Here is a 57,671-nt window from a genome sequence, read left to right as displayed (position 1 = left end):
CCGTCCGAACTGCAGCGCCGCGTGCGCGTTCTGACGGGAGGTTCTGGAGGAGACGGCAGGCATGGCGGGGATCATTGGCCATGGGGTCACTGGAAGTCAATGTCGGTCCGAGCGGGAACTTTCGGTAGCCTCCCACAACTTCCTTAGAATGAACGGGAGATGGCAACGAAGGTATGAGGGGCTTCGGGGGAGAGCGATGAGTGCGTTGCTGTTCATTCACGGTACGGGCGTACGGCAGCCGGCGTACGGAGAGACGCTGACACTGCTGCGCGATCGGCTCGGAGCCCTCGTCCCGGAGGCCCCGGTGTACGACTGCTACTGGGGCGAGGCGTTCGGTGTGCCGCCGAATGTGGGAGCCGCGGTGCTGCCCGGCGCTCCCGTACCCGCACCCGAACCGGAACCCGTCGTGGTGGAAGAACTCGCCGAGGACGACCGGGACGCCGTGACCTGGGGTGTGCTCTACGAGGACCCGCTGGCGCCGCTACGCCGCCAGAAAGGTGACGACGGCGGTCTCGACGACGCCGGAGGCCTGATGTTCGCAGACCGCTCGGGCCAGCGGGTCGAGAACCGCGCCCGTGCTCTCGCCGCCGAGCCCCCGGCCTCGCTGGAGCGGCTCCTCGACATCGCGGGCGCCCGGGAGGAATTCGAGCCCGCCCTGACCGCGGTCCTCGACAGCCCCGAGGGCCGCGACGCCCTCACGTTCGGGCTGGGCCCCGGCGCGCTGCCCCAGGCGGTCGCCACCGCGACCGTGGCCCAACTCGCCGGCGGCGCCCAGCGGCGCGGCGCCCCCCTGCTGTGGACCACGCAGGAGCGCGACGCGGCCGTCCGGATCATCACCGGCGAACTGGGCGGCCAGGTCCGCGGACTCGGTCTTCTCCTGGTCCTCGGCCACGGCTACGCAGCCCACAAGCTCGGCGTGATGCGCGCGGTCGAGAAGCGCCGGGCATGGCTGATGACGCGCAGCCACCCCACCGCCGGCGACATCCTCAAGTACCTGGCGCGCGGCCACGGCCTGCGCACCCTCATCAAGGACCGCGTCACGGAGGTCGCCCGCACCCACGGGCCCGTGGTGCTGTTCGCGCACAGCCTCGGAGGCGTCGCCGCCGTGGACCTGCTGGCCCAGGAGGAGCTGCCCGGCGTACGGCATCTGGTCACCGCCGGATCGCAGGCCGCGCACCTGCACGAGATCGGCGCGCTGCCCGGTCTGGACCCCGGCAGCCCGCTGCCCGAGCACTTCCCCAGCTGGACCAACGTGTACGACCGCCGCGACCTGCTCGGCTTCACCGCCGAACCGGTGTTCCCAGGGCGTGTGACGGACGTCGAGCTGTCCAGCGGAGAGCCCTTCCCGGCCGCGCACAGCGGCTACTTCCCCAACCCAAAGGTTCACGGGCTGCTCGCCGGCATCCTGCAGAGCGGCACATGAGCACCGAGCAGCCGCGTCTTGATCCGAGGCAGACCTTCGCGGTGATCGTCGCCGTGGAGACGTACACCCACGGGAAGATCACCCCTCTCGACGGTCCCGCCCAGGACGCCCTCGGCCATGCCCAGTGGCTGCTCGACAGCGGCGTACCCGCGCGGAACATCCGGCTGTGCGTATCCGCAATGCCCCACAACGACGCCGACGTCCGTGCCAGGGCCCTCGCCATGGGGGTCCCCGTCCTCCCCGCCACCCACGACATGGTGTGGGAGATCATCGACAAGGAGCTGCCCGAACGGCACGACGACCTGCTGTGGTTCGCCTGGAGCGGGCACGGAGCGCTGGATCCGCGCACCGACGAACACCGCCTTTTCTTCGCCGACGCCGCACCCGACAGGGAGTACGCACTCAACCTGGACAACCTCCAGAAGGCGTTCCTGCACAGCCCCCGCTTCCAGAACATCCGGCACAAGGCGCTCTTCGTCGACGCCTGCCGGCACTTCCAGGCCAGCGTCGGGGGATACGGGGGCCGCAGCCTCTCCCTCCCCGCCGGGGAGGGAGCCCGCTCACCGCTGCTGACCATGTACGCGGTCCAGGACGGAGCCTTCGCCTCCAGCGAGCCGGAGGGCGGAAACTTCACTCGTGCTCTGCTCAACGAGCTCGACAGCGCCTCCAAGACGGCCACGTCCTGGCCACCCGACCTCACACGGCTGATCGAGCCGGTCCGCGAGCGCACGGCCGAGCTCGCCGACCGGCAGACACCCCGCATCGACGCCCGCGACTGGAACGGCACCCCCTACCGATGGGACGCGCCGACCCCTCGAGCCCCCGGACTCCTCGACCACCGCGAGGCGATCCGCAAACTCGGCCCCAAGGGCACCTACCTCAGCGGCGACACACTGCCCTACGTCGCCCCCGATGACCCCGACGACCGCGCCTGCCCCGAGAACCTGCTGGCCCGGCTCGCCGACCCGCCCACCACCTCCGGATATGGCGGACCCCTGCGCGGCGTCCTGCTCACCGCACCCGCCGGCGCCGGAAAGACACGCACCTGCCTGGAGGTCGCCCGGCTCGCCCACGAGAACAAGTGGCAGGTACTGCACCTCGAACAGGATGCCGGACTGTCCGCATACGACCTGCTCGCCGAGGTCCAGGAAGAGATCAAAGCCCGGCCCGACCGGCCCCTCCTGCTGATCTTCGACTACCTCGACCAGCACCACCGCCTCGACCTGAAGGCCCTCGGCCGCGCCCTGTACGCGGAGGACCAGGCCGGCGGACGCATCGCCTGCCTGGCCTCGGTGCGCCCCGGCGCCCTGCGAGACGTCCGCAAAAGCGGCTCCCAGGACCTGTTCGAGGAGATCGGACTCTCCCAGGACGAGTCCTACCGCAAGGCCGTCGCCGCGCAGATCTTCGCCACGGCCGCCCCCCGCGCCCTCGAAGCCTGGGGCTATTCGAAGATGACCGAGATCTGCGGAGAGCGGCCCATCTTCGCGCTGCTCCACGCCCTCGCCGTGGAACAACTCGTCGGCACCGACGGACCGCCGGCCGCCCCACCCCGCCCCCGAGACCTCGTGAACTGGCTCGACCGGCGAACCCCCGAGGGCATCGGCTCCCAGACCGACGGACCCCCGGCTCGCACCGCCCTGCTCGCGGCCACCGTCGCCGCCCTTTCCTGCGCCCAGGAGCGCGAGGCCGTCGAAGCAGCCGTCGACCGGTTCCTGGACGCCCACGCCCTGGGACACGACGACGACGGCGAGAGCACCGTCAACCACCTCGAAGCGCTCGGATGGCTCGTGCCCACCAAGGCCGACGGCCCCGACACGATGGACACGGTCCACGACATCGTCACCGATGCCTTCCTCCAGCAGACCTGTCTGAAGGACGCCTCAACCTTCCACTCCGCCACCCTGCGCAAACTCCTCTCCGCGCTCCTCGGCGACCTGCGCTCGTTCCGCCGGGCCACCGGACACCTCAACCGCTGGGCCGCCGACCTCGACGACCAGAAACAGGGCCGGATCGCGGCAGCCTGCTCCCGCTGGCTGGGCGAGCACGCGGAGGCCTTCGTGGACATGCTGCTCAGCAGCCCCGAACACGGCATGCGCCTCCTCGTGGCGATGGTCTCCACCACCCCCTGGCGGCAGGGGATCACCGAAAACTGGGACGCCGTCGTCGCCCGCTGGACACGAGATGTCGCTGAGCGCTCGCTCACCCGGCTCTTCCTCGCCAACGCCATCCGCAATTGCGACGACCAACCGCCCGCTCCCCTCACGGCCGCGGCGCTGACCTGGCTGGACGGGAACGCGGACACCGACCTCGACGCCGTCCACCTGATCAACACCCTGGCCCGATCCGTGGCCGACGAGGACCGCGATCGCCTCGAAGCCCGCACCAGCGCCTGGCTCCGCCGGTACGGGGCCGCCCCCGAGGCCCGCAACCGCCTCGAACTCCTCCTCCAATGCCACGACCACCGCGGTGCCACCGCCGACGAGATCACCCGCACCGCCCTCGCACTGGCCGAGCGATGCTCCCGCGACCTCGGCACCGAACGGCTGCTGATTCCCCTCCTGCGCTCCGACCACATGGCCGAGAACGACTGGCGCCGCATCTCCACCGCCACACAACAGTGGCTCAAGGAACAGCAGACCCGCGAACGCGCCGCGTTCGTCCTCTCCGCGGCGCTGCGCCAGGACAAGCTCCCCGCCTCCGCAGCCGAGTACATCGCCAAGCTCGCCCTGGGCTGGCTCGGCCTGCACGGCCGCAAGACCGTCGCCGGATTCGTCCTCACCCAGGTCCTGGAACGATGCGACATCCCCGACAAGCTCCTCCAGCGGGCCATCGAGCGCGCCCACAGCTGGCTCACCATCCACGGCACCCGGACACGGGCCTCGCACGTCATCGCCCGCCTCCTCAGCCACAACTGGACCGGTACCCCGCACAGCGACCCCCGCACGGCCGTCACCCGCGCCCTGACCTGGCTCGAGACCCACGCCGACACCCGAGCCGCGGACTTCGTCCTGAGACTCCTCCTCAGGCTCCCCGACGCCACCACCGACGACCTCGACGCCGCCACTGTCGCCGACCAGTCCGGCGAGCACGCGCTCACCTGGCTCGAGAAATACGGCGCCACATCCGACGACACCCAGACGCTGACCTATCTCCTCGCCCTCCTCACCCGCGACCGGGAACTCCAGGAGCGGACCGCCCGCGCTCTGGAACTCCAGGAGCAGACCGCCCGCGCTCTGGAACTCCAGGAGCGGACCGCCCGCGCGGTGACCGTCGCACTGCTCCGGCTCGAAAGGCCCGGCCCTCCGCAGCAGATGGAGTGTCACCCGCTCCGCGAACTTCTGAAGATCAAGGAACTGCCCGAGCACCAGCAGGAACGCGTCCTCGCCCTCGCAACGACCTGGCTGCGCCACCACAACGACATCGCCGAGGCCCCCTTCGTCCTCACCGGGCTCATCGGCCAGGCCCGCTTCCGCGGAGCGCAGGACGTCCTCGCCCTCGCCGTTGAGCGCGCTCTGGCCTGGCTCGACAAGTACGGCGACCACGACAGAGTCGGCTCTGTCCTCTGGGCGCTGCTGAAATGCCAGGACATCGCGACAGAGACCCTCGACGCCGCCACCGTCGCCGACCGGACCTTCGAACTCACCCTGGCCTGGCTGGCCGAGGAAGCCCCACAGGACCCACGGCGCCTGGAACAGGACCTCTCGCTCCTGCGGATCCTGCTGGCCCGCGGCCCCGAATTCACCCCCGACCAGGCAGAATGCGCCGCGCTGCGCACCGTGGCCCGCCTCCGCGGCCAGCACCGGAACAACCGAACAGGGGACAGAAACCCCGTACTGGAACTCCTCCTGAAACTCCCACCCCTGCACCCGGAGACGGAGCGAGGGGCCATCCGGTGCGCGAAGAAGTGGCTCGGTCACCGACCCGCCGACCTGACCGAGGACGACTCCTTCATCCTCAGCCGGTTGCTGCAACGCCTGGAGACCGTCGAATCCCCCGACGCGGCCGCGATCCGGTTGGCCCTCGGCTGGCTCAAGAACCACGGCACGGCCGAAAGCGCCAGCTTCGTACTCCGCCGCCTCCTGGAAATCGAGGCCCTCCCCCTGGAGGTGCGAAAGCCGGCCCTCGGGTACGCGGTGGACTGGCTCGACGAGCACAGCCCCCTCGAGGTCGCCTCTTTCGTCCTCGCTCCCGTGCTGTTCCGTCTGCAGGAAGCCGGCCTTCCGGACCCCGGCACGGTACGGCAGGCCCTCGACTGGCTCGCCGAGCACGGCCAGGGCGAGCACGCCTGGCGTGTCATCAGAAGCCTCGGCGAATACGCCGGCGCCGCCCCGCACCACACGGCGATACGGGACTATGCCGAGGCCTGGATCACCGCCCACCCCGACGCGACCGCTGAGCACGCCCACCTGGAGCGCTGCCTCGAGGCGCCGGCCACGACACCCGTCACGAGTTGTACGTCGACTGCGCCCGCTCCAGGCCCTCGATGACCAGGCACTCCACCGCGTCCGCCGCTCGGTCCACGAAGTAGTCGAGCTCCTTGCGCTCGGCCGAGGAGAAGTCCTTCAGCACGAAATCGGCGACCTGCATACGGCCCGGAGGGCGCCCGATGCCGAACCGCACCCGGTGGTAGTCCGGACCCATCGCCTTCGTCATGGACTTCAGCCCGTTGTGGCCGTTGTCGCCGCCGCCGAGCTTCAGCCGCAGCACGCCGTAGTCGATGTCCAGCTCGTCATGGACGGCCACGATGTTCGCCACCGGCACCTTGTAGAAGTCCCGCAGCACGTTCACCGGGCCGCCGGACAGGTTCATGTACGACATCGGCTTGGCCAGGATCACTCGGCGGTTCGCCGGACCGGGCGGGCCGATACGCCCCTCGATCACCTGCGCCTGCGCCTTCCCGGCCCGCTTGAACTTCCCGCCGATCCGCTCGGCCAGCAGGTCGGCGACCATGAAGCCCACGTTGTGCCGGTTCATGGCGTACTCGGGGCCGGGATTGCCGAGGCCCACGATCAGCCAGGGGGCGCCCGCGTCGGTCGTCACGTCCGTGTCTCCCATGTGTCCTTGATACGCGCCGTGTCCTTGATACGCGCCGTGTCCTTGATACGCGCCGGCCGCCGCTCCGTGCGGGAGCGGCGGCCGGCGGATGAGAATCCGGGGGGATCAGGCCTCGGCGGCCTCTTCGCCCTCACCCTCGCCCTCGGCGGAGGGCTCCTCGGCCTGAGCGGCCAGGACCTGCAGAACGACCGCGTCCTCGTCGATCGCCAGCGTGGTGCCCGCGGGGAGCGGGATGTCCTTGGCGTGGATGGAGGCGCCGGCCTCAAGACCCTCGACGGAGACGGTGACCGACTCCGGGATGTGGGTGGCCTCGGCCTCGACCGTCAGCGTGTTCAGCACGTGCTCGAGCAGGTTGCCGCCCGCGGCCAGCTCACCCTCGGTCTGGACGAAGACCTCGACGGTGACCTTCTCGCCGCGCTTCACCAGGAGCAGGTCGACGTGCTCGAGGAAGCCCTTGATCGCGTCACGCTGCACGGCCTTCGGGATCGCCAGCTGGGTCTTGCCCTCGATGTCCAGGGACAGCAGGACGTTCGGCGTGCGCAGGGCGAGCAGCAGCTCGTGGCCCGGCAGCGTCACGTGGACCGGGTCGGCACCGTGGCCGTAGACCACGCCGGGAACCTTGCTCTCACGGCGGATGCGGCGGGCGGCACCCTTGCCGAACTCGGTACGGGTCTCGGCGACGAGCTTGACCTCGGACATGTTCACTCCTCGTAGATCTTGGGGAAGGTGGTCACCCGGCCAAAACCATCGGCCTGCTACGAAGAGCGCGTCGATAACGGACCGCCGTTCCGCCTTGTGAAGCGGTACGGCCTCCCTCGCCGAGCAACTGTGACAGCTTACGCGGCGGGGAGGCCGTACAAGAAATCGATCTAGGGGATCGAGGAGGGCGAGGGCTTACTGCTCCTCGAACAGGCTCGTCACCGAACCGTCCTCGAAGACCTCGCGGACCGCGTTCGCGATCGTCGGCGCGATCGACAGCACCGTGATCTTGTCGAGCTCCAGCTCACCCGGGGTCGGCAGGGTGTCCGTGAAGATGAACTCGCTGACCTTGGAGTTCTTCAGACGGTCGGCCGCCGGGCCGGAGAGCACACCGTGCGTGGCCGTCACGATGACGTCCTCGGCGCCGTGGGCGAACAGGGCGTCGGCGGCGGCGCAGATCGTGCCACCGGTGTCGATCATGTCGTCGACCAGGACACAGACGCGGCCCTCCACATCACCGACGACCTCGTGGACGGTGACCTGGTTGGCGACGTCCTTGTCGCGGCGCTTGTGCACGATCGCGAGGGGGGCGTCGAGACGGTCGCACCAGCGGTCGGCGACGCGCACGCGGCCGGCGTCGGGGGAGACGACGGTCAGCTTGTCGCGGTCGACCTTCGTACCCACGTAGTCCGCGAGGATCGGCAGCGCGAACAGGTGGTCGACCGGGCCGTCGAAGAAGCCCTGGATCTGGTCGGTGTGCAGGTCGACCGTGAGGATGCGGTCCGCACCGGCCGTCTTCATCAGGTCCGCGATCAGACGCGCCGAGATCGGTTCACGTCCACGGTGCTTCTTGTCCTGCCGGGCGTAACCGTAGAAGGGCACGATGACGGTGATGGAGCGGGCCGACGCGCGCTTCAGCGCGTCGATCATGATCAGCTGCTCCATGATCCACTTGTTGATCGGAGCCGTGTGGCTCTGCATCAGAAAGCAGTCGGCGCCGCGCGCGGACTCCTGGTAGCGGATGTAGATCTCGCCGTTGGCGAAGTCGAAGGCCTTCGTCGGGACGACCCCGACACCCAGCTGGTGGGCGACCTCCTCGGCAAGCTCGGGGTGGGCGCGGCCGGAGAAGAACATCATCTTCTTCTCGCCGGTCGTCTTGATCCCGGTCACAGCACTGTCTCCTCAGAGGTGTCTCAGCTGGGCGTTGAGAGGACATCTCCACTGGGCGCGAGAGGTCGTCTCAGCTGGGGGTGCGGATGCACGGTGCGCTTGTGCACTTATCACGGTACGCCGTGTCAGACGTGCCTGATTCCGGTCAGGCTTCGCCTTCCGGCTCCCGGGAGGCCGCCTCCGCCGCCTTCGCGGCCGCGCTCCCCGGACGCTTACGGGCCACCCAACCCTCGATATTCCGCTGCTGGCCACGGGCCACGGCCAGCGAACCGGGCGGCACGTCCTTGGTGATGACCGAGCCCGCCGCGGTGTACGCGCCGTCCCCGATCGTGACAGGAGCCACAAACATGTTGTCCGAACCGGTACGGCAGTGCGAGCCGACCGTGGTGTGGTGTTTGTCCTGCCCGTCGTAGTTCACGAAGACGCTGGCGGCACCGATGTTGGAGTACTCGCCGATCGTCGCGTCGCCCACGTAGGAGAGGTGCGGGACCTTCGTGCCCTCGCCGATCTTCGCGTTCTTCGTCTCGACGTACGTGCCGACCTTGGCCTTCAGCCCGAGGCGGGTGCCGGGGCGGAGGTAGGCGAACGGGCCGACGGAGGCCTGCGGGCCGACCTCGGCGCTGTCGGCGACGGTGTTGTCGATCCGGGCCCCGGCCCCCACCTTGGTGTCCTTCAGGCGGGAGTTGGGCCCGACCTCGGCGCCCTCACCCAGGTGCGTGGCGCCCTGCAACTGCGTCCCCGGGTGCACGATCGCGTCCCGCTCGAACGTGACGGTGACGTCGATCCAGGTGGTCGCCGGGTCGATGACCGACACCCCGGCCAGCATGGCCTGCTCGAGCAGCCGGTCGTTGAGGATGCGGCGGGCCTCGGCGAGCTGGACGCGGTTGTTGATGCCGGCGATCTCGCGGTGATCGGCGGCGACGGCCGCGCCGACGCGGTGCCCGGCCTCGCGCAGGATCCCGAGGACGTCGGTCAGATACTCCTCACCCTGGCTGTTGTCCGTACGCACCTTGCCGAGGGCGTCCGCGAGGAGCTGCCCGTCGAAGGCGAAGACCCCGGAGTTGATCTCACGGATGGCCCGCTGCGACTCGCTGGCGTCCTTGTGCTCGACGATCGCGGTGACCGCGCCGCTGGCGCCGTCCCGCACGATGCGGCCGTAGCCGGTGGCGTCGGGGACCTCGGCGGTGAGCACGGTGACGGCGTTGCCGTCCTCCGTGTGCGTGGCCGCGAGGCGCTGCAGGGTCTCGCCGCTGAGCAGCGGGGTGTCGCCGCAGACCACGACGACGGTGCCGTCGACGCGTCCGCCCAGCTCTTCGAGCCCCATCCGCACGGCGTGCCCGGTGCCGTTCTGCTCGGCCTGCACGGCCGTCCGTACGCCCGGGTCGATCTCGGCGAGATGCGCGACGACCTTCTCGCGGGCGTGCCCCACGACCACGACCAGGTTCTCGGGATCCAACTCGCGCGCGGCGGCGAGTACATGGCCGACGAGGGAGCGGCCACAGATGTCGTGCAGAACCTTCGGTGTGGCCGACTTCATACGGGTGCCCTCACCCGCTGCAAGAACGACGACGGCTGCCGGGCGATTGGCGCTCACGGGTATGCCCTTCGGCTTCGGATGGGGGGTTTTGACATCCGCAGGATACCGGGGCGTATCAGCAGCGACATGAGAGCGGGCCCTGACAGAGCTGTCAGGGCCCGAACCGTTTGCTCCCGGGGCAGGAGTCGAACCTGCGTCGTACCTGGATTCAAAGTCCAGTCGCCCCTACCGACAGAGCAACCCGGGAATGCCGGGGTTAGCCTACGGGGTTCGTAGTTCGGCTGCCACCACCATCCCAGTCCACCAGCCTTCGATGCGCCGGTACAGCTCGGCGCCCCGCGAGACGCGGATCACGAGGCAGCCTCGATAGTTCTCGCCCACGTTCTTGCGGACGGTCTTGGGGTTGTGCTTCTTGATGGTCGTCTTCTGGAATACGGAGACGTTGACTCCGACGAGGTCGGCCCAGTAGCGCTTGGCGCCCTCTATGTCAGCCGTGATGTGGATCATGACGCGGTACTGCAGGCGCTCAGGCTCGACACCCAGCAGGGTCAGCCACGCCAAGTAGAGCTGGATGACGCCCGGATCGCTGTTGACGAAGTTGACCGTCTCCCGACGGTCGTACGGCTTGTCCTTCGCGCCTTCCGCCCAGTACAGGGCTACCCCGGCTACGAACAGGTCCCGGTCAGTCATTGTGCCGATCTCACGAGTGGCTGCCTCCTTCGTTTGCTTGCGCTCCTTGTCCCGCACCGCCAGCTCGTGCTCCCATCGCTTCCGCGCCGCCAGCTTCGCCTGCTCCGTCGGGTCCCGCCGCTCCGGCTTCGGCAGATCCCGTACCCACAGTGAGATCGAACTCTTTGAGCAGCCCAGCTCGACCTGGATCTGGTCGTACGTCCAGCCCTGGAGCCGTAGCTCCCGGGCCCTGTCGCGGAGGTCGTCCTTCGCGTTCGGGCGTTTGGTCCACTGCGGGGGCGGCTCACCCTCCAGGAGGCGATTGAGGATGTCGTTGTTGTCGACGTGGAGCCGGTCTCGGATCTGACGGCGGCTGAGTCCCGCCCGTCGCAGCGCTACCGCCCGCTCCCGCAGCCCCTCGAAGTCGGCGTATTTGCCATGTGCGTGTGCCATGGGCATACCGTCCGGGCGGAATGTGGGCTTCCGTGGGCGAACGGTGAGCGATTCAGCAGTTCGAGGGATACCGGCCGGTTTCGCTTCTGTTCGATTACGGAGGGTGGTGTAGGCCAGTAGGCGAAACTCACCGGAAAAGGGGCGGGGGGCGACCGTAGGCTGGAGGCATGACCACGACGGGGGAAGAGCACACCGCGGCCGGGACCGGGCCGTGGTGGTGGGTCAGGTGGCGCAGTGCGGTGCTGGACGCGGGGCTCGCGACGGCGTCCGCGGTGGAGTGCGCGGGGGAGGGAGTTCGGTTCGCGCATGACGCGGGGCTGCCGGTGCCGGTGGGCGTCGGGTTTGGGCTGATCGCCGGGGCGGTGCTGTTGCTGCGGCGGAAGTGGCCTATCGCCGTTGTTCTGGTTTCCATCGCGATAACGCCTGCCCAGATGGGGTTCCTGATGGGGCTCGTCGGGCTGTACACGCTTGCCGCGTCCGAGTTGCCGCGGCGGATCATCGGGGCGCTGGCGGGGATGTCCTTCGCCGGGATGCTGATCGTGACGTTCGTGCGGGCGCATCAAGGGGTCGTGCGCGGGGACGTGACCATGGGGGATTGGTTCGTCCCCTTCATCTCTATTACGACCGCCATCGGGATGACCGCTCCGCCCGTCCTGCTCGGGTTGTACGTGGGGGCGCGGCGCCGGCTGATGGAGAGCCTGCGGGAGCGGGCGGACTCGTTGGAGCGGGAGCTGCAGCTGCTGGCCGAGCGGGCCGAGGAGCGGGCTGAGTGGGCGCGGAACGAGGAGCGGACGCGGATCGCTCGCGAGATGCATGACGTGGTTGCGCATCGGGTGTCTTTGATGGTCGTGCATGCGGCTGCCCTTCAGGCCGTGGCTCGGAAGGATCCCGAGAAGGCCGTGCGGAACGCGGCGCTTGTGGGGGACATGGGGCGGCAGGCGTTGACCGAGTTGCGGGAGATGCTGGGGGTGCTGCGTACGGGGGAGGGGCTGGGGGTGCGGGTGCCGCCGGTGCCGCCGATGCCGTTGGCCGCGGTGGGGGCGGCGGCTGCCGCGGCGGCTTCGCGGGCCGCTGACGCTTCCGGGGCTGCGGATGGGCCCTGTCTCGCCGAGCTGGACGAGCTCATCGGGCAGTCGGCGGCTGCGGGGATGGTCGTCGATCTGTCGGTGGAGGGGGATGTGCGGGCCTATGCGCCGGAGGTCGAGCAGACGGCGTATCGGGTGGTGCAGGAGGCGTTGACGAACGTCCACAAGCACGCGGCGGGTGCGAAGACGCATGTGCGGTTGGCGCATCGGGTGTCGGAGATCGCGATGCAGGTGGAGAACGAGTGTCCGTCGGAGGCGGGGGTCGTGTCGTCCGTGCGGTTGCCCAGTGGGGGGAATGGGTTGCTGGGGATGAAGGAGCGGGTGGCTGCGTTGGGGGGCGTGTTTGTGTCTGGGCCTACGGAGGCGGGGGGGTTTCGGGTGTCTGCGGTGATCCCGGCGTAGGCGCTGCCGCTGGGCTGGGCTGGATTTGGTGGTCGGCGCGCTTTCCGCCGGTGGGTGGGGCGGGGCCGTGACGGTACATCCGCCCCGTCGGCGGTTGCAGCTTGGCGTGGTGTCATTGCTCGGCCTGGTGATCATTACGGGGCGACGGGGCATTTGATGTACCGTCACGGCCCCTTCCGTGCGTGGGCGGCTGCGGGTGTGTCCCACCCGCCCTGCCTGCCCCTCCATTGCGGCAGGCAGCAATTACCAGTGCGTCCGGCGCCCGAGATCCAGGCGAGCCGCATCCCATGCGTCCCGCTCGCCCTGTTCCCGCCGCCTGGCACTCTCCCCACCCGGCCGGAGCGGGCGATCGTGTCTTAGCCCCGTCCGGCGTTTGAGGACGAGGCCGTCAAGGCCGATGTAAGGGTCTGGGGGCGCAGCCCCCGGGTGCGGGGCGGAGGGGGCCAGAAAAGCCTGGGTGGGGTCAGCCGGCGGTGAGGCGGGGCGGCTCTATGCCGGAGAGGAGGGCGGTGAGGGCTGCGTCGATGGTGGGGCCGAGGTACCAGTCGCCGGTGTGGTCGAGGGTGTAGACGCGGCCCTCGGCGTCGATGGCGAGGAGGGCGCGGGTGTCCGGCTCCTCGCCGAGGGGGCAGACCTCGGTGCCCAGGGCGCGGCCGAGGTCGCCGAGGGTGCGGGCCATGTGGAGGCCGTGCAGCGGGTCGAGGTGGAGGGCGGCGGGGGCGAGCTGGCGGCCGGGCCCCGATGAGCGGATGCGGAGGCCGCCGAATTCCGCCCATGCCTCCACCGCCGCCGGGAACACGGCGTGCCGGTGCCCGGCCGGCGACGCGTGGCTGCGCAGCGCGTCGGCCCAGTACTCGGCCTGCTTTATGTCCCAGCGCCCGGGCTGCCACCCCGCGGAGCGCAGCGCGGCGTCCACGGGGACGGAGAAGCGTGTGGTGGAGGAGCGGTCGGCGTGCATCTGCCCTTCGTTCGTCGAGGGTTGGGACATGCAAGTACGTGCGTGGGGTGGGGGGTTCAGGCTTCCGGCGCTATCGGGTCGACGATGCGTACGCCGAAGTGGTCGCTGAGCGCCGTGCAGGAGCGGCAGGGCGCGGCGAAACTGCCGTGCAGCGGGTCGCCGTCCTCGCGGATGTGGCGGGCGGTGAGCTTGGCCTGCTTGAGGACCTTGCGGGCCTCGCCGTTGGTCATGGGCTTGCGCGCGGCGCGTTTGCTGCGGGCGGCGTCGGCGGAGGCGATGTGCCGGGAGATGAGGATCGCCTCGGCGCAGCGGCCGGTGAAGCGGTCGCGCTGGGCGCTGGTGAGGGTGTCGAGGAAGTCCTGGACCAGCGGGTGGAGGGCAGGGGGCTGATCGCCGCGCGCTGCCGTGCCGGTGAGGGTCGCGCCGCGTACGGAGAGGGCGGCGGCGACAGTGGGAAGTATGCCGTCACGGCGGTGCAGGAGGGCGGGGGCGTGGGGCGCCTCGGCGCTGCTCCAGCCGACCCGAGGGTCCCCGGAGGTGCCCGTATGCGTCGCGTTCATGATCGTTCTTCCCTCCCGTGCATCCCCCGATGCGGAGACAGACTGCCAAATGGCGTGGCGGGTGCGGAAGCTGGGGCGGCGCGACACGCCCGGTCTTCGTCGTACCGTCACGGCGGGGTGACGGCAGGTCACGGAACCGGAGGCCCGGTGACCGGTGTCGTACAACCGCATAGGCTGTCGACATCCACGATCCATACCGCTCTTGAGAACGCCGCAGGGGGCAACCGCCATGACGACAGGTCGGCTCGGGCAGCAAGCCGCGCCGCCGAACGCGGCCTACGCCGGGCAGGTCGTGCATTTCCCGGACCCGGTCCGGGCTTCCCGTCACCCCAGAGGTGTACGGGTCGACGAGCACGGCTACCCCGACTTCTCGCTCTACGCGCGTGCCGCCGCGGAGATCGCCGAGCCCCCGGAGGGCTTCGGTGTCGACGAGTTGCGGCTGACGGACTACGTGTCCGCGAACGCCGCGCTGGCCGCCACCGGTCACGACCTGTGGGACACGATCCCGTCGGTGGCCACGCCGCACGGCTGGACCTGGCATCACGTGCGGGGCACCCGGCGTGTTGAGCTGGTCCCCGTCGAGGTCAAGGCGTTGCTGCGGCACCACGGCGGTATCGCGACCGCGGCCGTCGACCACAACAAGCGGGGCACGCGGCCGTTGCAGGAGACGCGGCCCGCGCACTTCGGACTGCCGAAGTCGGCCGTGGCGGTGACGGAGCAGCAGGTGCTGGGGGTCGAGGAGGATCTCGGGTATCGGCTGCCGGGTGCGTATCGGTCCTTCCTGAAGGCGGCCGGGGGGTGCGCGCCGGTCGGCGCCGCGCTCGACGCCGAGCTGGGGCTCTTGGTGGACCAGCCCTTCTTCACGGTGCGCGACGAGGCCGCCGTCAATGACCTCGTCTACGTCAACAAATGTCTGCGCGACCATCTGACCAAGGATTACTTGGGTGTTGGCTTCGTCCAGGGCGGGCTGTTGGCCGTGAAGGTCAAGGGTGACCGGATCGGGTCGGTCTGGTTCTGCGCGTACGACGACGCGCGTGACCAGGACGCCTGGGCGCCGGCCGAGCGGGTGCAGCGGCTGCTGCTGCCGTGCGGCGACGACTTCGACCAGTTCCTGTCCCGGCTGGCGGGCAATCCGCCCGAGCTGGAGACGGTGGCGAACCTGATGGTGGACGGCGGCTTCGCGCGCGCCGTGCCCGTCTCTTCGGTGGGGGAGTGAACTTCCGATGGTGACCTTCGCGCAGGCGCAGGAGCGCGCGGAAGAGTGGATCAACGGGGACGTGGCCTCGTACCAGCATCGTGAGGTGCGGGTGCGGGAGTTCGAACTCGGGTTCGTGGTGTGGGCCGAGGACCGCGCCGAGGGACCGCGCTCCGATGGGGGCGCGCAGCGCCTCGTCATCGCGCGCGACAGCGGGGAGGCCACGCTGTGGCCCGCGCTGCCGGTGGGTGAGGTGATTCGCCGGTACGAGGAGGAGTACGGGGTTCCGGACGCGGCGCCCGCGCCTTCGCCGGCGCCTCCCGCGCGGGTCGATCTGAACCAGACGTCGTTCTTGTTGAGTCCTCCGGAGTGGTTGCAGGAGGCCGCGGACAAGTTGGGGATTCCGGATCGGCGGTCAGGTGCCGGGGTGTCCGACGGGGCGGGGTCTCGTCCCGCCGCCGCTGCCGCCTCTGCGGGCGGGGATGCGTCCTTGGGCGGCGGGTCTGTCAACGGGGCTTCCGGGAGCGGGAGTTCGATGCCGGGTGCGCCGGGGCAGTCGGACGTGCACGGGGTGCCTTCCGCGCCGGGTACGCCGTCGGCTCCCGGTGGGGGTACGCCGTGGCCCGCGGCCGCTGCCGCCGATGAGCCGGGCTCGGGTCCACAGGACACGCCTTCGCCGGGTGCGCCCTCCGCGGCCACCCCGTGGGCGGGGACCGACACGAACGCCGATGCCGGTGACGACCGTTCCGTACCGCTGCCGGCGACCGTGTTCGCGCCGCCGCTCACCGGTGTCGACGACGCCGACACCCCGCCGCCCGCCGCGACGCCGGACGCCAAGACCGCGCTGATGTCCGGGGGCAGCCAACTTCCGCGTACGGCGCTGGCGCCCGCGGTCGACGACCCGAACACGCCGCCGCCGTCCGGCCCTTCGCAGGGTCCGGGTGCGCCGACTCCGGCTGTGCCCGGTCCGGGCGCGCCGGGTCCGGCTGTGCCCGGTCCGGGCGCGCCGGGTCCGGGTATGCACGTCGACACCAGCCCGCCGCCACAGGGGCCCTTCGCGGCGTCCGCGAACGCTCCGCAGGGCCCTGGCGCGCCCGGCGGCCCGCCACCGGCGCAGGGGCCCGGCGCCCCCCGGAGCGCGACCCCGCCGGTCGCGCCCTCGTACGGCTACCCGCAGGGTCCCGGTGGTCCGCAGGGCACGCCTCCTCCGGGCGCGCCCGCGTACGGGTTCCCGCAGGGGCCGGGTGGGGCTCCGGGTACGCCGCCGCCCCCCTCTCCTTCGCGGCCCCTGCCGCCCAACGCCGGTGACATCGCCGACGCCGCGACCAGCAAGGCGCAGGCGCCGCCGCGGGGTGCGCGCGGGGGTGGAGCGAGCGCGCCGCCTCCGCCGAGCGCCCCGGGTGTGCCGGGTGCGCGGCCGGGCAGCACGCCGCCTCCGCCGTCCGGGCCCGGTGCTCCGGGGACCCCGGCGGGCGGGTACGTACCGACGCAGCTCGTCTCGCAGCTCGGTCCGGGCGGGCCCGAGGGGCTCGCGGCGGGGCCGGGTGCGCCTGGCGCGCCTGCCGCGCCCGGGGCTCCCGGTCAGCCCGCCGCGCCCGGTGCTCCTGGTGCGCCGCAGCCTCCGGGTGGTACGCCTGCGGGTGGTGTGCACCATGCGGCGACGATGCTGGCCGGTCCGGCTGTCGGCGGTCCCGGGGCGCCGCAGCCGCCGGGTGTCCCGGGTGTCCCCGGTGCTCCGGGTCAGCCTGCCGCGCCGGGTGCTCCTGGTGCGCCGCAGCCTCCGGGTGGTACGCCTCCCGGTGGTGTGCATCACGCCGCGACGATGCTGGCGGGTCCCGCCGTGGGTGGTCCCGGTGCGCCGCAGCCGCCGGGTGTCCCCGGTGCTCCTGGTGCTCCTGGTGCGCCGCAGCCTCCGGGTGGCACGCCTCCCGGTGGTGTGCATCACGCCGCGACCATGCTTGCGGGCCCGCCCGTCGGCGGCCCCGGCGCACCGCCGCCCCCGCAGGCCCCTGGCATGCCCCCGGGCGCGCCGCAGCCGCTGCCCGGACAGCCCGTGCCGGGTCAGCCGATGCCGGGTCAGCCCATGCCCCCCGGGCAGCAGCCGGCGTACGGCTATCCGCCGGCGGGGCAGCCGACCGTCGGGCCCGGCTATCAGGCCGTCCTGCGCTATCGCGCGCAGGACGGTTCCGAGCAGCAGCTGATCCGGCGTTCCGCGCCGGGTACGCCACACCCGGAGTGGCAGATCCTGCACGAGTTGCGGGCGATGAACGTGCCGCCGCAGCAAGTGCTGGAGCTGCACACGGAGTTGGAGTCGTGCGAGCTGCCGGGCGCGTACTGCGCGCGGATGATCCGCGAGACGTGGCCGCAGGCGCGGATCACGAGCATCGCGCCGTACGGCACGGATCACGCGAGCCGTCAGCAAGGCATGCACCAACTCCTCGCGCATCAGGGAGAGTTGCATCAGGTGGCGGACGGTCCCGCGCGTCCGGCGCCGGTGCGGGCGCCGATTCCGCCGGTGCAGCCCGCGCCGCCGATCCCGCCGGAGGCGATCGGGCAGGAGCTGGCGGCGGCGTTCGGGCCGGGGCTGTTCCGGTTCGATCAGGCGGCGGTGTCCCGCCAGGGCGTGCCGAACATCGTGGCGCACACGCTGGTGGTGGCCGGACTTCCCGTCGACATGGGTCCGTTCTTCTGGGCGCAGGCCCAGCCGGGCCGCCCGGTGCCCACGCTCGCCGAGCTGGCGCAGGAGCGCGGGGTGCAGCCCGCCGCGGACGCGGGCTCGTACCTCGTCATGGGCAGCGACTTCGGCAAGGCGATCTGTGTTCAGTACGGCACGGCGAACATCGTGGCCGTGCCGGTGGAGGCGGGGCCGGGCGGTGCCCCGGTGCCGCCGCAGTTCGTGAACACGGGCCTGCCCGAGTTCGCGCGCTGCCTCGCCCTGCTCGGCCGCATGTGGCGGCTGCGCTTCGGTCTCAATCAGGAGCAGGCGGGCCGCTGGACCGTCGACTTCCAGGCCCAGCTCGCCTCCCTCGATCCGGCGGCCCTCGGTTCGCCGGAGAGCTGGTGGTCGGTCCTGTTGGAGCAGATGTGGGACGGCTTGCTGTAAGCCCGCGGGCATAAGCGGGTTCAAGGACGAACGAGGCGCTCGACCTGTGTGAGGGGTCGGGCGCCTCGGTCATGCTCGCTCTGGCGCTCTGGCGCTCTGGCGCTCTGGCGCTGCTGGTCGCCGCGTACGCCATCAGCCTGTACTTCTGGGGGGATTCCGGCCCCGGCATACGGACGCGCTCGAGACGTTCGCCGGTGAACCGCTGAGGGAACTGCTGGGCGAAGGTCGAGCAGCTCTTCTCGGCGCTGTGCCGTGACACCGTAATTCCGGCTTCTGACCTCAAATGACACATACCTGGCCGGATGGATGGGCGGAGTGTCGCGTTATGAACACTTCCGTGTGATCCATCAAGATGTGCGCGAAATCTTCATTTCGGCATCGTCATTTCGTGTGTTCCAGGCGGAGAGGGGTCCAAGGATGAGCAGCGCATCGGTGTCGCCGCACGGCTTCATGGCCGTACGGGGGCGTGGTTACCGTACCGAGCAGGTCGACGCGTACGCCGCGGCGCTCTCCCGGGACCGCGACGCCGCCTGGGAGCGGGCGGCCCGGCTGACCGTGCTGGCCAAGGAGATGGACGCGGAGGTGGAGCGGCTGCGGGAGGTCGTGGCGCGGCTCGCTCCCCAGACGTACGAGACGCTCGGCGAGCGCGCCCGGCGGATCTTCGAACTCGGCGAGGAGGAGGTCGCGGCCGTACGCGAAAGCGCGCGCCGCGAGGCCCAGCGGGACGTCGACGAAGCGGAGGCGGCGGGGCGGCAGGTGCGGGAGGCCGCGCAGGCGTACGCCGACGAAGTGCGCGGGGAGGCCGAGGAACGTGCCCGGCAGTGGTTGCTCGCTGCCCGCGCCGAGGCCGATGACCTGCGGATCTCGGCTCGCCGCGACATCAAGGAGAATCGCGGGGAGGCGTTGGCCGCGCTGCGCGAGGTGCGGCAGCGTACGGAGGGGCTGCTCGCCGAGCAGGAGAAGGAGCACGCCGAGCGCTGGGCGGAGGCCGAGCGGGCGGCCGCCGAGCGGGAGGCCGCGCTGGACGCGCACTATGTCGAACGCGTCGCGCGCGCCGAGGCCGCGTTGTCCGAGGCGAAGCAGGCCTTTGCCGAGGCCGAGGAGTCGGCTCGGCATGGGCAGGAGGATGCCGTTGCCCGGGCCGGGGAGCTGCTCGCGGAGGCGCGGGTTCGGGAGGATCGGATCGCCCGGGAGACCGAGCGGGTGCTGCGTGAGCATGGGGAGCGGTGGGATGACGTACGGGCCCAGATGGACCACGTACGCACGAGTCTGACGACGTTGACGGGGCGGGCGCCGGCGGAGTAGGAGGCCGCCGGTGCCCTTGCCGCTCCGCGGCCCCTGGAGGCTTTGGCCGCTCCGCGGCCCCGGAGGCCTTTGCCGCTCCGCGGCGGCTTTCCCACCCGCCCACCCGCCTCGGTTGGATGGAAGGGCAACGCGAAGGCGGCTGCGGCGCCGATACGCATCAGCGCCCGCACCGCCATGGGAACAACGCCAGCATCACCGTGAGAACGGAGTGTGCCGCCCCGCCGGGCTCCCGCTCCGCACCGCCCCGGACACCTCCGGCTAACTCCCCCTCCTCACCGCCCCCGCCAGAATCCACCCCTCCACCGCCTCGTACTGCCTTCTCTGTTCCTCTGCCTTTCTCCTCCCGGAGGCCACCGTGCCCAGCCAGCCGTAGGCGAAGCCGAGGGGGATGGTGACGAGGCCTGTTGTGGTGAAGGGGAACCAGTTGAAGTCGGCGTTGGGGAAGGCGGAGGTGGGGGAGCCGGAGACGAGGTTGGTGCCGGGCATGAGGAGGAGGACGGTGAGGGTGCCGCCGATGAGGGTGGCGAGGAGACCGGTGCGGGTGTAGCGGCGCCAGAAGAGGGTGTAGACCAGCGCGGGCGCTATCGCGGAGGCGCCGAGGCAGAACGAGAGCGTGACGAGCGGTTGCAGGCTGCGGTGCTGGACGAGGGTGGCCAGGAGGATGGCCGGTGCGCCGACCGCGAGGGCGGAGAGGCGGGCCAGCAGCATCTCGCGGCGCGGTGACAGCTCGTCGTCGTGGCGGCGGGCGCGGAAGAGGCCGACGTGCGCGAAGACGTCGTGGGCGAGGGAGTTGGCGCAGGCCAGGATCATTCCGGCGACCGAGGCGAGCAGCGTCAGGAAGATCGCCGTCGTCACCGTGGTGAAGAGGAGCGTTTCCGCTGTCGAGACGTCCGGGCCGAATGCCGCCCTGGAGCCCAGCAGATACGCGGTGTTGCCCTGCGGATCGGCGGCCGCGATCACCTCGCGCCCGATGAGTGCCGTGGCGCCGAAGCCGACGACGCTGATGATCAGGACGAACAGCGCCACGCACGGCACCGCCCAGGACATTGAGCGGCGTACCTGCCGGGCGCTGCCCGCCGTGTACATCCGCATGGTGATGTGCGGGAGACAGGCTCCGCCGAGGACGACGGTCAGCTCCGAGGTGATCATGTCCAGGCGCGGGCTGGGGCTGCCCGCGAACTCCAGGCCGGAGTGGAGGAAGGCGGAGCCCACACCGCTCTGTTGGCCGGCCGCGTCGAGCAGCGCCCCCGGGTTCCAGTCGAAGCGGTGCAAGATGAGGACGGCGACGATCGCCCCGGACCCGAGCAGCATCACGATCTTCAGGATCTGGATGAGGGCGGTGCCCTTCATGCCGCCGATCGCCGCGTAGCTGATCATCAGCGCGCCGAGCCCGATGACGCAGCCGGTCTTGAGGGAGTCGCTGGAGAAGCCGAGGATGAACGCCACCAGGTCGCCGGCGCCGGCGAGTTGGACCAGCATCAGGGGGAGCAGCGCGACGATGGTCACCGCGCACGCGGTGATACGGACCGCGCGGCCCGGCATCCGGCGCGCGAGCGCGTCGCCCATGGTGAACCGGCCCGCGTTGCGCAGCGGTTCGGCCAGCAGGAACATCAGCAGCATGAGGGAGAGGGCTGTGCTGAGGGCCAGGACGACGCCGTCGTAGCCGGTCAGCGCGATCACTCCGCCCGTGCCGAGGACGGTCGCCGCGGAGATGTAGTCCCCGGCGATGGCAAGGCCGTTGCGCATCGGCGACAGCGATCCGTACCCCGTGTAGAACTCGTCCAGGTCGTCACGGTCGGGGCCGGTCATCACGCACAGCAGCAGCGTGATCGTGGCCACCGTCGTGAACGCCACCAGGGACATGGCCTGCGCGGAACTGCTGAACCCCGTCATCGTGCCGCCTCCCGCTTCGCGTCGAGCTCGGACTGCTTGCGGATCCGGTCCGCGATCGGGTCGACGCGACGGCGCGCCGTGTACTCGTACAGCCCGATCGCCAGGCAGGTGACGGGCAGTTGGAGCAGCCCGAGCAGCAGCCCGGTCGACAGCCCGCCGGACACCGTGCTCGTCATCAGCGACGGCGCGAACGCGGAGAGGAGGAGGAAGAGGGTGAAGTATCCGAGCGCGGTGAGCGTCGCCACGCGCCGCTGCCAGCGGTACGCGCCGCGCAGGACTCTGATGTCGCTGTGGTGCCCGAGTGCGTGATGGCGCGGCAGCCGCCTTCGCGCGGGCTCGGGTGGCGGGGGTTGCCAGGGGTAGGTGACGTAGGAGGGGGAGGAGCTGTTCGGGAGCTTCGGGTACTCCGGGTACTCCGGGTGCTGCGGGTACTGCGGGTACTGCGGGTACTGCGCGTACTGGTGCTGCGGTTGGTGCTGCGGTTGGTACGGCGGCGGGGACGACGGTCGGTACGGCGATGGGTACGGCGGCTGGTACTCGGGGGACGAGAACGCGTCTGGCATCCCGTTTCTCCTTGCGTGGCTCGGGCCCGGTGCGGACCGCAGGGAGCTGGGGGGTGAGCAGCGCACGCTACTCGCAGGTAGCTGGGGCGCGCGAGGCTTTCACCAAACTGGGCGGTCGGTATGCGCTTACTTTCGTGACCTTGGGTGTTACCCGCGTTTACCTGCGACTACCCGCGTGGCTGCTGCGGCGCGATTCGACTGTGGGGCAAGCGAGTTCCGCCCTTCCCCAGTTGGTGGGCCGCGATGGCGGATCGCGGCGTCTCTCACTCCCCGGGGTTCTTCAGCACCGGAAAGCGGCGCGGTGCCACGAACAGCAGGATCAGGAAGGAGAGCGCGGCGGCGCAGGCCGCGCCCAGGTAGACGGCGTGGACGGCGTCGGCGACCGCGTGGCGCAGGTGCTCGGCGGGGGCGTCGGAGTCCAGCGCGCGGGTCACCGAGTCGAGGTCCCCGGCGCCGCCGAGCCGTGCGGCCAGCACCCCGTTGGCGATCGCGCCGAACAGGGCCGCGCCGACGGTCTGTCCGGTCTGGCGGCAGAAGAGGACGGACGCGGTGGTCGTGCCGCGTTCGGCCCAGCCGACGGTCGACTGGACGCCGATGATCAGGGGGAGTTGGAACAGGCCCAGCGCGCCGCCCAGCAGGAGCATCAGCAGGGCGGGCTGCCACGGCTCGCCCGGGTAGGGCAGGAAGGGGAAGGCGAGCAGGAGCAGGGTCGCCGCGCCGATGCCGAGCATGGCGGTGTTGCGGAAGCCGATGCGCCGGTAGACGTGCTGGCTGAGCGCCGCGGACACCGGCCAGCTCAACGTCCATACGGAGAGCACGAATCCGGCGGCGATGGGGGCCAGGCCCAGGACCGCCTGCGCGTAGGTGGGCAGGAAGACGGTGGGCGCGACCATGAGCAGGCCCAGCGCGCCGAGCGCGAGGTTCACCGCCGCGATGGTGCGCCGCCGCCACACCCAGCCGGGGATGATGGGTTCGGCGGCGCGCCGTTCGACGGCCACGACGACCGCGACCAGGGCGAGTCCCGTGCCGAACAGGGCGAGCGAGGGCGCCGACAGCCAGGCCCAGGCGACGCCGCCCTGCACCAGCGCGGTGAGCAGGACGCCGCCGCAGGCGAAGACGGCGAGGGCGCCCGCCCAGTCGATGCGCGGGCGGCGCGTCGTCTCCCGTGCGGGCTCGTGCAGGTGACGGGCGATCAGCCACAGGGCGAGCGCGCCGATCGGCAGATTGATGAGGAAGATCCACCGCCAGTCGGCGTACGCCGCGAGGACTCCGCCCAGGGCGGGACCCGCGACCGCCGAGGTCGCCCACACGGTGGACAACTTGGCCTGGATCTTGGGGCGTTCCTTGAGTGGGTAGAGGTCGGCGGCGAGCGTCTGCACCGTGCCCTGGAGGGCGCCGCCGCCCAGCCCCTGCACGATGCGGAAGGCGATGAGCGCGGCCATGTTCCAGGCGGTGGCGCAGAGCAGGGAGCCGACGAGGAAGAGGGCGGCGCCCGCGACGAGGACCGGTTTGCGGCCGAAGGTGTCGGAGAGCTTGCCGTAGACGGGGAGGGTGACCGTCACCGCCAGCAGATAGCCCGAGAACAGCCAGGAGAAGACGGAGAAGCCACCGAGGTCGCCGACGATCTGCGGGACGGCCGTCGAGACGATGGTGGAGTCGAGCGCGGCCAGCGCCATGGCGAGCATGAGGGCGGCCACGACGGCGTGGCGCCGGCTGGTCTCGGCCCGCGTCGCGACGGGAGAGCCGGGTGAGTCCTCCGTCGCGGTCGGTATGTCGGTGTCTCCCTGGTCCACTCCGGATTCCTTCCCCCTGCACCTATCTGCCGTCGACCACCATCTCACTTGCCCCTCACGTCGCGGGAGGGTGGACGCTGAGTGGGCTCAAGGGTGGAGGTGCCCCCGAGAAGGACTCCACCGAAGGGTGGAGAACCCCTAGGGGTCCCTCCGTACTACGGCTCGGGGAGGGTTCGTACCGCCGGAGGACGAGACGGGGCAGGTCCCGTCCTTAACCTGGCTTTACGCCGCTGGGGGGCGGTGCACCGAACCAGCGGGGGTGGGGTTATCCCCAGCAAAAGACTGCGCTGGGCACCAGCGCGCGGGACCACCCCTCGACACCAGACTTACGAACGTACCGAAGCGCACTTTCAACCGCTGAGCAGCGGAATCATCTGCTGCCCGACATAGGAGACTTACCGTGACATCGGCTGTGACCATTCCCAGGCACGGGGGCACTGGAGGGCGTACGGCCGTTGCCGCGCGGGCGCGGCAGGTCGTGAAGGCGTACGGGTCGGGGGAGACCCGCGTCGTCGCCCTGGACCACATCGACGTGGACATCGCGCGGGGCCAGTTCACCGCGATCATGGGCCCCTCGGGGTCCGGCAAGTCCACGCTGATGCACTGCCTCGCCGGGCTCGACACCGTCACCTCCGGCCAGATCCACCTGGACGAGACCGAGATCACCGGGCTCAAGGACAAGAAGCTCACGCAACTGCGCCGGGACCGGATCGGCTTCATCTTCCAGGCGTTCAACCTGCTGCCGACGCTGAACGCGCTCGAGAACATCACGCTGCCGATGGACATCGCGGGCCGCAAGCCGGACAAGGGCTGGCTGGACCAGGTCGTGGAGACCGTCGGGCTCGCCGGGCGTCTCAAGCACCGCCCGAACCAGCTCTCCGGCGGCCAGCAGCAGCGCGTCGCCGTGGCCCGTGCGCTGGCCGCCCGCCCCGAGATCATCTTCGGTGACGAGCCGACCGGAAACCTGGACTCCCGTGCGGGTGCCGAAGTGCTGGGCTTCCTGCGCCGCTCGGTGGACGAGCTCGGCCAGACCATAGTGATGGTCACGCACGACCCGGTGGCCGCCTCGTACGCGGACCGGGTGCTGTATCTCGCGGACGGCAGGATCGTCGACGAGATGTATCAGCCGACGGCCGATCAGGTCCTGGACCGCATGAAGGACTTCGACGCCCGGGGGCGTACGTCATGACCGTCCTGAAGACCTCGATGCGCAACTTCTTCGCGCACAAGGGACGCATGGCTCTCTCGGCCGTGGCGGTCCTGCTGTCGGTGGCCTTCGTCTGCGGCACGCTGGTGTTCACCGACACGATGAACACGACGTTCGACAAGCTGTTCGCGGTCACCTCCTCCGATGTGACGGTCCTGCCCAAGGCGGCCAAGAACGACGACACCCCGCAGAACGGCAAGCCCGAGTCGCTGCCGGCCTCCGTGCTGGAGCGGGCGAAGAAGGCGGAGGGCGTCAAGTCCGCCGAGGGCGCGGTCAGTTCGATGAACGTGACCGTCGTCAACAGCGACAACAAGAACATGGGGTCCAGCACCGGCGCCCCGACCATCGCGGGCAACTGGACCCGGAACGACCTGCGTTCGATGGAGATCACCTCCGGCCATGCCCCGCGCGGCCCGACCGAGGTGATGGTCGACGCCGACACCGCCGACAAGCACCACCTGAAGATGGGCGACGAACTGCGCACCATCGCGGTCACCGGTGACTTCAAGGCGAAGATCGTCGGTATCGCCACCTTCAAGGTGACCAACCCGGGTGCCGCCGTCGTCTACTTCGACACCGCCACCGCGCAGCGCGAACTGCTCGGCGCCACCGGCCGGTTCACGCAGGTCAACCTCTCCGCCGCGTCCGGCGTCTCCGACGCGCGGCTCAAGCAGAACGTCTCCACCGCGCTCGACGGGTCGGGATCCTTCAAGATCCAGACGCAGAAGGAGAACTCCGACGAGAACCGCGAGGGCGTCGGCGAGTTCATGAACGTCATCAAGTACGCCATGCTCGGCTTCGCCGGGATCGCGTTCCTGGTCGGCATCTTCCTGATCATCAACACCTTCTCGATGCTGGTCGCCCAGCGCACCCGCGAGATCGGCCTGATGCGCGCCATCGGCTCCTCCCGCAAGCAGGTCAACCGCTCGGTCCTGGTCGAGGCGCTGCTGCTCGGCTTCTTCGGCTCGATCCTCGGTGTCGGCGCGGGCGTCGGCCTCGCGGTCGGCCTGATGAAGATCATGTCGTCGATGGGGATGGACCTGTCGACGCGGGACCTGACGGTGAAGACGACCACTCCGGTGGTGGGCCTGCTGCTGGGCGTCGTCGTCACGGTCCTCGCCGCCTACCTCCCGGCCCGCCGCGCCGGCAAGGTCTCCCCGATGGCCGCGCTGCGCGACGCCGGCACCCCGGCGGACGGCAAGGCCGGTCTCGTACGCGGTCTGATCGGCCTGCTGCTGACCGGCGCCGGAGCCTTCGCGCTCTACACGGCGGCCACCGCCGACAAGGCGAGCGACGGTTCGATGGTGCTGGGCGCCGGCGTCGTCCTCACCCTGATCGGCTTCGTGATCATCGGCCCGCTCCTCGCGGGCGGCGTGGTCCGGGCGATCAGCGCCGTACTGCTGCGCATGTTCGGCTCGGTCGGACGGCTCGCCGAGCGCAACGCGCTGCGCAACCCGCGCCGTACGGGCGCCACCGGCGCGGCCCTGATGATCGGCCTGGCCCTGGTCGCCTGTCTCTCCGTGGTCGGCTCGTCCATGGTGGCCTCGGCGACGGACGAACTCGACAAGACCGTCGGCGCGGACTTCATCGTCCAGGGCAACCAGCGGATCGTCCAGCAGGCCGAGAAGGCCATGGAGTCGACGCCGGGCCTGGCGCACGTCACCCGCTACAAGGACCTGCAGGCCAAGTTGACCTCGCCGGACGGCCAGGTCGACGACTCCGGGATCACCGCGGCCGACCCCTCCTACGCCCAGGACCTGCGCCGCAAGACGACCGCCGGTGAGCTGTCGGCGGCGTACGGCAGGGACGCGATGTCGGTCGGCTCGGAATACGCCAAGAAGCACGGCGTGAAGCTCGGCGACACCCTGACCGTCGCCTTCAAGGGCGGCGAGACGGCGAAGCTCAAGGTCGCGGCCATCACGGACGACGACGTGGCCATCGACCAGGGCGCCCGGTACACCAGCATCGAGACGATGAAGAAGTACCTGCCCGCGGACAGGATCCCGCCGAACGAGATCATGTTCGCCAAGGCCAAGGACGGCCAGGAGAAGCAGGCGTACGCGGCCCTGAAGAAGTCCATGGAGCCGTACCCGCAGTACCAGGTCCGCGACCAGACCGACTACAAGCAGGAGCTGAAGGACCAGATCGGCCAGCTCCTGAACATGGTCTACGGCCTGCTGGCTCTCGCGATCGTCGTGGCCGTCCTCGGCGTCGTCAACACCCTGGCCCTGTCGGTTGTCGAGCGCACCCGCGAGATCGGCCTCATGCGCGCCATCGGCCTCTCCCGCCGCCAGCTGCGCCGCATGATCCGCCTGGAGTCGGTCGTCATCGCCCTCTTCGGCGCGCTCCTCGGCCTGGGCCTGGGCATGAGCTGGGGCGCCACCGCGCAGAAACTTCTCGCCCTGGAGGGCCTGAAGGTCCTGGACATCCCCTGGCCGACGATCATCGGCGTCTTCATCGGCTCGGCGTTCGTGGGCCTGTTCGCCGCCCTGATCCCGGCGTTCCGGGCGGGCCGGATGAACGTGCTGAACGCGATCGCCACCGATTAGCGGCCGAAAGGCCACCGAAGAACCACCGCGTACGGGGGTTGCGGGGGACGGGCCCGGTCCCGGGGAGCTTCGGCTCCTTGGGACCGGGCCGTGGGTTTTCTCGCCCCCGCAGGGGCTGGAGATTTTCGGCCCGTCCGGCGTTTGAGGACGAGGCCGTTCAGGCCGAAGCGGGGGGTCCGGGGGGCGGCAGCCCCCGGGGACGACGGGGGTCCCCCCTGCTCGAGCGAAGCCGAGAGCTTGGGGGAGGGTAGGGGCGGAGGGGGCGAAAAACCCACCCACCCGCCCGGCAGCGACGCCGCAGCCCCCGCAGCCGGGCGTTATCCACAGGCCCGGCGTACCGCCGCCCGGCGTCGTAGGCTGGAGAACCCCCGGCCCGTCACACGTGTCGGGCGGTTCGCGTTGCCCACTCCCCGGGATGGAAGCCCTTCATGAGCCTGCACGGTCTGCTCGACGCCGTCGTCAAGGACGCCGCCCTCGCGGAAGCGGTGAAGGCCGCCACCGACGGCAACCGTATGCACGTCGACCTGGTCGGCCCGCCCGCGGCCCGCCCCTTCGCGGTCGCGGCCCTGGCCCGCGAGGCCGGCCGCCCCGTCCTGGCGGTGACGGCGACGGGCCGCGAGGCCGAGGACCTGGCCGCGGCGCTCAGGTCCCTCCTCCCCTCGGAGGGCATCGTCGAGTACCCCTCCTGGGAGACCCTCCCGCACGAGCGCCTCAGCCCCCGCAGCGACACCGTCGGCCGCCGCCTCGCCGTACTGCGGCGCCTGGCCCACCCGCGCCCGGACGACCCGGAGACCGGCCCGGTCTCGGTCGTCGTCGCCCCGGTCCGCTCCGTGCTCCAGCCGCAGGTCAAGGGCCTCGGCGACCTGGAGCCGGTGGCGCTGCGCACGGGCCAGACCGCCGACCTGGGCGAGGTCGTCGAAGCGCTCGCGGCAGCCGCGTACTCGCGGGTCGAGCTCGTCGAGAAGCGCGGCGAGTTCGCGGTCCGCGGCGGCATCCTGGACGTCTTCCCGCCCACCGAGGAGCACCCGCTCCGCGTGGAGTTCTGGGGCGACGACGTCGAGGAGATCCGTTACTTCAAGGTCGCCGACCAGCGGTCCCTCGAAGTCGCCGAACACGGCCTGTGGGCGCCGCCCTGCCGCGAGCTGCTGCTCACGGACGACGTACGGCGGCGGGCCGCGGCCCTCGCCGAGGAGCACCCGGAGCTGGGCGAGCTGCTCGGCAAGATCGCCGAGGGCATCGCCGTGGAGGGAATGGAGTCCCTGGCGCCCGTCCTGGTCGACGACATGGAGCTGCTGCTCGACGTACTGCCCAAGGGCTCGATGGCCGTCGTATGCGACCCGGAGCGGGTGCGGACGCGGGCCGCGGACCTGGTGGCGACGTCGCAGGAGTTCCTGCAGGCGTCCTGGGCGGCGACGGCCGGCGGCGGCGAGGCGCCCATCGACGTGGACGCGGCGTCCCTGTGGTCCATCGCGGACGTCCGGGACCGGGCGCGCGAGCTGGACATGATGTGGTGGTCGGTGAGCCCCTTCGCCGCCGACGAAGAGCTCGACGCCGACACCCTGAAGCTCGGCATGCACGCCCCCGAGAGCTACCGCGGCGACACCGCCCGCGCGCTCGCCGACACCAAGGGCTGGCTCGCCGACGGCTGGCGCACGGTGTACGTCACCGAGGCGCACGGCCCCGCCGCCCGCAGCGTCGAGGTCCTCGGCGGCGAGGGCATCGCGGCCCGCCTCGACATCGAACTGGCGGAGATCAGCCCCTCCGTCGTCCATGTCTCCTGCGGTTCCATCGACTACGGCTTCGTCGACCCCGCGCTGAAGCTCGCCGTCCTGACCGAGACGGACCTCTCCGGCCAGAAGGCGGCCGGCAAGGACGGCGCGCGCATGCCGGCCCGCCGCCGCAAGACCATCGACCCGCTGACCCTCGAAACCGGCGACTACATCGTGCACGAGCAGCACGGCGTCGGCCGCTACATCGAGATGGTCCAGCGGACCGTACAGGGCGCCACCCGCGAGTACCTGGTCGTGGAGTACGCCCCCGCCAAGCGCGGCCAGCCCGGCGACCGCCTCTACATTCCCACCGACCAGCTGGAGCAGATCACCAAGTACGTCGGTGGCGAGGCCCCCACCCTGCACCGGCTGGGCGGCGCCGACTGGACGAAGACCAAGGCGCGCGCCAAGAAGGCGGTCAAGGAGATCGCCGCGGATCTGATCAAGCTGTACAGCGCGCGCATGGCGGCGCCGGGGCACGCGTTCGGCTCCGACACCCCCTGGCAGCGCGAGCTGGAGGACGCGTTCCCGTACGCGGAGACTCCCGACCAGCTCACCACCATCGCCGAGGTCAAGGAGGACATGGAGAAGACGGTCCCCATGGACCGCCTGGTCTGCGGCGACGTGGGCTACGGCAAGACGGAGATCGCGGTCCGCGCGGCCTTCAAGGCGGTGCAGGACGGCAAGCAGGTCGCCGTCCTCGTACCGACGACCCTGCTGGTGCAGCAGCACTTCGGCACGTTCTCCGAGCGCTACGCGCAATTCCCGGTCAACGTACGGGCGCTCAGCCGCTTCCAGACGGACACGGAGGCGAAGGCGGTCGTGGAGGGGCTGCGCGAGGGCGGGGTGGACGTCGTCATCGGCACCCACCGTCTGTTCTCCTCCGAGACGAAGTTCAAGGACCTGGGCCTGGTCATCGTCGACGAGGAGCAGCGCTTCGGTGTCGAGCACAAGGAGCAGCTGAAGAAGCTGCGCGCCAACGTCGACGTCCTGACGATGTCCGCGACCCCGATCCCGCGCACCCTGGAGATGGCGGTCACCGGCATCCGCGAGATGTCGACGATCACCACCCCGCCGGAGGAGCGCCACCCGGTGCTCACCTTCGTCGGCCCGTACGAGGAGAAGCAGATCGGCGCGGCGATCCGCCGTGAACTGCTGCGCGAGGGCCAGGTCTTCTACATCCACAACCGCGTCGAGTCCATCGACCGCGCGGCCGCGCGGCTGCGCGAGATCGTCCCCGAGGCGCGGATCGCGACGGCGCACGGACAGATGTCGGAGCAGTCCCTGGAGCAGGTCGTCGTCGATTTCTGGGAGAAGAAGTTCGACGTGCTCGTATCGACGACGATCGTCGAGTCGGGCATCGACATCTCCAACGCCAACACGCTGATCGTGGAGCGCGGCGACAACTTCGGCCTCTCGCAGCTGCACCAGCTGCGCGGCCGTGTCGGCCGGGGCCGCGAGCGCGGCTACGCCTACTTCCTCTACCCGCCGGAGAAGCCCCTGACGGAGACGGCGCACGAGCGTCTGGCGACCATCGCCCAGCACACGGAGATGGGCGCGGGCATGTACGTCGCGATGAAGGACCTGGAGATCCGCGGCGCGGGCAATCTGCTCGGCGGCGAACAGTCCGGCCACATCGCGGGCGTGGGCTTCGACCTCTACGTCCGCATGGTCGGTGAGGCGGTCGCCGACTACCGCGCCTCCCTGGAAGGCGGCGTCGAGGAGGAGCCGCCCCTGGAGGTCAAGATCGAGCTCCCCGTCGACGCGCACGTCCCGCACGACTACGCCCCGGGAGAGCGGCTGCGCCTCCAGGCGTACCGTTCCATCGCCTCCGCCAACACGGAGGAGGACGTCAAGTCCGTACGCGAGGAACTCGTCGACCGTTACGGCAAGTTGCCCGAGCCGGTGGAGAACCTGCTGCTGGTGGCAGGCCTGCGCATGCTCGCGCGCGCCTGCGGCGTCGGCGAGATCGTCCTCCAGGGCAACAACATCCGCTTCGCACCGGTGGAGTTGCGGGAGTCCCAGGAGCTGCGCCTGAAGCGGCTGTACCCGGGCACCGTCATCAAGCCGGCCGTCCACCAGATCCTCGTACCCCGCCCGAAGACGGCGAAGGTGGGCGGGAAGCCGTTGGTGGGGCGGGAGTTGCTGGGGTGGACCGGGGAGTTCCTGGCGTCGATTCTCGGCTCGTAAGCGGCGGCCTCGGTGTCGTAGAGGGACATTCTTGGTACTGACCGGCGCCCGGTCCGCTGCCACCATGGGGGCATGTTCCACGGGGGGCGTCGGCAGCGGAGGGCGTGGCGCTGGGGGCTGTCCGCCGGGACCGTCGTCGTGTCGGCCGGGGTGGTCGTGTGGATCACCCGGGCCTACGAAGGCGGCCTCGGCAGCGGCGAGTTGCGCGGCGTGCTGGTGGGAGCCGTCATCGGGGTGGCCGCCCTCGCCCTGTCGGCGGCCGCGCTGCGGCAACGGCCCGGCACCGAGCCCGATCTGGCCGCCGCGGCGGCCCGGCTCGCCCAGGCCGTCAAGAACGCCGAGTCGACCCAGTGGCGCCATCTGCTCGGCGGCGACCGGGTCGCCATCGACGTGGGCCTCACCTTCGCGACCGGCGGCGGACCGCGGACCGCAGTCGTCGTCGGAGCACCCGCGCCCCGGCTCACCTCCGTCGTCGAGGCCTTCCGGGCGGCCCGGCCGCGCCGCCTCCTGGTCACCGGGGCAGCGGGCGCGGGCAAGACCGTCCTCGCCACCGGACTCGTACTCGAACTCATCAAGCAGCGGACCCCGGACGAGCCCGTACCGGTGCGGTTGACGCTCGCCGAGTGGGAGCCTTCGCTCCCGGCCCGCGGCTGGATCGCCCGGCAGCTCACCCGTGACTACGACATCCCGCCCGAACTGTCCCGCGACCTCGTCGACAACGACGCCCTCCTGCCCGTGCTCGACGGCCTCGACGAGATGGAGGAGCGGGCCGCCGGCGCGCTGGACGCCCTGGACGGCTGGGCCGACGGCACCGACCCCGTGCCCCTGGTGCTCACCTGCCGCAGCGAGCGGTACGCCGAACTCGCCGCCGCCGGACACCAGTTGCTGGACGCCGCCCGGATCGAGGTCTCACCGGTGACCCGGCAGGAGGCCCGGGAGTACCTGGCGGAGCGGACCGCACGACGCGAGGCGGCCTGGCAGCCGCTGCTCGCCGTCCTCGAACGCGACCCCACCGGGCCGGTGGCCCGCGCGCTGTCCACGCCGTGGCTGCTGTCCCTGGCGGCGACGGTGTATGCGCGGGACGGCGAACCGGCGGACCTGTTGCGCTGCACCACCCCGCGCCAGGTCTCGGACCTGCTGCTCGGCCAGTACGTGCGAGCGGCGATGCGGTTGAGTCCCGCCACACCCGCCCGGTACACCCCGGAGCGCGTCCACCGCTGGCTGCGCTCCCTGGCCGTGCGCCTGGAGGGGCGGACGGACATGGTGCCGGGACCGTGGCTCGTTCCCGTACGCCGGTTCGCCCTGGTGCGGGCGGCCGACATCGCGGTGACCGCCGTACTGACGGCAGCGCTGGCGATCATCGCGCTGCCCGCCCTGCGCCACCGACCGTCCCGGGACCTGCTGTACGCCCCGCCCAGTCTGCTCGGCGCCGCGGACAACGCCTTCTACAACGCGCTGCTCGGCCTCACCCTGTGCGCCGTGTGCTGGTGGGGCGCGACCCGGCCCCTCTCGTCCCGGCCGAGCGCCGCGGCCGCGCCGCTGCACCGGCTGCGGCCGTCCCACGTACGGCGCATCGTCGCGGCCGAACTCCGGAACCCGGAGACCATCGGCTTCCTCGCCGTGATGGCGGCGGTGTGGACGACGCTCGCCGTGCTGGGCGTACTGCACGGTCCGTCACAGCGGGACGCCCTGCTCGCCACCGTCGTCGCCGTCTGCGGCATCGGGTACTACGTCGTCGTACGCCCCGTCCTCGTGGCGCTCCGCGGCGCGGGACCCGCCGCCCACCTGGCGCCGGCCTTCGTCAGCCCACGGGACGTCATGCCCGCCGACTGGCTGTACGGCGTCGGGCTCAGCCTGGGCTGGCTGCCGACCCAGTTCTACGGCGGACCGTGGGCGCCGCCCCTTGTGATCGCCCTGACTCTGTGGGCCTTCAGCCGCTCCTCGTGCCGCTATCTGCTCGCCCTCCTGCTCGCGGCCGGGCAGGTGCCGTTCCGCCTGGCCCGGTTCCTGCGCTGGGCCCACGGAGCCGGGCTGCTGCGGGTGTCCGGGCCCGCCTATCAGTTCCGCCACCGGGAGTTCCAGGAGTGGCTGATCCGGCATCCGGAGCCGGTGCGGCGGCAGGGATGAGGGGTCAGGAGGCAGGCAGGGGCGAGGGGGCAGGAGTGAGGGGTCAGGAGTGAGGGGTCAGGAGGGAGGCACGGGGGCTTGCTTGGGCCGGAACAGCATTCCTGTCAGGGCGCGGAAGACCTCGTCGGGGTCCTGGTCGCCGACCGGGCCGTCCAGGTTGTGGCTGAGGAGCAGCGTGGCGAAGCCGTGGGCGAGGGACCAGGCGGCGACTCCGGCGAGACGGGGGTCGGGGCCGCGGCCCTCGGCCGGTACGGCGGAGACGGCGGCGCGCAGGCGCTCGCCCGCGAGGGTCCTGGCTGTCGTCAGCTCCAGATCGTTCTCGCGGAGCAGCTCCGGGGAGAACATCACCTGGAAGTGGGCCGGGTGCTCCCGCGCGAACCGTACGTAGCGCACGCCCGCGTCCCTGAGGTCGTCGGCTTCCGCGAGCGCGGCCGCCAGTAGGCCGTACCCCTCGGCCGCGATCGCGGTGAGCAGGCCGGTGCGGTCCTTGAAGTGGTGGGCCGGGGCGGCGTGCGAGACGCCCGCGCGGCGGGCCAGATCGCGCAGGCTCAGCGCGGAGGGGCCGTCGGTGGTGATGACGTCGAGCGCGGCGGTGAGGATCGCGCGGCGCAGGTCGCCGTGGTGGTAGGGGCGCGCGGAGTCGCCGGTCTTCGCGGGGTTCATGGTCAGCAGCGTACGCCGAATCTAGGCATTGACAAGTTCGACGGACTCGGGCAATCTAGTCAGTGTCAAGTTGTGGAGCGAGCCGAACGCGACGAGGGGTGGAGTCATGTCGGAGAACGTCAGCGGGACGAGCGGGACGAAAGCCGGAGCCGGGGAGGGTGTCGAGCTCGGCCGAGTGCGCCAGCTCTGGCATCTGCTGGAGCCCCTGCACGCCGTGTTCTACTACGCGCCGGAGGCCTTCGAGGAGTCGGCCGCGCTCGGTTACGACACGAAGGAGCGCTGGCCGAGCTACTTCCCTTACCGCGCCGCCCCGTTGGGAGCGGTCGGAAGCGAGCGTGTGACCTCCGCCTTCTACAGCTTCAGCCCGCGCATGGTCGCCGAACACGTGCAGTCCGCGTGGCGGACCGCGAGCCCGGGGCAGGTGCTGAAGGCCCGTGAGCGGGCGGTCGACCGGGCCTACCGCGCGATATTCGGGGACCGCGTCACCAGCTCCGAACTCGCCGAGGCCGCCGCCCTGGCCCGCCGTGCCGCCGAGGCCGCGAACAGCGCGGGCCGCCCACTCGCCGCCGCCAACGCGGAGTTGGCCTGGCCCGAGGCTCCCCACCTCCAGCTGTGGCACGCGGCGACGGTCCTGCGCGAGCACCGCGGCGACGGCCACCTCGCCGCACTGCTCGTCGCCGGGCTCGACCCCGTCGAGTCGCTCGTCTCCTTCGCGGCGATAGGCGCGGCCTCCGTGGAGCGCTTCGAGAGCCGCGGCTGGAGTGCCGAGGAGTGGACCGCCGCCCGTGAACGCCTCGCCGCCCGCGGCCTGGTGGACGAGGACGGCACCGCCACAGAGGCCGGCCGCGAGCTGCGCCGCCAGGTCGAAGCACACACGGACGAACTGGCCGCTGCCCCCTGGCGCGCCCTCGGCCCGGACACCACCGCCCGCCTCGCCGACCTGCTCGGCGAGTTCTGGGTCGCGGTGCTGAGCTCGGGACTGCTGCCTTCGGAGACGACGTTGGGGATCGGGAAGGTGTGAGACGCGGTCACGTGGCCGACCGGGATCAGGGGAGGGGGAGAGGGGGCCCAGAAGCGAGCGATCTGCACCGCAGAAGGCCAACTCCGGTCCGCGCACAGCAGAACCGCCCACGGGAAGCTGGTCTCCGCAGACGGTCTCTGTTGCAAGAGTTCAGGGTGAATCGGTCGGCGTAAGCCTCCGTGCGTTTTGGGTCACGGTTGTTCGGGCCGGTCACGGTCCATGCCCGTCGCGCCTTCGATCTTCTGCTGCGCGTCGTCGACCTGGTCCGTGTACTTCTTGCCCGTCTTCTCGTTGACCTCTTGCTCTGCGGCGTCGGACACGTGCTTGGCCTTGTGCTGCGCCTGGCTCTTGAACCTGTCGAAGATGCCCATCCAGAGCTCCTTCCGGAGGTGGCTCACCACCGACGATACGCCCGGCGTGCACCGATTGCCCGTTGAGGACGGGTATGGTCGAGGCTCCCACGCCGCTACCGTGGGACCAGGGGAGACGCGCCCGGTTACAGGGCGGACCCGGGGAGGCAAGGGGAGGGGCGCCGTGCTGCGTCTGAAGGGTGGGGCTTTCGCGGCCGCGCTGGTGCTGTTCGCCGTCGGTGCCGGTGTCAGTGGCTGCAAGAAGGAGACCGACGGTTCGGCGGGCCCACAGGAGACGGCGGCCGGTGGCGCCGCCCTCGCCGCCGTGGACTCGCTCTCCGTCAAGGGGCGCGCGCCCAAGACGGGGTACAGCCGGGAGCGGTTCGGCACGGCCTGGGCCGACACGGACTCCAACCGGTGCGACACCCGCGACGACATCCTCAAACGGGACCTGAAGGACGTGAAGTTCAGCGACGGGAAGTGCAAGGTGAGCTCCGGGATCCTCTCTCCGGATCCGTACGGGGGTCAGGACGTGACCTTCGCGCGCGGCCGCAGCCTGGTGGACATAGACCACCTCGTCGCGCTCTCGGACGCCTGGCAGAAAGGCGCCAAGTACTGGGACGCGAGCAAGCGGATAGCCCTGGCCAACGACCCGCTCAACCTCCGTGCCGTCGGCGCGAGCGCCAACCGCAGCAAGGGCGACGGCGACACGGCGACCTGGCTCCCGTCCAACAAGGCGTACCGCTGCACCTATGTCGCCGCGCAGGTGGCCGTGAAGAAGAAGTACGGACTGTGGGTCACCGCCGCCGAGAAGGCCGCCATGAAGAAGGTCCTCTCCGGCTGCCCCGGCCAGCAACTCCCCTCGGGCGGCAACCCGACACAGGCACCGAAGCGGTTCCACGCGAACTGACGTCAACTGGCCACCCGTGCCCAGCGGATCGAGTGGCCCCCCTGGTCCTGCCCGACGCGGAACCCGCGAGCCGGCGGCGCGGCGTCATCCCGCCCGGCGCTGCAAAACCGTTTCATCCGGGTCGAGTCGACGCCTACCGTGTCCGGCATGCAGCTGAAGGTGTCGAGTCTCGCCGAGCGTCCCGAGATGCTCGGGCAGGTGGTCCGGATGGCCAACAGCTGGCCGGAGTTCCTGGTCCACGACCCGGTGGGGGACACGCACTACGGTCGGATCGCCACCGAGCTTCCGGAGTTCGTGCTGTTCGCCGAGGACGAGGGCGGGCAGGTGGTCGCCCACGGGTACAGCGTGCCGTTCGCCCTCGCCGACGAGGACCGGGGCGAACTGCCCGCGCGGGGCTGGGACGAGGTGCTGGGCTGGGCGTTCGCCGACCGGCGCCGCGGCACACCGCCCGACACGGTGAGCGCCATCTCGATCGTCGTCGCCCCGCACGCCCAGGGCAGCGGACTGTCGGCCCGGATGCTCTCTGCGATGCGCCAGAACGCCCGGGCACACGGCTTCCGTGAGGTCGTCGCCCCCGTCCGCCCCAGCGCCAAACACCTGGAACCACGCACCCCGATGGAGGAGTACGCCTTCCGGGAGCGCGCCGACGGTCTGCCGCACGACCCGTGGCTGCGCGTCCACGTCCGGGCGGGCGGTGTCATCGAGGCGGTGGCACCGGCGTCCATGACGGTCGCGGCCTCGCTGGAGGAGTGGCGCGGCTGGACGGGGCTGCCCTTCGACACGGAGGGCCTCGTCGAGGTGCCTGGAGCGCTGGTGCCAGTGCACTGCGAACCGAGGCGCGGATACGCCGTATACGTCGAGCCCAATGTGTGGGTGCGGCACACCCTGTGAGCTCGACGTATGGCTTGTGAGATGTATGGCTTGTGAGGCGTATGGCTTGTGAGGCGTATGGCCTGTGACAGGTGGGCCGTCAGCCGCCCAGCTTGTCCAGGTCGAGGATCTTGCCCGCGGGCTTCTCGGCCGGGACCGGCTTCTCGTAGTCGCTGAAGGTGATCGTGCCCGGGTCCTTGGCGGAGGTGCTGTCGACCCGCAGCAGATAGGGCTTGCCCTCGGTGGCTACGTAGAGGGTGTAGCGGTCCTTGCCGTCCTTCTCGTGCAGGATGATCGCCGGGGTGCCGTCGACGGTGGTGGTCTTGCCGCGGGTGGCATCGGAGTTCACGTCCTCCGCGTCGGCGAGCACGGTGTCGAGGTCGCAGAAGCTCGCGATGTCCTTGGCGTCGGAGCCGGTCGCGGACATCTTGGTCCACTTGCCGGCCAGCAGCTCCACGACCCCGTCGGTCTCGGACTTGGAATCGCCCTTGCCCTGGGCGCGCAGGAACGCCTCGTCGTACTTCATGTAGACGGTGTCGCCGGTCTTGATGAGGTCGGCCTTGCCCTGGCCGGCCATGCTCATCGTGCCGGCGCACTCGCCCTTCTTGTTGAGGGCCATGTCGATGCCGATGGTGCCGCCGTCCTCCTCGTCGGGCACGTCGCCCTTCATCCGGAGCGAGGTGGCGCCCATGGTGGCCTTCACGGCACGGTCGGCGATCTCGCCCCCGGTCAGCCCGGCGAACGGGCCCTTCGGCTTGCTGTCCGCCTTGTTCTCGCCGGGCAGACAGCCGGTGAGGCCCGCGGTGGCCGCGGCGGCGAGGCAGAGGACGGCAAGTGCGGTGCGACGCATGAGAGTTCCTTGAAGTGATGTGAGGTGGTGATGAGGTGTGGGGGGAGTGGGGGCAGCGGGGTGGGGACGGCGGGTGGCGGCGGGTGCCGTCAGCCGGTCTTCTTCCAGTCCCCGCAGCCCGTGGTCTTGAAGTAGCCGTCACCGGCGCTGATGGTGACGACGGCCGTGCCGGTCACGTTGTTGTTGGCCAGGATCGAGTTCATGGAGTGCGTGGCGTCCTTGGCGCGCTCCCAGTAGCAGGAGTCGTCGGTGTTGCCGGTGGACTTGTAGGTGCCGGGAGCGATGTCCGCGCCGACTCTGTACATACCGCCGTTGCCCTTCATCTGCGAGGCCGGTGAACCGGACGCCTTCGCGTCGACGGCCTCCCAGTCCTTGCAGCCGCTGGTCTTGAAGAGCTTGTCGCCGGCCTTGATGGTCACGTAACTGGTGCCGCTGACGTTGTCGTTGGCGAGCAGCGAGTCCATCTCGCCCGAGGCGTCCTTGGCGCGCTCCCAGTAGCACATGTCGTCGGTGTTGCCCGTGGTCCGGTAGGTGCCGGGCTTGATGTCCGTGCCGACCTGGAAGTCGCCGTCCCCCTTGAACGCGACCTTCTTCTCGGCCTTGTTCACCTTGTCGCCCGTCTTGGCGTCAGCCTTCTTGCCGGACTCCCGCTCGGCGGAGGCGGAGGTGTCCTTGCCCTTGTCGCCGGAACCGCTGTCGTCGCTGTTGCCGGCGTTCGCCGACACGACACCGATGACGACGATGCCGACCACGGCCCCCAGCCCCACCTTGACCTTGATGCCCATGACTGTGCCCTCCCCTGGCTGTGTACAGATTCCGCGAATGGGCTGGGCGGCCGGGTCGTTCCGGCGCCTTGCCCGTTCGATGGGTCAATAAGAGCAGAGCTTGTGAACCGAGTCAACACGATTCACAGGGAGGGCTGTGTACACGCCTGTGAAGCGATAGATCTTGCGTATGTCGGTATGCTCGACGTCACAGACCAGGGCGGCGCCACCAGGCGTCACAGGCCAGGACGAGGGGAGCCGGGCGGTGCAGGACAACGCGACAGAGGTGACCGCTGCCGGAATCGCGCGGCTCGCCGGGGTCGGCCGCGCCGCCGTCAGTAACTGGCGCCGCCGCCACGCCGACTTCCCCAAGCCGGTCGGCGGCACCGAGACCAGCCCCTCCTTCGCGCTCGCCGAAGTCGAGGCATGGCTGCGCAACCAGGGAAAACTCGCCGAGGTCCCGCTCCGTGAACGCGTCTGGCAGCAGCTCGCCGGACACCCCGAGGGCCCCGTCACCGCCCTCGTGCACGCCGGCTGCGCCCTCCTGCTCATCCATGACCGCCCCACCGACTGGCTGGAGCTGAGCGCCGGTTCCGACGAACGCCTGGCCGCCCTGCTGCCCGCCGCGCTCGACCAGGTGATCACCCCCCGCTTCGGTGCGCCCCGCGAGCGTGCTGTGAACACCCCGACCGGCCCCGAGCTGCTTCCCTCCGCCCCGCTCCTGCGTGGCGCCGCCGGGCTCGCCGCCGAGATGGGCGCGCGGCAGACGTACGAGTTCCTGCTGGGCCGGCACCTCGACAACAACCCGCGCCAGTACACGCTCACCCCGGGCGACCTCGCCACGCTGATGGCCGAGCTCGCGGGACCGGCGCGCACGGCGCTCGATCCGGCATGCGGCACCGGGGCGCTCCTGCGGGCCGTGGCACCCAAACCGGACCAGGAGCTGTACGGCCAGGACAGCGCCCCCGAGCTGGCGGCCCTCTCCGGGCTGCGGCTCGCCCTGCAGGGGAAGGCCGCCGTCCGCACCGCTGCCGGGGACACCCTGCGGGCCGACGCGCATCCCACGCTCCAGGCCGACGCCGTCCTGTGTCACCCGCCGTTCAACGAGCGCAACTGGGGCCACGACGAACTCGCCTACGACGCCCGCTGGGAGTACGGCTTCCCGGCCCGCACGGAGTCCGAACTGGCATGGGTGCAGCACGCGTTGGCCCACCTCAAGGACGGCGGCAGCGCCGTCATGCTGATGCCCCCGGCCGCCGCCTCGCGCCGCTCGGGCCGCCGTATCCGCGCCGACCTGCTGCGCCGCGGCGCGCTGCGCGCCGTGATCGCCCTGCCGATCGGCGCGGCACCCCCGTACAACATCCCGCTGCACATCTGGGTGCTGCGCCGTCCCGAAAGGGCGCCCGCGCAGCCCGAGTTGCTGCTCGTCGACGCCGGCGCGCTGGCCACCGACAACCGGGGCGGCCTCGACTGGCAGGCCGTGCGCAGCGCCGTCCTCGACGCCTGGCGGCCCTTCGAGCGCACCGGCAGCGCGCGGCAGGAGCCGGGGTTCAGCCGCTCGGTGCCCGTCATCGAACTCCTCGACGACGACGTCGACCTGGCCCCCGCCCGCCATCTGCCGCCCGCCGCCGCGGGGGGCGGCACCGAGCAGCTCGCGAACGTGCGCGAGCGGCTCGGCGAGACGCTGCGCCTGACCGCCGACCTCACACCCCCCGAGGCGCAGCGCACCCAGCCCGCGCGCTGGCCGCTCATCACCGTCGGCGAACTCGCGCGCGGGGGCGCGCTCTTGCTGCGGACGGGCGGAAACAGCGCCCCCGCGCGCGTGCCCGTGCTCACCGACCACGACGTGCTCGCCGGAACCGCGCCGTCCGGAACCCTCCCCGAAGGGGAGGAGGAAGGCGTACTCGTCGAGACCGGCGATGTCGTCGTCCCTGTGCTCGGCGGCGGCTCCATCGCGCGCGTGGTCGACGAGAAGACGGCGGGCGCCGCCCTGGGGCGCAACCTCACGCTCCTGCGCCCCGACCCGGCCGCCCTCGACCCGTGGTTCCTGGCCGGCTTCCTGCGCGGCACCGCCAACAACCGCCAGGCCAGCAGCTACGCGTCCACCGCCACCCGGCTCGACGTGCGCCGCCTCCAGCTGCCCCGGCTGCCGCTCGACGAGCAGGGCCGCTACGGCGAACGCTTCCGCGCGCTGGCCGAGTTCGAGGATGCGCTGCGGCGCGCGGGCCGGCTCGGCGAGCAGTTGGTGCGCGGCATGTACGACGGCCTGACGGACGGGACGGTCGGGCCCGGCTGAGACCCAGGACAACGAGTGCGGTGATCAGGACACAACGGTTCGGTACAACCCGGGACCGGTTGTCCTTGTCGGCCTATACGCTCGGACTTCGAACTCGTACGTCCATCCTCATCAGGCCTCCAGGAGCAGCCATGCAAGGCCACGGCCAGGCGCAGCCGTTGAAACCGCCGCCCCCGACCGGGTGGCTGGTCTTCCTGCGCGTGTTCTTCGTGGTGATCTCGGTGTTCAGCCTCGGCCTGCTCGCCTGGACGATGATGCTGCGCCTCGCGATCGTGACCCGGAAGTCGGTCGACTGGGGGCTGTTCGTGGCCGCGATCGCGGCCGAGGTCCTCAGCCTCGTGCTGCTCGGCACCGAGCCCGGCGAGGAGATCCACACCGCGGGCGGCTGGACGGGCCTCGCCCTGCTCCTGGGCTCGCTCGTGATCGCGATCTCGTACTACCTGGCGGCGGACATACGCCACTTCCACCAGCTCCGCTTCACGGGGTACGTACCGCCGCAGCAGCCCCAGGCGCCCGCGTACGGGTACCCGCAGCAGTCGCCGCCGTACGCCGCCACGACGGCTCCGCAGACCCCGGTGCCGCCGATACCCCAGACGCAGCCGCCCGTGCCGCCCGTGTCGTCCCCGCCGCACCAGCGGCCCGCGCCCGCGCGGATCGACCAGGTGCGTGCCGAGCTCGATGAGCTCAGTGACTACCTCCGCAAGCACGACGGCCATCACGACGACGGCAGGGCCGGCAGGTGAGCGTGGCGACGGGGCGTGTGGTCGCGAACCGCTATGAGCTGTCCACGCTGATCGGACAGGGCGGCATGGGCCAGGTCTGGACGGCCTACGACCAGCGCCTCGACCGGCGTGTCGCCGTCAAGCTGCTGCGCCCGGACAAGGTCGCGGGCCAGGAGGCCGACGAGCTGCGCCGCCGCTTCGTGCGCGAGTGCCGGGTCACCGCGCAGGTCGACCACCCGGGCCTGGTCACGGTCCACGACGCGGGCAGCGAGGGCGAGGAGCTGTTCCTCGTCATGCAGTACGTGGACGGGGCCGACCTCTCCGACCACCTCGCCGAACACGACCCGTACCCCTGGCAGTGGGCGGTCGCGGTCGCCGCGCAACTGTGCGCGGTGCTGAGCGCCGTGCACGCCGTGCCGATCGTGCACCGCGACCTGAAACCGCGGAACGTGATGGTCAAGCAGGACGGCACGGTCACCGTCCTCGACCTCGGCGTCGCCTCCGTCATGGACACCGACACCACGCGCCTGACCCACACCGGCTCGCCCATCGGGAGCCCCGCCTACATGGCCCCCGAGCAGGCGATGGGCGGCGCCGTCGGCCCGTACACCGACCTGTACGCACTCGGCGTACTGCTGCATGAACTCCTCAGCGGAGACGTGCCGTTCTCCGGCTCGACGGCGCTCGGCGTGCTGCACCGCCATCTCTACGAGCCGCCGCTCCCGGTGCGCCGGCTGCGCCCCGAGGTGCCGCCCGCGCTGGAGGGTCTCGTCCTGCGCCTGCTGTCCAAGGACCCGCAGCACCGGCCGGCGTCCGCGCAGGAGACGTACGAGCAACTGCTCCCGCTCCTTCCCGCGCGCGGTATGCCCACCGGCGCTCCCCTCGACCCCACGCGCCCCTTCCTGCGCCCGCATGCCCCGTGGCCGGACCGGGCGCGCACGCCGGCGTCCCAGCCGCAGGCCGCGCCCGCCGTGGAGAAACCCGATGTCGCGGGCGCCGTCGACGAGGTCAAGCGGCTGCTCGGCGAGGGGCGCATCACGCAGGCCGTGGACATCCTCGGTTCGATCCTTCCGGCGGCCGCCGCCGAACACGGTGAGCACTCGCCCGTCGTACGCACCCTGCGCAAGCAGTACGCGGCCACGCTCATGGACGACGGCCAGTACCGGCGCGCGCTGCCCGAACTGCGCCGTCTCGCCGACGAACGCGCCGCCGAGGCCGGCCAGGCCGACCCGCAGTCCCTGCGCTTCCGTTACGAGGCCGCGCAGTGCCTGGAGCAGCTCGGCGAACCCGCCGCGGCGCTCGCGGAGTACCGGGCGCTGTTGCCGTACTACGAGAACCAATACGTCGCCGGGGACCCCGAGATCTCCCTCGAAGTCCGCCGTCGCGTGGGTCACTTGCTGCTCGCCCTCGGCGACCGGGGCGCCGCCCACGACACGCTGGCCCGCCTCCTGCACGATGTGGAACGGCTGCGCGGACTCGGGCACCCCATGGCGGCGGAGATCCGGCGGACACTGCAATGGCTGGGTCAGGTGCGGGGCTGACCCCACCCGTGGTCCGTAGCTTTTGCGCACCGTGGCAGGAGTCCAGCACCGTGGCCGGAGTCCAGCACCGTGGCCGGAGCGGTCCAGCACCGTGGCCGGAGCGGTCCAGCACCGTGGCCGGAGCGGTCCAGCACCGTGGCCGGAGCGGTCCAGCACCGTGGACCGGGACGCCTGGGACGCGCCAGTGGCGATCACGGGCTGACGCCCCTGCGCCGCCGATGATGCGGATGGTGCCGATGGATGGCCATGTGATGGTGCGACGGTGCCTGAAGGCTGGGCGAATCGTTGGTCGAAAGGGTGGCCGAGAGCTGGGCCACTGCCTACCATCGATCACCGCAAGACTTTGTGCACCGTCGCACAATCTCCTCGGGAGGCTTCCTTGCACCGCCGCCGTCGCACCGCGCTCGTCCTCTCCGCCGCGATCGTCGCCGCGGCCCCCCTCCTCACCGCGTGCGGCAGCGACGCGCATCCAGGCGCCGCGGCCGTCGTCGGCGGTCAGCGGATCACGGTCGCGCAGCTGGAGAGCCGGGTGAAGGAGGTGCGCGCGGCGCAGCGGGCCGCCACCAAGGACGAGGCCCAGTATCAGGAGGTCATCGCCAGGACCGGCACCCTCACCCGCGACACCCTGCACAACATGGTCCTCGACCGGGTCCTGGACCGGGCCGCGAAGAACGCGGGCGTGGCCGTGACCCGCAAGGACACCCAGCAGATGCGGTCGGCCTTCGAACAGCAGGCGGGCGGCGCGAAGGGGCTGGAAACGGTCTGGCTCCAGCAGTACGGGGTGGCGCCCCAGCGCATCGACGACAGCCTGCGCACCGAGATCGAGGCCCAGAAGCTGGCCGCCACGCTCGGCGCCGACATGAACACCGCCGAGGGCAAGGCCACGTTCTGGAAGGCGATGTCCGCCGCGTCCAAGGAACTCCACGTCGACCTGAACCCGCGCTACGGCGCCTGGGACGTCCAGAAGAGCGGCGTCGACGCGAAGACGCCGTGGCTGCGGGAAGTCACCGCGACGGCCACCCAGCAGACGACGTAAAGGCTTCGGGGCGCGGGGCTGTGGATAAACGGTTCGGCCGGGCGGCTCGCGGATAGAGTCGTACGGCCTTGCTTGTCCGGCTTTCCTCGTACGGCCGTTCATGCCCGACCGTTCGTGCCGGGCCGCCCCCGCCCGGTCGCCTTCGCCCGGTCGCCTTCGTCGGGCCGTTCGCGCCGGGCCGCTCCGTGAACTTACGGTCGACCGCCGGGCCTGTGGATAACTGCTGGGGCTGTCGGCGGCGTGGGTTACGTTCGAGGGGTGAACGCAACCAGCTTCGACGGCGCTCCGGACGCGACCGGCCCCGACGCCCCCGCCACTTCCACCGACCCCGGCCGTATCGTCCTGCTCACCACCAGCCACCGTGTGGCGCCCGGGCTGCTCTCCTGGCCCGCCTGGCAGGCGCTGCGCGACGCCGACCAGGTCCTGTGCGCGGACGGCGCGCACCCGCAGCTGCCCTATCTGCGCGAGGCGGGCATCACCGTCGACGAGGCGTCCCCGACCGCCCAGGAGCTCGTCGACGCCTGCGCGGGCGGCCGCACACTGGTCGTCGTCGCCACGGGCGAGGGCGAGCCGCGGCTCACCGACGGCCTGGCCCGCCTGGCCGGCTCCGGCCGCATACAGATGCCGGACCTGGAACTGCTCCCCGCCTCGTACGACCTGCCGGGCGCCCGCCTCCTCGACCTCGTCCAGGTCATGGACCGCATCCGTGCCGAGTGCCCCTGGTCGTCCCAGCAGACCCACAAGGGCCTGGCGAAGTACGGCATCGAGGAGGCGTACGAACTGGTCGAGGCGATCGAGGAGGGCGACCGCGACGAGCTGCGCGAGGAGCTCGGTGACGTCCTTCTCCAGGTCGTCTTCCACGCCCGCATCGCCGAGGAGGACGAGGACGCCCCCTTCTCCATCGACGATGTGGCGGGCGGCATCGTCGCCAAGCTCATCCACCGCCACCCGCACGTCTTCGGCGACGAGACGGCCACGACGCCCGAGGAGGTCAAGGAGCACTGGCTGCGCACGAAGGCGGTGGAGAAGCAGCGGATATCGGTGACCGAGGGGATCCCGCTGGGCCAGCCGGGCCTGGCACTGGCGGCGAAGCTGGCATCCCGGGTGCGTACGGCGGGACTTGACGTCGAGCTGCCGCGCGGCGAGGGCGTCGGATATGAGCTGCTGGCGATATCCGCGCGCGCCGAGGCCGAGGGCGTGGACCCGGAGGCGGCACTGCGGGCGGCGGCACGGGCGTACCGGGACGCGATCCGAGCGGTGGAGGGGGCTCCGGAGGCGGACGCGGACGCGGAGGACTGAGGTCTGGGTATGCACGGCCGGGTATGCACGGCTGGGGTATGCGACGGCCGGTGGCCCGAGGGGCCGGGTGCGCGACGACCGGGTGCGCGACGACCGGGTACGCGACGACCGGGTGCGCGACGACCGGGTGCGCGACGGTCGAGTACCTGAGGTTGGGTGCCTCACGGCCGATGTGCCCGAGGGGCCGGGTGCCTGACGGTCGGATGCCTGAGGGTCGGGCGCCTGAGGGGGCCGGGTGCGTGACGGTCGGATACCCAGGGCCGGGTGCCCGAGGGCGAGTGCCTGACGGCCGGGTGCCCGAGGCTGAGTGCCTGACGGGCGAGCGTCTGAGCCGGGTGCTCGACGGTCGGGCGAAGGGGAGGACCGAGAGGGGGAGGACCGAGAGGGGGAGACGTTGCGCTGACGATCACGGAGGCCGAGGACGGCCGGAGTTACGCCCGCGGGGCGCGGCCCGACGGGTTGTGCCAGCTCGGCTGCGGGCGGTCGAGGAGCCATTCCGCCGCGCCCACCGGCCGGGGCCGCCCCTGACCGGTTGGCGCCAGGACGTCGTGGAAGATGCGCTCGGCCGGTGTGCCGAGGGCGGGAAGGGTCTCGCTGATCTCCTCGACGAGTTTGGGGGGACCGGCCAGATAGACGTCGTGCCGGGTCCAGCCGGCGCGATTGCCCAGCGCGGTCAGCAGCCGTTCGGTCGCCTGGGCCTTGGGCCGGCCGGGCGCGGGGGTGATGAAGGTGACGGCGAGCCGGGGCAGCCGGGTCCGTAACCGCTCGACGGCGTCCCGGTCGTACAGGTACGAGGTGTCGCGGGCGACGAGGAACAGCCGGGCCTCGTGCGTGTCGTCGAGCTGTTCCAGCAGCGCCTTCACGGGCGCCCAACCCGTGCCGGCCGCGATGAGGGTGAGGGGCCGTTCCACGGGCGTGCGCAGGACCAGCCCGCCGCCGGGCGAGCCCAGCCGCAGGACGTCGCCCTCGCGGGTCTGCCGGACCAGGGCGGTGGAGAGCACACCGTCCTCGACCCGGCTGATGTGCAGGTCGACGGTGTAGTCGGCGCGGGGCGCGTTGCCCAGCGAGTACGGCCGCCAAATGCCGGGCAGATGAGGGGCGTTGACGCTGACGTACTGGCCGGGGGAGTAGGGCAGCGGCTGGTGCGGACGAAGGGTCAGGACGACGAGGTCGTCGCCGTGCCGCGTGCGGGCGGTGACTTCGGCGTCCCACCAGGGTGGTTCGCCGTGGTGCTGCGCTTCCCAGGCGCCCTGCAGCATCACGTTCGTGATCGCCCCGTACGCCTCGCCCCAGGCCTTCTCGACCTCCGCGTTCCACGCCGACCCCGCGACGACGGCGAACGCGGCGATCAGGCTCGCCCCCACGGCGGCGTAGTGCTCCGGCTGTGCCAGATACTTCCGGTGGTCTCGCCCGAGGTCCCGTAAGTACTCCGGAAGCCCCGGATCCTCCAGCCGCTCCATCACATAGGTGAGGGCCGCGAACAGTCTGTCCCGCTGCCGTTCCATGTCCTCCGGGAAGTCCAGCGGAAACAGCCCGCGGACGTCCGGGTGGTGCCGGAACAGATGCGAGTAGAAGTACTTGACCGCGAACTCGGCCCGTCTCTCGACGACCGCGAAGCTGGATCTGAGTATTTCGGGGTCCACCGCGTGAATGTAGGGAGTTGTCGAGTCGCGGAGTCAAACAGCAGGCGATTTCCGGACAGTCCGGGGTGAAGCGTGCGGCGGGTCGACGAGGGCGGAGCTGAGTGTCGTTGGTCCGGGGTGTTCGGGAGCAAGGGGCGTGGTGAGCGGGGCGTTGGCGGCGGCCTTGGCGATGTGGGTGACCTGCTGATGTCCCCGTTGGCACGCGGCGTGTACGCCTGTCCGCGCACACGCCCTCGTCCCCGGACCAGACTCCCCAGCGGCGTCGCGCCGCCCGAGAGGAAGAAGCGTGGGCACCTCGGCGAGATGATCCATCACCCTCAGGGCGCCGCGGCTGGCTCCCCACCTGTCAGGCGGCCGTGAACTCCACGGGGAGGTTCCGTAGACCGCGCATGATCAGGCCGCCTCGCCAGCGCAAGTCCGCGGGATCAGCGGCAAGCCGAAGGTCGGGCAGCCTGCGCAGCAGAGTGGCCAGCGCGGTGCGGCCTTCCAGGCGGGCGAGCGGGGCGCCGATGCAGTAGTGGATGCCATGTCCGTAGCCGAGGTGCTGGTTGTCCCGGCGGGAGAGGTCGAGTGTGTCCGGCTCCTCGAAACGGGCGGGATCACGATCGGCGGCGGCGAGGACCACAAGCACGGGGTCACCGGAGGCGATTCGCTGTCCGCCCAGGTGGAGGGGCTCGGTCGCGTAGCGCCAGGTGGCCAGTTCGACGGGGCCGTCGTAACGGAGAAGTTCTTCGATGCCTGTGTCGAGTAGCTCTTCCTCGCCACGCTCGATCGACTTCTGTAGTTGCGCTCGCTGCTTTGGGTTGCGCAGGAGCGCATACGTGCCGTTGCCGATGAGGTTGATGGTCGTCTCAAAACCAGCAAAAAGTAGTACGAAACACATGGCCGCGGCTTCGTTCTCGGTGAGGTGCTCGCCGTGGTCGGAGGCGCGGATGAGACCGGAGATGAGGTCTTCGCCGGGGCCGGGGTTGTCCGGCAGCGCCTCCCGTTTGCGGTGGATCAGCTCGGCGAGATAGCCGCGCATCTTCTTCACGGACCGCGCGACACCGCCCCTCGGGCCTCCCCCATGCCGGATCATCATCCCCGCCCAGTCCCGGAAGTCGTCCTGGTCCTCGCGGGGGACGCCGAGCAGGTCGCAGATGGCGTAGATGGGGAGGGGGAACGCGAACTCGTGGATGAGGTCGGCGCTTCCGGTAGGCGCGAACTGGTCGATGAGGTGGTCGGTCAGCTCTTGGACGCGGGGCGCGAACTCGGCCACTCGACGGGGTGTGAACGCCTTGGAGACGAGCCGACGCAGCCGGGTGTGGTCCGGCGGGTCGATGTTGAGCAGGTGGGTCATGAGATTGGCGCTGCGCTCGCCGGGGATGCCTGTCTTGCTCTTGCCCTGGGCGTCTTCGGAATGGTGCACGGGATTCTTGGAGAGCCGCTGGTCGGCGAGCGCCTGCCTGGCGTCCGTGTACCGGGTCACAAGCCACGCCTCGACACCGCTGGGAAGCGTGGTGCGGTGCACGGGCGAATGCTCGCGGAGCCACGCGTAGGCGGGGTAGGGGTCGGTGGCGAACTCCCAGGTAAAGAGTTCGGGTTCGATATGTGGGGCGTTCACGGGGTGACGGTACCGGGAGTCGCGCGGCGTGGATGAGGACGCCGGACTGTGCCATTCCCCTCCGTGACCCGGCCCGGTTCGCCGACTCAGGGTGTCCTCGACCTCGCGCCCGTCTGGAGGGCCAGACCGCGCTCGCCACGCTCCCCGCCCGCCTCCCCGATCTCCGACTCGCGGGAGATTCGGCCGATTCGCGCTGGCGTGGCGGGCTCATTATGCGTGGATTACGCATGCTTCCCGTGGAGTTCACCCCGGTCGGTAGGCATGCCGGAGAAACGGCCGTCGGCTCGGGAAAAAGTGACGGACCCTCAAGTCTGTGATCTTCACGTGATCTACGCTGCATTAACTTGTGACAAGCGTTCGACTGCGGATACGTTCACCCAGCAACGCGGCCCATCTGTCGCTGTAGCCGCTGTAGTCACCTGCTGTCACGCGAAAGGCTTCCGCATGCTCTCCGGGAACGGCCGTCACCGTCGCCCCCGTCAGGCCCCTGCCCTCATCGTCGCCGCAGGGGTGACCGGATCGGCCATCGCCATCCCGTTGCTCGGCGCCACCAGTGCGAGCGCGGCCGACAGCACCACCTGGGACCGGGTCGCGGAGTGCGAGAGCGGCGGCTCCTGGAGCGCGAACAACGGCAACGGGTACTACGGCGGGCTGCAGTTGACCCAGGAGAACTGGGAGGCGCACGGCGGCCTCGCATACGCCCCGAGCGCCGACCAGGCCAGCCGCTCGCAGCAGATAGCCGTCGCCGAGAAGGTCCTCGACGACAAGGGCCTCGCCGCCTGGCCGACCTGTGGACCGCTCTCCGGGCTCAGCAAGGACTCGGGCGAGGTCGAGGTCGACACGGGTGTGGCGGACGACTCGTCGAGCTCATCGACTTCGTCGGGTTTGTCCAATTCGCCTTTGTCCAATTCACCTGATTCCTCTGACTCCTCCGGTTCATCCGACTCGTCCGACTCGGACTCCTCCTCCGGCGACTCCTCCGGTGCGACCGAGAACACGACGAAGTCCGATACCTCGTCCTCTGGCGCGAGCGGCGACTCAAAGGAATCCGACAGCTCGGATACAGACACGACGAAGAGCGACGAGTCGGACAAGTCGGGCCAGAACGGCGACTCTTCGGGTACGTCCGACAGTTCCACGTCCGGTGCCGGTCGCCACCGTGGCGACAGCGCCGAGGAGGACGCCACGGAGGGTGCGACCGACGGCCGTACGGACGGTGCGTCCGGGCGGCACGCCTCGCGCGGCTCCGGCGCCTCCCGCGACGCCGTCGACGGCTCGTACACCGTCCGCTCCGGAGACAGTCTCTCGACCATCGCCGACTCCCTTGACCTGAGCGGCGGATGGTCCGAGCTGTACGCCGAGAACAAGGAGACGGTCGGCACCGATCCCGACCTCATCATCCCCGGTCAGAGGCTTGCAGTTGGTGCTGAATCGGACGAAAAGTAGCGGGAGTTCGCGTCATGGTTCGCCGGGGAATGTCCGGTTTGGCGCGAGTGAGACATGAGTCTCAGAAGCCCTGATCGTCTTTGAAATTCCGTCGATCGCATGTCTACGGTCATCACCGCTCGCCACAGCGGGCCCCGACGGTCGCAACGCCGAATCCTGCCAACGGCCGTACGGGAACAGTCGTCGCGTCAAGCGCCGTAGGCAGGAGCGGGGGACCCAAGGTAAGCGCCGCGTCCGGGAGTTGAAAGACACCGGGAACGGCTTGGGGTGAAGTCGTGCGCCAACGGCGCACGGCCGGGCACTCACCCGCCCGAACCCGACAGCTCACCTCGCAGGCGTCGGTGAGGGGATCTCTCCATGCTGTTTTCCAGCAAGGGCAAGCACCGCCGCCCGTCCAAGGCCGCCCGTGTCGCCACGCTCGCCGGCGTGACCGGCGTCGCCATCGCCGCTCCGCTGATGGCCTCGGGCACCGCCTCCGCCGCCACCGCCTCCGAGTGGGACGCCGTCGCGCAGTGCGAGGCCGGCGGCAACTGGTCCATCAACACCGGCAACGGCTACTACGGCGGCCTGCAGTTCTCCGCCTCCACCTGGGCCGCGTACGGCGGCACCGCCTACGCCGCCACCGCCGACCAGGCCTCCAAGTCCCAGCAGATCGCCATCGGTGAGAAGGTCCTCGCCGCGCAGGGCAAGGGCGCCTGGCCGACCTGCGGCACGGGCCTGTCGAGCGCCGCGTACACCGGCGGCACGAGCAGCCCGTCCTCCTCGTCGAGCACCACCCCGAGCACCACCACCCGGACGACGGAGCAGCCCGCCTCCCGTTCCGCGGAGCGTCCGGCCGCCAAGACCGTCACCACCCCGACCGGCAAGAAGGTCGAGAAGGGTGACGGCGAGTACAAGGTCGTCACGGGGGACAGCCTCAGCTCGATCGCCGAGAAGAAGCACGTCAAGGGCGGCTGGCAGAAGCTGTTCGAGCTGAACAAGGACATCATCGACGACGCGGACTTCATCTACCCGGGTCAGCAGCTTCACCTCAGCTGAGTGGCAGACCTCAGTTGAGTGGCAGACCTCAGTTGAGTGGCAGACCTCAACCGAGTGGCAGCCCCCTCATAGACGCCCTCATGGACGGGGTCTCCATACTGGAGGCCTCGTGAGGGTCCCCCGTCCCCACGGGCTCCCCGCTCCGGTGCGTGTTCCCCCGTACGCACCGGGGCGGGGCTTTTTTCTGCGTGGCTCTTGGGCGGGCTGGTTTCGTGTACGGGGCAGGTTTTTGTTCCGTTCGGAAACAATTTACTCTCGGTTCTGCCCAAGGGGTGGTCGACCGGCTGGCCGATCGCCCCGAGGCGGTTAGGCTCATCTCGCGGAGCCGACCGCGGCTCCGTGCACTACGGGCCCCGCGGCCCCGCGTACCCGCGTCACATCCCAGAAGGAGATGCTCGTGCCGTCCATCGACGTCGTCGTAGCCCGGGAAATCCTGGACTCCCGAGGCAACCCCACGGTCGAGGTCGAGGTCGGCCTCGACGACGGCAGCACGGGTCGTGCCGCCGTCCCGTCCGGCGCCTCCACGGGCGCCTTCGAGGCCATCGAGCTCCGCGACGGTGACCCCAACCGCTACCAGGGCAAGGGTGTCGAGAAGGCCGTCCTCGCCGTCATCGAGCAGATCGGCCCGGAGCTCGTCGGTTACGACGCCACCGAGCAGCGCCTGATCGACCAGGCCATGTTCGACCTGGACGCCACCGACAACAAGGGCTCCCTCGGCGCCAACGCCATCCTCGGCGTCTCGCTTGCCGTCGCGCACGCCGCCTCCGAGGCCAGCGACCTCCCCCTCTTCCGCTACCTGGGCGGCCCGAACGCGCACCTGCTGCCCGTTCCGATGATGAACATCCTGAACGGCGGCTCGCACGCCGACTCGAACGTGGACATCCAGGAGTTCATGATCGCCCCGATCGGCGCGGAGTCCTTCTCCGAGGCCCTGCGCTGGGGTGCCGAGGTCTACCACACCCTCAAGAAGGTGCTGAAGACCAAGGGCCTGTCCACGGGCCTCGGCGACGAGGGCGGCTTCGCCCCGAACCTGGAGTCCAACCGCGCCGCGCTCGACCTCATCGTCGAGGCCATCAAGCAGGCCGGTTACACCCCCGGTGAGCAGATCGCGCTCGCGCTCGACGTCGCCGCGTCCGAGTTCTACAAGGACGGCGCCTACGAGTTCGAGGGCAAGTCCCGCTCGGCCGCCGAGATGACCGAGTACTACGAGGAGCTCGTCTCCGCGTACCCGCTGGTCTCCATCGAGGACCCGCTGTACGAGGACGACTGGGACGGCTGGAAGATCATCACCGACAAGCTGGGCGACAAGGTCCAGATCGTCGGCGACGACCTCTTCGTCACCAACCCCGAGCGCCTGGCCCGCGGCATCGAGGAGGGCGCCGCCAACGCCCTGCTCGTCAAGGTCAACCAGATCGGCTCGCTGACCGAGACCCTGGACGCCGTCGAGATGGCCCAGCGCAACGGCTTCAAGTGCATGATGTCCCACCGCTCCGGCGAGACCGAGGACGTCACCATCGCCGACCTCGCCGTCGCGGTGAACTGCGGCCAGATCAAGACCGGCGCCCCGGCCCGCTCGGACCGCGTCGCCAAGTACAACCAGCTGCTGCGCATCGAGGAGATCCTCGACGACGCCGCGGTGTACGCCGGCCGCTCCGCTTTCCCCCGCTTCAAGGGCTGAGCGCCTTCCCGGGCTAAGACATAGCCAGTCGTACGTACGTCCCCGTACCCGGTCCCGTACCGTGTCCGGGGACGTACGCGCGTATGACGGGTGAGAAGGGGAGGCGGAGAGCCAGTGGCCGTGAAGGACCGGGACCGTTTCTCCACCGCGACCAGGCTGCGGCTGCTCGGCGAGCAGACGGCGGCCCGGGTCTACCGCTCCCAGACCAAACGGCAGGCCCGCCGCTCCCGGCTGACCGGCCGGGCCGCGCTCCTGGCCCTCGTCTTCTGCTCGCTGATCGTGGCCCTCGCGTACCCGATAAGGCAGTACGTGTCCCAGCGCGCCGAGATCGCCAACATGGAGCGGCAGCGGGAGCAGGCCCGCGAGCGGGTCGAGCAGCTGCGCGACCTCAAGGCACGCTGGCAGGACGACGCGTACGCCGAGCAGCAGATCCGGGAACGGCTGCACTATGTGATGCCGGGCGAGACCGGCTACGTGGTGATCGACCCGGACGCGGCGAAGCAGTCCCGCGCCGACCACGGGGCCGCCGCCCGCCCCTGGTACGCCAACGTCTGGGACGGCGTGGACAAGTCCGACGCCGCCGACCACTGAACTGACCAGAAAGACAAGTGACTCACGGCATGGAAACGCCACCGCCGACCACCCCGCGCACCGAGCCGACCGACGCGGACGTCGAGGCCTTCAAACAGCAGCTGGGCCGGCCGCCGCGCGGGTTGCGCGCGATCGCGCACCGGTGCCCGTGCGGGCAGCCGGACGTCGTCGAGACGGCGCCGCGTCTTCCCGACGGGACGCCGTTCCCGACGACGTACTACCTGACGTGTCCGCGGGCCGCGTCCGCGATCGGCACGCTCGAGGCCAACGGCGTCATGAAGGAGATGACGGACCGGCTGGCGACCGATCCCGAGCTGGCCGCCGCCTACCGCGCCGCCCACGAGGACTACATCGCGCGCCGCGACGCCATCGAGGTCCTGGAGGGCTTCCCGAGCGCGGGCGGCATGCCGGACCGGGTGAAGTGCCTCCACGTCCTGGTGGCCCACTCCCTGGCCGCGGGGCCGGGCGTGAACCCGCTCGGGGACGAGGCGATCGCGATGCTGCCGGAGTGGTGGCGCAAGGGGGCGTGCGTGACGCTGCCCGTGGACGGCGCGAGCACGAAGGAGGACGCCCAGTGACCCGCGTCGCCGCCGTCGACTGCGGTACCAACTCCATCCGGCTGCTGGTCGCCGACGCGGACCCGGAGACGGGCGAACTCGTCGAGCTGGACCGCAGGATGACGATCGTGCGGCTCGGCCAGGGCGTCGACCGGACGGGACGGCTCGCGCCGGAGGCGCTGGAGCGCACGTTCGCCGCGTGCCGCGAGTACGCGGCGATCATCAAGGAGCACGGCGCGGAGCGGCTGCGCTTCGTGGCGACCTCGGCGTCCCGGGACGCCGAGAACCGCGACGACTTCGTACGCGGGGTGCTGGACATCCTCGGGGTCGAGCCGGAGGTCATCACCGGGGACCAGGAGGCGGAGTTCTCCTTCACCGGTGCGACCAAGGAGCTGACGGGCAGTGACCACCTCGCCAAGCCGTTCCTGGTCGTCGACATCGGCGGGGGTTCGACCGAGCTGGTGGTGGGCGAGGAGCATGTGCGCGCCGCCCGCTCGGTGGACATCGGCTGCGTACGGATGACGGAGCGGCACCTGGTGCACGACGGGGTCGTGAGCGATCCGCCGACGCCGGCTCAGGTCGAGGCGATCCGCGCCGACATCGAGGCGGCGCTGGACCTCGCCGAGCAGACGGTGCCGCTGCGCGAGGCGCACACGCTGGTCGGGCTCGCGGGCTCGGTCACCACGGTCTCGGCGATCGCCCAGAACCTCCCCGAGTACGACTCGGCGGCCATCCACCACTCCCGGATCTCCTACGACAGGGTCCGCGAGATCACCGAGTGGCTGCTGGACTCGACGCACGCCGAGCGGGCCGCGATCCCCTCGATGCACCCGGGACGGGTGGACGTGATCGCCGCGGGCACCCTCGTCCTCCTCGCGATCATGGAGCGGATCGACGCCCGGGAGGTCGTGGTGAGCGAGCACGACATCCTGGACGGCATCGCCTGGTCCATCGCCTAGGGCTCCTTGGCTGTCGTCCGGGGCTCCTGGACTGTGCCGTGGGCCACTGCTGAGCCGTGGCTTGGGTCTCCTTTGACTACTTGTCGGTAGCCTCGGCTGAGCAGGTCGGATAACGTATGAGCGCGCCTGAGGGGCCTCGAAAGCCCCTCGGCGAGGCGCCCTCAGGAAACTTCGTGAAGTTCTTCACAAGGAAAAAGCCCCTGCTGGGCGCGGAATGGGCCCCTGGGGTGGTCCGCGAGGACTCAGGCGGCCTGGGAGCGTGCTCACGGGGGCGTTTCGAGGGTGTCGCCGGCGGGAGAAACAGGGGGCTGGTCCGGTCGGTTCGAAAGGCCGGAGCGGCAGCTCACGCGGTGTTGACAACGGTCCGAACCGGACGGTGGTCCCCCCGTGCCGCCATGACCTGTGTCACGCGGGCGGCGCAGTGTAGCAGAGGGCCTGCCCAAGCTTGTGAAGGGGCGCACGAGCGACCCCCCATGACCGGGTGGATACTCGATGGCATGAGCACCACGGAGCGTCCCAGGATCCTCGTAGTAGGCGGTGGGTACGTAGGCCTGTACGCAGCTCGGCGCATTCTCAAGAAGATGCGCTACGGAGAGGCGACCGTCACGGTCGTCGACCCCCGGTCGTACATGACCTACCAGCCCTTCCTCCCCGAAGCCGCCGCCGGCAGCATCTCCCCGCGGCATGTCGTCGTCCCGCTGCGACGCGTGCTCCCCAAGGCGGAGGTCCTCACCGGCCGGGTCACCACCATCGACCAGGACCGCAAGGTCGCCACGATCGCCCCCCTCGTGGGTGAGGCGTACGAGCTGCCTTTCGACTACCTCGTCATCGCGATGGGCGCGGTCTCCCGCACCTTCCCGATCCCCGGCCTCGCCGAGCAGGGCATCGGCATGAAGGGCATCGAGGAGTCCATCGGCCTGCGCAACCACGTACTCGAGCAGCTCGACAAGGCCGACTCCACGACGGACGAGGACGTCCGCCGCAAGGCGCTGACCTTCGTCTTCGTCGGCGGTGGCTTCGCTGGTGCGGAGACCATCGGTGAGGTCGAGGACATGGCCCGCGACGCGGCCAAGTACTACAACAACGTGTCCCGCGAGGACATGCGGTTCATCCTCGTCGACGCCGCGGACAAGATCCTTCCCGAGGTCGGCCCCAAGCTCGGCCAGTACGGCAAGGAGCACCTGGAGAGCCGCGGGGTGGAGATCTACCTCTCCACGTCCATGGACTCCTGCGTGGACGGCCACGTCGTCCTGAAGAACGGCCTCGAGGTCGACTCCAACACGATCGTGTGGACGGCGGGCGTCAAGCCCAACCCGGTCCTCTCCCGCTTCGGTCTGCCGCTCGGCCCGCGTGGTCACGTGGACACCCAGACCACCCTCCAGGTGCAGGGCACGGACTACATCTGGGCCGCCGGCGACAACGCCCAGGTGCCGGACGTCGCCGCCCGCAAGGCCGGCGTCGAGAACGCCTGGTGCCCGCCGAACGCGCAGCACGCGCTGCGTCAGGCGAAGGTCCTCGGCGACAACGTGGTCTCCGGTATGCGGGGCTTCCCGCAGAAGGAGTACAGCCACTCCAACAAGGGTGCTGTGGCCGGGCTCGGCCTCCACAAGGGCGTCGCGATGATCGTCATGGGCAAGATGAAGATCAAGCTCAAGGGTCGTCTGGCGTGGTACATGCACCGCGGCTACCACGGTCTGGCGATGCCCACCTGGAACCGTAAGATCCGCGTCTTCGCGGACTGGACGCTCGCGATGTTCCTCAAGCGTGAGGTCGTCTCGCTCGGCGCCATCGAGTCTCCTCGCGAGGAGTTCTACGAGGCTGCCAAGCCGGCGCCGGCGCCCGCGCCTGCGGCCGCCGCGCCCGCGCCCGCCAAGACCGAGGAGAAGGCCAAGGCCTCCTGACCTCCGGTCACCGAACGCCCGAAGGGGCCGCCCGCCATCCGTGGTGCGGGCGGCCCCTTCGGCGTGTGCGGGTGGGCGGGGGCTGGGGGTGGGTTTTCTTCGCCCCTCCGCCCCTGCCCGTCCCGTACCAGCCTTTCGGCTGCGGGTGGGCGGGGGCTTGTCGCGCAGTTCCCCGCGCCCCTAAACGGGGCGCGGGGAACTGCGCAATCTTTTAGGGGGGTCTGGGGG

Annotated in this window: 42 protein-coding genes, 1 tRNA gene, 1 pseudogene and 1 riboswitch (1 of these 45 running past the window's edge); of the genes and pseudogenes, 26 read left to right on the top strand and 18 right to left on the bottom strand. The window is 70.7% G+C overall.

The annotated features are described in order from the left end of the window. Positions 1-75, bottom strand: the start of a protein-coding gene (locus tag ACFY0T_RS39395) for a hypothetical protein (protein WP_388882331.1). It extends 432 nt beyond the left edge of the window; the window shows 75 of its 507 coding nt (coding positions 1-75); the start codon lies at positions 73-75; its stop codon lies off the left edge, out of view. Between the two features lie 121 nt (positions 76-196). Here ACFY0T_RS39395 and ACFY0T_RS39390 point away from each other — a divergent pair, with 121 nt between their 5' ends. Together ACFY0T_RS39390 and ACFY0T_RS39385 are read left to right on the top strand one after the other, a co-directional pair. After that, positions 197-1,423: a hypothetical protein gene (locus ACFY0T_RS39390; RefSeq protein ID WP_388882328.1), complete on the top strand. Its 1,227-nt coding sequence runs from the start codon at positions 197-199 to the stop codon at positions 1,421-1,423. Then, a complete protein-coding gene (locus ACFY0T_RS39385) occupies positions 1,420-5,910 on the top strand; it encodes a hypothetical protein (protein ID WP_388882325.1) in 4,491 nt (1,496 codons plus the stop codon). The genes ACFY0T_RS39390 and ACFY0T_RS39385 overlap by 4 nt, the downstream gene beginning before the upstream one ends. Here the strand turns inward: ACFY0T_RS39385 and pth are convergent. The 6 genes from pth to ACFY0T_RS39355 form a co-directional block, all read right to left on the bottom strand. Continuing rightward, positions 5,867-6,478, bottom strand: a complete 612-nt coding sequence (pth, locus tag ACFY0T_RS39380; protein ID WP_388882322.1) for an aminoacyl-tRNA hydrolase — start codon at positions 6,476-6,478, stop codon at positions 5,867-5,869. The two genes, ACFY0T_RS39385 and pth, sit on opposite strands and share 44 nt — an antisense overlap. 105 nt (positions 6,479-6,583) lie before the next feature. Further along, the gene (locus tag ACFY0T_RS39375; protein ID WP_388882319.1) at positions 6,584-7,177 is read right to left on the bottom strand and encodes a 50S ribosomal protein L25/general stress protein Ctc; all 594 of its coding nucleotides are present in this window, start codon (positions 7,175-7,177) and stop codon (positions 6,584-6,586) included. A gap of 195 nt (positions 7,178-7,372) precedes the next feature. Next, positions 7,373-8,347, bottom strand: coding sequence for a ribose-phosphate diphosphokinase (locus ACFY0T_RS39370; protein WP_388882316.1), 975 nt, complete (start codon positions 8,345-8,347; stop codon positions 7,373-7,375). Positions 8,348-8,492: 145 nt separating this feature from the next. Continuing rightward, complete coding sequence (gene glmU / locus ACFY0T_RS39365) at positions 8,493-9,941, bottom strand: bifunctional UDP-N-acetylglucosamine diphosphorylase/glucosamine-1-phosphate N-acetyltransferase GlmU (RefSeq protein ID WP_388882313.1); 1,449 nt, start codon at positions 9,939-9,941, stop codon at positions 8,493-8,495. Between the two features lie 113 nt (positions 9,942-10,054). Continuing rightward, positions 10,055-10,131: transfer RNA gene (locus ACFY0T_RS39360), tRNA-Gln, on the bottom strand. Between the two features lie 14 nt (positions 10,132-10,145). Next, on the bottom strand, positions 10,146-11,006 hold the full coding sequence (locus tag ACFY0T_RS39355) for a hypothetical protein (protein WP_388882311.1): 861 nt from the start codon (positions 11,004-11,006) through the stop codon (positions 10,146-10,148). Between the two features lie 167 nt (positions 11,007-11,173). On the opposite strand from ACFY0T_RS39355, the gene ACFY0T_RS39350 reads away from it, so the two are divergent. Beyond that, entirely contained in the window at positions 11,174-12,493 is a 1,320-nt protein-coding gene (locus tag ACFY0T_RS39350; protein ID WP_388882308.1) for a sensor histidine kinase, read from the top strand. Positions 12,494-12,956: 463 nt separating this feature from the next. On the opposite strand, the gene ACFY0T_RS39345 is transcribed toward ACFY0T_RS39350, so the two are convergent. Both ACFY0T_RS39345 and ACFY0T_RS39340 read right to left on the bottom strand, forming a co-directional pair. Then, positions 12,957-13,451: an SUKH-3 domain-containing protein gene (locus tag ACFY0T_RS39345; protein ID WP_388882579.1), complete on the bottom strand. Its 495-nt coding sequence runs from the start codon at positions 13,449-13,451 to the stop codon at positions 12,957-12,959. A 56-nt stretch (positions 13,452-13,507) separates the two neighbouring features. Then, a complete protein-coding gene (locus ACFY0T_RS39340) occupies positions 13,508-14,011 on the bottom strand; it encodes a YwqJ-related putative deaminase (protein ID WP_388882305.1) in 504 nt (167 codons plus the stop codon). A gap of 229 nt (positions 14,012-14,240) precedes the next feature. Between ACFY0T_RS39340 and ACFY0T_RS39335 the strand changes: the two genes are divergently transcribed. From ACFY0T_RS39335 to ACFY0T_RS39325, 3 genes are all read left to right on the top strand, one after another. Further along, positions 14,241-15,227, top strand: a complete 987-nt coding sequence (locus ACFY0T_RS39335) for an SMI1/KNR4 family protein (RefSeq protein ID WP_388882303.1) — start codon at positions 14,241-14,243, stop codon at positions 15,225-15,227. 7 nt (positions 15,228-15,234) lie between these two features. Continuing rightward, positions 15,235-18,309, top strand: a complete 3,075-nt coding sequence (locus ACFY0T_RS39330) for an SUKH-4 family immunity protein (protein ID WP_388882301.1) — start codon at positions 15,235-15,237, stop codon at positions 18,307-18,309. Between the two features lie 417 nt (positions 18,310-18,726). Beyond that, complete coding sequence (locus ACFY0T_RS39325; RefSeq protein ID WP_388882298.1) at positions 18,727-19,614, top strand: cellulose-binding protein; 888 nt, start codon at positions 18,727-18,729, stop codon at positions 19,612-19,614. A 258-nt stretch (positions 19,615-19,872) separates the two neighbouring features. On the opposite strand, the gene ACFY0T_RS39320 is transcribed toward ACFY0T_RS39325, so the two are convergent. The 3 genes from ACFY0T_RS39320 to ACFY0T_RS39310 form a co-directional block, all read right to left on the bottom strand. Continuing rightward, a complete protein-coding gene (locus ACFY0T_RS39320; RefSeq protein ID WP_388882296.1) occupies positions 19,873-21,507 on the bottom strand; it encodes a cation acetate symporter in 1,635 nt (544 codons plus the stop codon). Beyond that, the gene (locus ACFY0T_RS39315) at positions 21,504-22,070 is read right to left on the bottom strand and encodes a DUF485 domain-containing protein (RefSeq protein WP_388882293.1); all 567 of its coding nucleotides are present in this window, start codon (positions 22,068-22,070) and stop codon (positions 21,504-21,506) included. Before ACFY0T_RS39315 ends, ACFY0T_RS39320 begins: the two co-directional genes overlap by 4 nt. Before the next feature lie 263 nt (positions 22,071-22,333). Beyond that, complete coding sequence (locus ACFY0T_RS39310) at positions 22,334-23,842, bottom strand: MFS transporter (protein WP_388882576.1); 1,509 nt, start codon at positions 23,840-23,842, stop codon at positions 22,334-22,336. A 421-nt stretch (positions 23,843-24,263) separates the two neighbouring features. Here ACFY0T_RS39310 and ACFY0T_RS39305 point away from each other — a divergent pair, with 421 nt between their 5' ends. The 4 genes from ACFY0T_RS39305 (at position 24,264) to ACFY0T_RS39290 (ending at position 33,705) form a co-directional block, all read left to right on the top strand. After that, complete coding sequence (locus ACFY0T_RS39305; RefSeq protein WP_189186468.1) at positions 24,264-25,052, top strand: ABC transporter ATP-binding protein; 789 nt, start codon at positions 24,264-24,266, stop codon at positions 25,050-25,052. Next, positions 25,049-27,619: an ABC transporter permease gene (locus ACFY0T_RS39300; protein ID WP_388882290.1), complete on the top strand. Its 2,571-nt coding sequence runs from the start codon at positions 25,049-25,051 to the stop codon at positions 27,617-27,619. Before ACFY0T_RS39305 ends, ACFY0T_RS39300 begins: the two co-directional genes overlap by 4 nt. 428 nt (positions 27,620-28,047) lie before the next feature. Next, complete coding sequence (gene mfd / locus ACFY0T_RS39295) at positions 28,048-31,578, top strand: transcription-repair coupling factor (RefSeq protein WP_388882287.1); 3,531 nt, start codon at positions 28,048-28,050, stop codon at positions 31,576-31,578. 72 nt (positions 31,579-31,650) lie between these two features. Next, positions 31,651-33,705, top strand: coding sequence for an NACHT domain-containing protein (locus tag ACFY0T_RS39290; protein ID WP_388882285.1), 2,055 nt, complete (start codon positions 31,651-31,653; stop codon positions 33,703-33,705). Between the two features lie 57 nt (positions 33,706-33,762). Here the strand turns inward: ACFY0T_RS39290 and ACFY0T_RS39285 are convergent, their stop codons facing one another. Further along, positions 33,763-34,368 carry a TetR/AcrR family transcriptional regulator gene (locus ACFY0T_RS39285; RefSeq protein ID WP_388882283.1) on the bottom strand — a complete coding sequence of 202 codons (606 nt, stop codon included), beginning with the start codon at positions 34,366-34,368 and terminating at the stop codon, positions 33,763-33,765. Between the two features lie 106 nt (positions 34,369-34,474). Between ACFY0T_RS39285 and ACFY0T_RS39280 the strand changes: the two genes are divergently transcribed. Continuing rightward, positions 34,475-35,389, top strand: a complete 915-nt coding sequence (locus ACFY0T_RS39280; protein WP_388882280.1) for a hypothetical protein — start codon at positions 34,475-34,477, stop codon at positions 35,387-35,389. A gap of 191 nt (positions 35,390-35,580) precedes the next feature. Here ACFY0T_RS39280 and ACFY0T_RS39275 read toward each other — a convergent pair whose 3' ends face one another. Next, the gene (locus ACFY0T_RS39275) at positions 35,581-35,760 is read right to left on the bottom strand and encodes an Rv0909 family putative TA system antitoxin (protein WP_388882278.1); all 180 of its coding nucleotides are present in this window, start codon (positions 35,758-35,760) and stop codon (positions 35,581-35,583) included. A gap of 163 nt (positions 35,761-35,923) precedes the next feature. Between ACFY0T_RS39275 and ACFY0T_RS39270 the strand changes: the two genes are divergently transcribed. Together ACFY0T_RS39270 and ACFY0T_RS39265 are read left to right on the top strand one after the other, a co-directional pair. Beyond that, on the top strand, positions 35,924-36,649 hold the full coding sequence (locus ACFY0T_RS39270) for an HNH endonuclease family protein (RefSeq protein ID WP_388882275.1): 726 nt from the start codon (positions 35,924-35,926) through the stop codon (positions 36,647-36,649). A 147-nt stretch (positions 36,650-36,796) separates the two neighbouring features. Further along, on the top strand, positions 36,797-37,540 hold the full coding sequence (locus tag ACFY0T_RS39265; protein WP_388882273.1) for a GNAT family N-acetyltransferase: 744 nt from the start codon (positions 36,797-36,799) through the stop codon (positions 37,538-37,540). Positions 37,541-37,619: 79 nt separating this feature from the next. Here ACFY0T_RS39265 and ACFY0T_RS39260 read toward each other — a convergent pair whose 3' ends face one another. Together ACFY0T_RS39260 and ACFY0T_RS39255 are read right to left on the bottom strand one after the other, a co-directional pair. Beyond that, positions 37,620-38,369, bottom strand: a complete 750-nt coding sequence (locus ACFY0T_RS39260; protein ID WP_388882271.1) for a hypothetical protein — start codon at positions 38,367-38,369, stop codon at positions 37,620-37,622. An 89-nt stretch (positions 38,370-38,458) separates the two neighbouring features. Further along, the gene (locus ACFY0T_RS39255; protein WP_388882268.1) at positions 38,459-39,154 is read right to left on the bottom strand and encodes a hypothetical protein; all 696 of its coding nucleotides are present in this window, start codon (positions 39,152-39,154) and stop codon (positions 38,459-38,461) included. A gap of 244 nt (positions 39,155-39,398) precedes the next feature. Here ACFY0T_RS39255 and ACFY0T_RS39250 point away from each other — a divergent pair, with 244 nt between their 5' ends. The 5 genes from ACFY0T_RS39250 to ACFY0T_RS39230 all read left to right on the top strand — a co-directional run bounded on the left by ACFY0T_RS39250 (position 39,399) and on the right by ACFY0T_RS39230 (position 46,027). Then, complete coding sequence (locus tag ACFY0T_RS39250; protein ID WP_388882265.1) at positions 39,399-41,429, top strand: N-6 DNA methylase; 2,031 nt, start codon at positions 39,399-39,401, stop codon at positions 41,427-41,429. A gap of 131 nt (positions 41,430-41,560) precedes the next feature. Beyond that, positions 41,561-42,172 (top strand): hypothetical protein, encoded by a 612-nt coding sequence (locus ACFY0T_RS39245; protein ID WP_388882262.1) that lies wholly within the window; start codon positions 41,561-41,563, stop codon positions 42,170-42,172. A gap of 38 nt (positions 42,173-42,210) precedes the next feature. Continuing rightward, on the top strand, positions 42,211-43,692 hold the full coding sequence (locus ACFY0T_RS39240) for a protein kinase (RefSeq protein ID WP_388882573.1): 1,482 nt from the start codon (positions 42,211-42,213) through the stop codon (positions 43,690-43,692). Positions 43,693-44,071: 379 nt separating this feature from the next. After that, a complete protein-coding gene (locus ACFY0T_RS39235; protein WP_388882259.1) occupies positions 44,072-44,728 on the top strand; it encodes a SurA N-terminal domain-containing protein in 657 nt (218 codons plus the stop codon). Positions 44,729-44,986: 258 nt separating this feature from the next. Continuing rightward, positions 44,987-46,027 (top strand): nucleoside triphosphate pyrophosphohydrolase, encoded by a 1,041-nt coding sequence (locus ACFY0T_RS39230; protein WP_388882256.1) that lies wholly within the window; start codon positions 44,987-44,989, stop codon positions 46,025-46,027. 431 nt (positions 46,028-46,458) lie between these two features. Here the strand turns inward: ACFY0T_RS39230 and ACFY0T_RS39225 are convergent, their stop codons facing one another. After that, positions 46,459-47,670: a globin domain-containing protein gene (locus ACFY0T_RS39225; RefSeq protein WP_388882253.1), complete on the bottom strand. Its 1,212-nt coding sequence runs from the start codon at positions 47,668-47,670 to the stop codon at positions 46,459-46,461. A 346-nt stretch (positions 47,671-48,016) separates the two neighbouring features. Further along, positions 48,017-49,273 carry a cytochrome P450 gene (locus ACFY0T_RS39220; RefSeq protein WP_388882250.1) on the bottom strand — a complete coding sequence of 419 codons (1,257 nt, stop codon included), beginning with the start codon at positions 49,271-49,273 and terminating at the stop codon, positions 48,017-48,019. A 101-nt stretch (positions 49,274-49,374) separates the two neighbouring features. Here ACFY0T_RS39220 and ACFY0T_RS39215 point away from each other — a divergent pair. The 8 genes and pseudogenes from ACFY0T_RS39215 to ACFY0T_RS39180 all read left to right on the top strand — a co-directional run. Continuing rightward, a pseudogene (locus ACFY0T_RS39215) lies at positions 49,375-49,590 on the top strand (cytochrome P450); the annotation flags it as partial. Positions 49,591-49,717: 127 nt separating this feature from the next. Continuing rightward, positions 49,718-50,719, top strand: a complete 1,002-nt coding sequence (locus ACFY0T_RS39210) for a transglycosylase family protein (protein WP_388882247.1) — start codon at positions 49,718-49,720, stop codon at positions 50,717-50,719. Between the two features lie 183 nt (positions 50,720-50,902). Further along, a riboswitch (cyclic di-AMP (ydaO/yuaA leader) is annotated at positions 50,903-51,072 on the top strand. 4 nt (positions 51,073-51,076) lie between these two features. Further along, positions 51,077-51,757: a transglycosylase family protein gene (locus tag ACFY0T_RS39205; protein ID WP_388882244.1), complete on the top strand. Its 681-nt coding sequence runs from the start codon at positions 51,077-51,079 to the stop codon at positions 51,755-51,757. A 391-nt stretch (positions 51,758-52,148) separates the two neighbouring features. Further along, positions 52,149-53,435: a phosphopyruvate hydratase gene (eno, locus tag ACFY0T_RS39200; protein ID WP_388882241.1), complete on the top strand. Its 1,287-nt coding sequence runs from the start codon at positions 52,149-52,151 to the stop codon at positions 53,433-53,435. Between the two features lie 114 nt (positions 53,436-53,549). Beyond that, the gene (locus tag ACFY0T_RS39195; RefSeq protein WP_388882238.1) at positions 53,550-54,026 is read left to right on the top strand and encodes a septum formation initiator family protein; all 477 of its coding nucleotides are present in this window, start codon (positions 53,550-53,552) and stop codon (positions 54,024-54,026) included. A 29-nt stretch (positions 54,027-54,055) separates the two neighbouring features. Further along, positions 54,056-54,604, top strand: a complete 549-nt coding sequence (locus ACFY0T_RS39190; protein ID WP_388882235.1) for a DUF501 domain-containing protein — start codon at positions 54,056-54,058, stop codon at positions 54,602-54,604. Beyond that, positions 54,601-55,542, top strand: coding sequence for an exopolyphosphatase (locus ACFY0T_RS39185; protein WP_388882232.1), 942 nt, complete (start codon positions 54,601-54,603; stop codon positions 55,540-55,542). Before ACFY0T_RS39190 ends, ACFY0T_RS39185 begins: the two co-directional genes overlap by 4 nt. A gap of 497 nt (positions 55,543-56,039) precedes the next feature. Beyond that, on the top strand, positions 56,040-57,443 hold the full coding sequence (locus tag ACFY0T_RS39180; RefSeq protein ID WP_388882229.1) for an NAD(P)/FAD-dependent oxidoreductase: 1,404 nt from the start codon (positions 56,040-56,042) through the stop codon (positions 57,441-57,443). Positions 57,444-57,671 lie beyond the last annotated feature (228 nt).

The sequence above is a fragment of the Streptomyces sp. NPDC001530 genome (assembly GCF_042894545.1).
Lineage (GTDB): Bacteria > Actinomycetota > Actinomycetes > Streptomycetales > Streptomycetaceae > Streptomyces.
This window is presented reverse-complemented; position numbering and strand designations above follow the sequence as displayed.

Bases quoted from the DNA above. Each gene is read 5' to 3' on its own strand.
- eno (WP_388882241.1), top strand. From the start codon at position 52,149: ATGCTCGTGCCGTCCATCGACGTCGTCGTAGCCCGGGAAATCCTGGAC.
- ACFY0T_RS39290 (WP_388882285.1), top strand. From the start codon at position 31,651: ATGTTCCACGGGGGGCGTCGGCAGCGGAGGGCGTGGCGCTGGGGGCTG.
- ACFY0T_RS39315 (WP_388882293.1), bottom strand. From the start codon at position 22,070: ATGCCAGACGCGTTCTCGTCCCCCGAGTACCAGCCGCCGTACCCATCG.
- ACFY0T_RS39320 (WP_388882296.1), bottom strand. From the start codon at position 21,507: ATGACGGGGTTCAGCAGTTCCGCGCAGGCCATGTCCCTGGTGGCGTTC.
- ACFY0T_RS39375 (WP_388882319.1), bottom strand. From the start codon at position 7,177: ATGTCCGAGGTCAAGCTCGTCGCCGAGACCCGTACCGAGTTCGGCAAG.
- ACFY0T_RS39275 (WP_388882278.1), bottom strand. From the start codon at position 35,760: ATGGGCATCTTCGACAGGTTCAAGAGCCAGGCGCAGCACAAGGCCAAG.
- ACFY0T_RS39345 (WP_388882579.1), bottom strand. From the start codon at position 13,451: ATGCACGCCGACCGCTCCTCCACCACACGCTTCTCCGTCCCCGTGGAC.
- ACFY0T_RS39330 (WP_388882301.1), top strand. From the start codon at position 15,235: ATGGTGACCTTCGCGCAGGCGCAGGAGCGCGCGGAAGAGTGGATCAAC.
- ACFY0T_RS39210 (WP_388882247.1), top strand. From the start codon at position 49,718: ATGCTCTCCGGGAACGGCCGTCACCGTCGCCCCCGTCAGGCCCCTGCC.
- ACFY0T_RS39335 (WP_388882303.1), top strand. From the start codon at position 14,241: ATGACGACAGGTCGGCTCGGGCAGCAAGCCGCGCCGCCGAACGCGGCC.
- ACFY0T_RS39265 (WP_388882273.1), top strand. From the start codon at position 36,797: ATGCAGCTGAAGGTGTCGAGTCTCGCCGAGCGTCCCGAGATGCTCGGG.
- ACFY0T_RS39285 (WP_388882283.1), bottom strand. From the start codon at position 34,368: ATGAACCCCGCGAAGACCGGCGACTCCGCGCGCCCCTACCACCACGGC.
- ACFY0T_RS39260 (WP_388882271.1), bottom strand. From the start codon at position 38,369: ATGCGTCGCACCGCACTTGCCGTCCTCTGCCTCGCCGCCGCGGCCACC.
- ACFY0T_RS39350 (WP_388882308.1), top strand. From the start codon at position 11,174: ATGACCACGACGGGGGAAGAGCACACCGCGGCCGGGACCGGGCCGTGG.
- ACFY0T_RS39300 (WP_388882290.1), top strand. From the start codon at position 25,049: ATGACCGTCCTGAAGACCTCGATGCGCAACTTCTTCGCGCACAAGGGA.
- ACFY0T_RS39205 (WP_388882244.1), top strand. From the start codon at position 51,077: ATGCTGTTTTCCAGCAAGGGCAAGCACCGCCGCCCGTCCAAGGCCGCC.
- ACFY0T_RS39385 (WP_388882325.1), top strand. From the start codon at position 1,420: ATGAGCACCGAGCAGCCGCGTCTTGATCCGAGGCAGACCTTCGCGGTG.
- ACFY0T_RS39325 (WP_388882298.1), top strand. From the start codon at position 18,727: ATGAGCAGCGCATCGGTGTCGCCGCACGGCTTCATGGCCGTACGGGGG.
- pth (WP_388882322.1), bottom strand. From the start codon at position 6,478: ATGGGAGACACGGACGTGACGACCGACGCGGGCGCCCCCTGGCTGATC.
- ACFY0T_RS39355 (WP_388882311.1), bottom strand. From the start codon at position 11,006: ATGGCACACGCACATGGCAAATACGCCGACTTCGAGGGGCTGCGGGAG.
- mfd (WP_388882287.1), top strand. From the start codon at position 28,048: ATGAGCCTGCACGGTCTGCTCGACGCCGTCGTCAAGGACGCCGCCCTC.
- ACFY0T_RS39255 (WP_388882268.1), bottom strand. From the start codon at position 39,154: ATGGGCATCAAGGTCAAGGTGGGGCTGGGGGCCGTGGTCGGCATCGTC.
- ACFY0T_RS39245 (WP_388882262.1), top strand. From the start codon at position 41,561: ATGCAAGGCCACGGCCAGGCGCAGCCGTTGAAACCGCCGCCCCCGACC.
- ACFY0T_RS39180 (WP_388882229.1), top strand. From the start codon at position 56,040: ATGAGCACCACGGAGCGTCCCAGGATCCTCGTAGTAGGCGGTGGGTAC.
- ACFY0T_RS39190 (WP_388882235.1), top strand. From the start codon at position 54,056: ATGGAAACGCCACCGCCGACCACCCCGCGCACCGAGCCGACCGACGCG.
- ACFY0T_RS39390 (WP_388882328.1), top strand. From the start codon at position 197: ATGAGTGCGTTGCTGTTCATTCACGGTACGGGCGTACGGCAGCCGGCG.
- ACFY0T_RS39340 (WP_388882305.1), bottom strand. From the start codon at position 14,011: ATGAACGCGACGCATACGGGCACCTCCGGGGACCCTCGGGTCGGCTGG.
- ACFY0T_RS39280 (WP_388882280.1), top strand. From the start codon at position 34,475: ATGTCGGAGAACGTCAGCGGGACGAGCGGGACGAAAGCCGGAGCCGGG.